This window comes from Actinacidiphila cocklensis (assembly GCF_907177275.1).
In the GTDB taxonomy this organism is placed as follows: domain Bacteria; phylum Actinomycetota; class Actinomycetes; order Streptomycetales; family Streptomycetaceae; genus Actinacidiphila; species Actinacidiphila cocklensis.
The window spans coordinates 169916-227586 of sequence record NZ_CAJSLV010000092.1 but is presented as its reverse complement, the minus strand read 5'-3'; the positions used below and the strand labels follow the sequence as shown (position 1 = coordinate 227586).

General features: G+C 69.2%; 51 protein-coding genes, 1 tRNA gene and 5 pseudogenes (2 of these 57 running past the window's edge). 37 read left to right on the top strand and 20 right to left on the bottom strand.

Annotation, left to right across the window (positions count from 1 at the left end):
* A protein-coding gene (argG, locus tag NFU81_RS33360; RefSeq protein ID WP_251498656.1) for an argininosuccinate synthase crosses the window boundary here: on the bottom strand, positions 1-873 show its 5' portion. 582 nt of this gene lie to the left of the window's left edge; the window shows 873 of its 1455 coding nt (coding positions 1-873); its start codon is at positions 871-873; its stop codon lies beyond the left edge, outside the window.
* 27 nt (positions 874-900) lie between these two features.
* On the bottom strand, positions 901-1620 hold the full coding sequence (locus tag NFU81_RS33355; RefSeq protein WP_251498653.1) for a ScbR family autoregulator-binding transcription factor: 720 nt from the start codon (positions 1618-1620) through the stop codon (positions 901-903).
* 104 nt (positions 1621-1724) lie between these two features.
* On the opposite strand from NFU81_RS33355, the gene NFU81_RS33350 reads away from it, so the two are divergent.
* Both NFU81_RS33350 and NFU81_RS33345 read left to right on the top strand, forming a co-directional pair.
* On the top strand, positions 1725-2639 hold the full coding sequence (locus tag NFU81_RS33350) for a ScbA/BarX family gamma-butyrolactone biosynthesis protein (protein ID WP_251498650.1): 915 nt from the start codon (positions 1725-1727) through the stop codon (positions 2637-2639).
* 211 nt (positions 2640-2850) lie between these two features.
* Positions 2851-3543 carry an HAD family hydrolase gene (locus NFU81_RS33345; RefSeq protein WP_251498648.1) on the top strand — a complete coding sequence of 231 codons (693 nt, stop codon included), beginning with the start codon at positions 2851-2853 and terminating at the stop codon, positions 3541-3543.
* Between the two features lie 9 nt (positions 3544-3552).
* Here the strand turns inward: NFU81_RS33345 and NFU81_RS33340 are convergent, their stop codons facing one another.
* From NFU81_RS33340 to clpB, 3 genes are all read right to left on the bottom strand, one after another.
* Positions 3553-4332 carry a vWA domain-containing protein gene (locus tag NFU81_RS33340; RefSeq protein ID WP_251498646.1) on the bottom strand — a complete coding sequence of 260 codons (780 nt, stop codon included), beginning with the start codon at positions 4330-4332 and terminating at the stop codon, positions 3553-3555.
* A 131-nt stretch (positions 4333-4463) separates the two neighbouring features.
* Positions 4464-5009 (bottom strand): type III secretion system chaperone family protein, encoded by a 546-nt coding sequence (locus NFU81_RS33335; RefSeq protein ID WP_251498644.1) that lies wholly within the window; start codon positions 5007-5009, stop codon positions 4464-4466.
* A gap of 102 nt (positions 5010-5111) precedes the next feature.
* Positions 5112-7718: an ATP-dependent chaperone ClpB gene (clpB, locus tag NFU81_RS33330; protein WP_251498643.1), complete on the bottom strand. Its 2607-nt coding sequence runs from the start codon at positions 7716-7718 to the stop codon at positions 5112-5114.
* A gap of 222 nt (positions 7719-7940) precedes the next feature.
* On the opposite strand from clpB, the gene NFU81_RS33325 reads away from it, so the two are divergent.
* Positions 7941-8348, top strand: a complete 408-nt coding sequence (locus tag NFU81_RS33325) for a pyridoxamine 5'-phosphate oxidase family protein (RefSeq protein ID WP_251498641.1) — start codon at positions 7941-7943, stop codon at positions 8346-8348.
* A 70-nt stretch (positions 8349-8418) separates the two neighbouring features.
* Here NFU81_RS33325 and NFU81_RS33320 read toward each other — a convergent pair whose 3' ends face one another.
* The 5 genes from NFU81_RS33320 to NFU81_RS33300 all read right to left on the bottom strand — a co-directional run bounded on the left by NFU81_RS33320 (position 8419) and on the right by NFU81_RS33300 (position 13707).
* On the bottom strand, positions 8419-8898 hold the full coding sequence (locus tag NFU81_RS33320; protein ID WP_251498776.1) for a heat shock protein transcriptional repressor HspR: 480 nt from the start codon (positions 8896-8898) through the stop codon (positions 8419-8421).
* A gap of 22 nt (positions 8899-8920) precedes the next feature.
* Positions 8921-10120 (bottom strand): molecular chaperone DnaJ, encoded by a 1200-nt coding sequence (dnaJ, locus tag NFU81_RS33315; RefSeq protein WP_251498638.1) that lies wholly within the window; start codon positions 10118-10120, stop codon positions 8921-8923.
* A 35-nt stretch (positions 10121-10155) separates the two neighbouring features.
* Entirely contained in the window at positions 10156-10833 is a 678-nt protein-coding gene (gene grpE / locus NFU81_RS33310) for a nucleotide exchange factor GrpE (protein ID WP_251498634.1), read from the bottom strand.
* Positions 10830-12701: a molecular chaperone DnaK gene (gene dnaK / locus NFU81_RS33305; protein WP_251498632.1), complete on the bottom strand. Its 1872-nt coding sequence runs from the start codon at positions 12699-12701 to the stop codon at positions 10830-10832. The genes grpE and dnaK overlap by 4 nt, the downstream gene beginning before the upstream one ends.
* Before the next feature lie 121 nt (positions 12702-12822).
* On the bottom strand, positions 12823-13707 hold the full coding sequence (locus tag NFU81_RS33300) for an LCP family protein (protein ID WP_251498629.1): 885 nt from the start codon (positions 13705-13707) through the stop codon (positions 12823-12825).
* Positions 13708-13979: 272 nt separating this feature from the next.
* Between NFU81_RS33300 and NFU81_RS33295 the strand changes: the two genes are divergently transcribed.
* The 3 genes from NFU81_RS33295 to NFU81_RS33285 all read left to right on the top strand — a co-directional run bounded on the left by NFU81_RS33295 (position 13980) and on the right by NFU81_RS33285 (position 17726).
* Entirely contained in the window at positions 13980-16235 is a 2256-nt protein-coding gene (locus NFU81_RS33295; RefSeq protein WP_251498626.1) for a (Fe-S)-binding protein, read from the top strand.
* Between the two features lie 23 nt (positions 16236-16258).
* Positions 16259-17209 carry a Yip1 family protein gene (locus tag NFU81_RS33290; RefSeq protein WP_422665351.1) on the top strand — a complete coding sequence of 317 codons (951 nt, stop codon included), beginning with the start codon at positions 16259-16261 and terminating at the stop codon, positions 17207-17209.
* Between the two features lie 100 nt (positions 17210-17309).
* Complete coding sequence (locus NFU81_RS33285) at positions 17310-17726, top strand: DUF2000 domain-containing protein (RefSeq protein ID WP_251498621.1); 417 nt, start codon at positions 17310-17312, stop codon at positions 17724-17726.
* Positions 17727-17750: 24 nt separating this feature from the next.
* Here the strand turns inward: NFU81_RS33285 and dcd are convergent, their stop codons facing one another.
* Together dcd and NFU81_RS33275 are read right to left on the bottom strand one after the other, a co-directional pair.
* Positions 17751-18326 carry a dCTP deaminase gene (gene dcd / locus NFU81_RS33280; protein WP_251498618.1) on the bottom strand — a complete coding sequence of 192 codons (576 nt, stop codon included), beginning with the start codon at positions 18324-18326 and terminating at the stop codon, positions 17751-17753.
* A gap of 20 nt (positions 18327-18346) precedes the next feature.
* A complete protein-coding gene (locus tag NFU81_RS33275; protein ID WP_251498615.1) occupies positions 18347-18526 on the bottom strand; it encodes a hypothetical protein in 180 nt (59 codons plus the stop codon).
* A gap of 175 nt (positions 18527-18701) precedes the next feature.
* On the opposite strand from NFU81_RS33275, the gene NFU81_RS33270 reads away from it, so the two are divergent.
* Positions 18702-18775: transfer RNA gene (locus tag NFU81_RS33270), tRNA-Gly, on the top strand.
* Between the two features lie 361 nt (positions 18776-19136).
* On the opposite strand, the gene NFU81_RS33265 is transcribed toward NFU81_RS33270, so the two are convergent.
* Both NFU81_RS33265 and NFU81_RS33260 read right to left on the bottom strand, forming a co-directional pair.
* Positions 19137-19454: a hypothetical protein gene (locus tag NFU81_RS33265; RefSeq protein WP_251498613.1), complete on the bottom strand. Its 318-nt coding sequence runs from the start codon at positions 19452-19454 to the stop codon at positions 19137-19139.
* 450 nt (positions 19455-19904) lie between these two features.
* Positions 19905-20048, bottom strand: coding sequence for a hypothetical protein (locus NFU81_RS33260; protein ID WP_251498610.1), 144 nt, complete (start codon positions 20046-20048; stop codon positions 19905-19907).
* Positions 20049-20202: 154 nt separating this feature from the next.
* Here NFU81_RS33260 and NFU81_RS41120 point away from each other — a divergent pair.
* From NFU81_RS41120 to NFU81_RS33240, 8 genes and pseudogenes are all read left to right on the top strand, one after another.
* Positions 20203-20988 (top strand): annotated as a pseudogene (locus NFU81_RS41120) (putative T7SS-secreted protein); the annotation flags it as partial.
* Between the two features lie 526 nt (positions 20989-21514).
* Positions 21515-21613, top strand: a pseudogene (locus tag NFU81_RS41475) (DUF6531 domain-containing protein); the annotation flags it as partial.
* Between the two features lie 342 nt (positions 21614-21955).
* Positions 21956-24565 (top strand): annotated as a pseudogene (locus NFU81_RS41605) (RHS repeat-associated core domain-containing protein); the annotation flags it as partial.
* A gap of 356 nt (positions 24566-24921) precedes the next feature.
* Positions 24922-25443, top strand: a complete 522-nt coding sequence (locus NFU81_RS33250; protein ID WP_251498605.1) for a hypothetical protein — start codon at positions 24922-24924, stop codon at positions 25441-25443.
* Positions 25409-25723: pseudogene (locus tag NFU81_RS41465) on the top strand (RHS repeat-associated core domain-containing protein); the annotation flags it as partial. The gene NFU81_RS33250 and the pseudogene NFU81_RS41465, both read left to right, overlap by 35 nt.
* Positions 25642-25926, top strand: a complete 285-nt coding sequence (locus NFU81_RS41460) for an HNH/endonuclease VII fold putative polymorphic toxin (RefSeq protein WP_422665350.1) — start codon at positions 25642-25644, stop codon at positions 25924-25926. The pseudogene NFU81_RS41465 and the gene NFU81_RS41460, both read left to right, overlap by 82 nt.
* The gene (locus NFU81_RS33245) at positions 25877-26380 is read left to right on the top strand and encodes an Imm50 family immunity protein (RefSeq protein WP_251498602.1); all 504 of its coding nucleotides are present in this window, start codon (positions 25877-25879) and stop codon (positions 26378-26380) included. The genes NFU81_RS41460 and NFU81_RS33245 overlap by 50 nt, the downstream gene beginning before the upstream one ends.
* Entirely contained in the window at positions 26367-26774 is a 408-nt protein-coding gene (locus tag NFU81_RS33240) for an Imm50 family immunity protein (protein WP_251498598.1), read from the top strand. The genes NFU81_RS33245 and NFU81_RS33240 overlap by 14 nt, the downstream gene beginning before the upstream one ends.
* A 296-nt stretch (positions 26775-27070) precedes the next feature.
* Here NFU81_RS33240 and NFU81_RS33235 read toward each other — a convergent pair whose 3' ends face one another.
* Positions 27071-27358, bottom strand: a complete 288-nt coding sequence (locus tag NFU81_RS33235) for a DUF4263 domain-containing protein (RefSeq protein ID WP_251498596.1) — start codon at positions 27356-27358, stop codon at positions 27071-27073.
* A gap of 113 nt (positions 27359-27471) precedes the next feature.
* Between NFU81_RS33235 and NFU81_RS33230 the strand changes: the two genes are divergently transcribed.
* The 4 genes from NFU81_RS33230 to NFU81_RS33210 all read left to right on the top strand — a co-directional run bounded on the left by NFU81_RS33230 (position 27472) and on the right by NFU81_RS33210 (position 33809).
* Positions 27472-27741 (top strand): type II toxin-antitoxin system prevent-host-death family antitoxin, encoded by a 270-nt coding sequence (locus NFU81_RS33230; protein ID WP_251498593.1) that lies wholly within the window; start codon positions 27472-27474, stop codon positions 27739-27741.
* A complete protein-coding gene (locus NFU81_RS33225) occupies positions 27731-28189 on the top strand; it encodes a type II toxin-antitoxin system VapC family toxin (RefSeq protein ID WP_251498590.1) in 459 nt (152 codons plus the stop codon). Before NFU81_RS33230 ends, NFU81_RS33225 begins: the two co-directional genes overlap by 11 nt.
* 478 nt (positions 28190-28667) lie before the next feature.
* The gene (locus NFU81_RS40900) at positions 28668-33305 is read left to right on the top strand and encodes a putative T7SS-secreted protein (RefSeq protein ID WP_274036793.1); all 4638 of its coding nucleotides are present in this window, start codon (positions 28668-28670) and stop codon (positions 33303-33305) included.
* A 15-nt stretch (positions 33306-33320) separates the two neighbouring features.
* The gene (locus tag NFU81_RS33210; protein ID WP_251498588.1) at positions 33321-33809 is read left to right on the top strand and encodes a barstar family protein; all 489 of its coding nucleotides are present in this window, start codon (positions 33321-33323) and stop codon (positions 33807-33809) included.
* 1025 nt (positions 33810-34834) lie between these two features.
* Here NFU81_RS33210 and NFU81_RS33205 read toward each other — a convergent pair.
* From NFU81_RS33205 to NFU81_RS33195, 3 genes are all read right to left on the bottom strand, one after another.
* Positions 34835-35131: a PIN domain-containing protein gene (locus NFU81_RS33205; RefSeq protein WP_251498769.1), complete on the bottom strand. Its 297-nt coding sequence runs from the start codon at positions 35129-35131 to the stop codon at positions 34835-34837.
* 129 nt (positions 35132-35260) lie between these two features.
* On the bottom strand, positions 35261-35452 hold the full coding sequence (locus tag NFU81_RS33200; protein ID WP_251498586.1) for a hypothetical protein: 192 nt from the start codon (positions 35450-35452) through the stop codon (positions 35261-35263).
* Between the two features lie 303 nt (positions 35453-35755).
* Positions 35756-36409: a TetR/AcrR family transcriptional regulator gene (locus tag NFU81_RS33195; RefSeq protein ID WP_251498584.1), complete on the bottom strand. Its 654-nt coding sequence runs from the start codon at positions 36407-36409 to the stop codon at positions 35756-35758.
* A 76-nt stretch (positions 36410-36485) separates the two neighbouring features.
* Here NFU81_RS33195 and NFU81_RS33190 point away from each other — a divergent pair, with 76 nt between their 5' ends.
* The 3 genes and pseudogenes from NFU81_RS33190 (at position 36486) to NFU81_RS33180 (ending at position 39741) form a co-directional block, all read left to right on the top strand.
* Positions 36486-37181 (top strand): alpha/beta fold hydrolase, encoded by a 696-nt coding sequence (locus NFU81_RS33190; protein WP_251498582.1) that lies wholly within the window; start codon positions 36486-36488, stop codon positions 37179-37181.
* Positions 37182-37604: 423 nt separating this feature from the next.
* A pseudogene (locus tag NFU81_RS33185) lies at positions 37605-37778 on the top strand (type II toxin-antitoxin system Phd/YefM family antitoxin); the annotation flags it as partial.
* 415 nt (positions 37779-38193) lie between these two features.
* Positions 38194-39741 (top strand): PQQ-dependent sugar dehydrogenase, encoded by a 1548-nt coding sequence (locus tag NFU81_RS33180; protein ID WP_251498579.1) that lies wholly within the window; start codon positions 38194-38196, stop codon positions 39739-39741.
* Positions 39742-39867: 126 nt separating this feature from the next.
* Here NFU81_RS33180 and NFU81_RS33175 read toward each other — a convergent pair whose 3' ends face one another.
* Entirely contained in the window at positions 39868-40257 is a 390-nt protein-coding gene (locus NFU81_RS33175; protein WP_251498803.1) for a hypothetical protein, read from the bottom strand.
* 153 nt (positions 40258-40410) lie between these two features.
* Here NFU81_RS33175 and NFU81_RS33170 point away from each other — a divergent pair, with 153 nt between their 5' ends.
* The 5 genes from NFU81_RS33170 (at position 40411) to NFU81_RS33145 (ending at position 47144) form a co-directional block, all read left to right on the top strand.
* Positions 40411-40680 (top strand): type II toxin-antitoxin system Phd/YefM family antitoxin, encoded by a 270-nt coding sequence (locus NFU81_RS33170; RefSeq protein WP_251498576.1) that lies wholly within the window; start codon positions 40411-40413, stop codon positions 40678-40680.
* A complete protein-coding gene (locus NFU81_RS33165) occupies positions 40670-41128 on the top strand; it encodes a type II toxin-antitoxin system VapC family toxin (protein WP_251498573.1) in 459 nt (152 codons plus the stop codon). The genes NFU81_RS33170 and NFU81_RS33165 overlap by 11 nt, the downstream gene beginning before the upstream one ends.
* 256 nt (positions 41129-41384) lie before the next feature.
* A complete protein-coding gene (locus NFU81_RS33160) occupies positions 41385-46040 on the top strand; it encodes a putative T7SS-secreted protein (protein WP_251498570.1) in 4656 nt (1551 codons plus the stop codon).
* A 24-nt stretch (positions 46041-46064) separates the two neighbouring features.
* A complete protein-coding gene (locus NFU81_RS33155) occupies positions 46065-46328 on the top strand; it encodes a DNA-binding protein (protein ID WP_251498568.1) in 264 nt (87 codons plus the stop codon).
* 486 nt (positions 46329-46814) lie between these two features.
* Positions 46815-47144: a hypothetical protein gene (locus NFU81_RS33145; protein WP_251498565.1), complete on the top strand. Its 330-nt coding sequence runs from the start codon at positions 46815-46817 to the stop codon at positions 47142-47144.
* 136 nt (positions 47145-47280) lie between these two features.
* On the opposite strand, the gene NFU81_RS33140 is transcribed toward NFU81_RS33145, so the two are convergent.
* Complete coding sequence (locus NFU81_RS33140) at positions 47281-47505, bottom strand: hypothetical protein (RefSeq protein ID WP_251498564.1); 225 nt, start codon at positions 47503-47505, stop codon at positions 47281-47283.
* On the opposite strand from NFU81_RS33140, the gene NFU81_RS33135 reads away from it, so the two are divergent.
* The 10 genes from NFU81_RS33135 to NFU81_RS33100 all read left to right on the top strand — a co-directional run.
* On the top strand, positions 47504-48568 hold the full coding sequence (locus NFU81_RS33135) for an HNH/endonuclease VII fold putative polymorphic toxin (RefSeq protein ID WP_251498561.1): 1065 nt from the start codon (positions 47504-47506) through the stop codon (positions 48566-48568). The genes NFU81_RS33140 and NFU81_RS33135 overlap by 2 nt on opposite strands.
* The gene (locus NFU81_RS33130; protein ID WP_251498559.1) at positions 48519-49022 is read left to right on the top strand and encodes an Imm50 family immunity protein; all 504 of its coding nucleotides are present in this window, start codon (positions 48519-48521) and stop codon (positions 49020-49022) included. The genes NFU81_RS33135 and NFU81_RS33130 overlap by 50 nt, the downstream gene beginning before the upstream one ends.
* A complete protein-coding gene (locus NFU81_RS33125; RefSeq protein ID WP_251498556.1) occupies positions 49009-49416 on the top strand; it encodes an Imm50 family immunity protein in 408 nt (135 codons plus the stop codon). The genes NFU81_RS33130 and NFU81_RS33125 overlap by 14 nt, the downstream gene beginning before the upstream one ends.
* 197 nt (positions 49417-49613) lie before the next feature.
* Positions 49614-49928: a hypothetical protein gene (locus tag NFU81_RS33120; protein WP_251498555.1), complete on the top strand. Its 315-nt coding sequence runs from the start codon at positions 49614-49616 to the stop codon at positions 49926-49928.
* Positions 49929-49932: 4 nt separating this feature from the next.
* Positions 49933-50109 carry a polymorphic toxin type 28 domain-containing protein gene (locus tag NFU81_RS41455; RefSeq protein ID WP_422665349.1) on the top strand — a complete coding sequence of 59 codons (177 nt, stop codon included), beginning with the start codon at positions 49933-49935 and terminating at the stop codon, positions 50107-50109.
* A gap of 9 nt (positions 50110-50118) precedes the next feature.
* Positions 50119-50601, top strand: coding sequence for a contact-dependent growth inhibition system immunity protein (locus NFU81_RS41450; RefSeq protein ID WP_422665348.1), 483 nt, complete (start codon positions 50119-50121; stop codon positions 50599-50601).
* Positions 50602-51741: 1140 nt separating this feature from the next.
* Positions 51742-53745, top strand: coding sequence for a TOMM precursor leader peptide-binding protein (locus NFU81_RS33115; RefSeq protein ID WP_251498553.1), 2004 nt, complete (start codon positions 51742-51744; stop codon positions 53743-53745).
* A gap of 96 nt (positions 53746-53841) precedes the next feature.
* Positions 53842-54015 carry a hypothetical protein gene (locus tag NFU81_RS33110; RefSeq protein ID WP_018560191.1) on the top strand — a complete coding sequence of 58 codons (174 nt, stop codon included), beginning with the start codon at positions 53842-53844 and terminating at the stop codon, positions 54013-54015.
* A gap of 151 nt (positions 54016-54166) precedes the next feature.
* Positions 54167-56113 (top strand): TOMM precursor leader peptide-binding protein, encoded by a 1947-nt coding sequence (locus NFU81_RS33105; protein WP_251498551.1) that lies wholly within the window; start codon positions 54167-54169, stop codon positions 56111-56113.
* Between the two features lie 43 nt (positions 56114-56156).
* Positions 56157-57671: the 5' portion of a SagB family peptide dehydrogenase gene (locus tag NFU81_RS33100; protein WP_251498548.1), read on the top strand. 99 nt of this gene lie beyond the right edge of the window; the window shows 1515 of its 1614 coding nt (coding positions 1-1515); it begins with the start codon at positions 56157-56159; its stop codon lies off the right edge, out of view.

Below are 57671 nucleotides of genomic sequence, written 5' to 3'. Positions count from 1 at the left end.
GATGCCGCGGCTCTTCGCCTCGATGATCCGGTTCTCGATCTGGTCCGACATGCCCATGCCGTGACGGCCGCCGATGGCGTTCGCCTCGGTCACCAGGTCGACGGGGAAGGCGAACTCCCTGCCGTTGAGGGTGACGGGACGGCCCTGGTCGAAGCCGATCGTCACGTCCTCCGTGGCGATCTCGACCGACGGGTCCCAGAACCGCACCCCCATGATCGGCTCGACGCTCTCGACGCCGGTGTCAAGGTGCTCCAGCGTCTTGGCCTCGTGCGTGGCGCCCCAGATGTTGGCGTCGGTGGAGTACGCCTTCTCCGTGCTGTCGCGGTAGGGCAGGCCGTGGGCTAGCAGCCACTCCGACATCTCCTTGCGGCCGCCCAGCTCGGTCACGAAGTCCGCGTCCAGCCACGGCTTGTAGATCCGCAGGTGCGGATTGGCGAGCAGGCCGTAGCGGTAGAACCGCTCGATGTCGTTGCCCTTGAAGGTCGAGCCGTCGCCCCAGATCTGGACGTCGTCCTCCAGCATCGCCCGGACCAGGAGCGTGCCGGTGACGGCGCGGCCGAGCGGGGTGGTGTTGAAGTAGGAGCGCCCGCCCGAGCGGATGTGGAACGCCCCGCAGGTGAGCGCGGCCAGACCCTCCTCGACCAGCGCCGCGCGGCAGTCGACCAGGCGCGCGATCTCCGCGCCGTAGGCCTTCGCGCGGCCGGGCACCGAGGCGATGTCGGGCTCGTCGTACTGCCCTATGTCGGCGGTGAAGGTGCAAGGGACGGCGCCCTTGTCACGCATCCACGCGACCGCGACCGAAGTGTCGAGGCCGCCCGAGAAGGCGATGCCGACGCGCTCGCCGACGGGAAGCTGGGTGAGGACCTTGGACATGGAGAGAGTATGCATAGTCCCGCATGCTCATGCAAAGCCCGCGTTCGGAACGGCGCTCGGAACCGTGCTCGGAACCGCGTTCGGACGTGAACCGGTCACCGTGCCCGCCACCGCGTCCGGTGCGGTCGTCTCCGCCAGTGCGCGGGCGAGGAGCCCGGCCGGGTCGGGCTCCGCCTGGAGCGCCGCCAGGAGCAGGGACCACAGCCCGTACAGGTGCTGCTCGATGCACCGGCGCCCGTCCAGGGCGTCCGAGACGGTGTGCAGGCCGAAGAAGGCGCAGACGATGCCGTGCGCCGCCGTCTCAGGAGCGATCCCGGCCGCGAGTGCGCCTTCCGCGCGCGCCTCCTCCAGCAGCCCGGTCACCACCTCGATCCAGCCCACGAAGGGCATGGGGAGGGTCGCGTCGATGGCCTTGTGCTCCATCCACAGCCGCGAGCCGGCCCGGACGACGACATCGTCGCGGAAGGCCCGCGCGACGGTGAAGCTCAGCGCCACCAGCCTTTCGAGGGCAGGCGCCGCGGCCGCCCGGTGCCGGCCGATCATCTCCGGCCAGCTCGCGAAATGCTCCTCCACGACCGCCAGCGCGAGCTTCTCCTTGCTCGCGTAGTGGAAGTAGATGGACCCGCTGGTACGGCCCGAGCGGCTACTGATGTCGCTGATGCTGGTACCCGCATAGCCCCGCTCGTCGAACAGCTGTGCCGCCGCCTCCAGCAGATAGCGCCGTGTCGTCTTCGCTCGTCCCTGCACCGTCACTCCACACACCCGAACCATCACCGACAGTGCGTAAATGTAGTGCTCGCGGGCGGGCGTGACGACATGCGCCCACGGGCCCCATGAGTTCTGCTAGGTGCATGAGCGCCTCCTTCGGCGACGCCCCTCGGTGCAACCGGCCGTTGAGCTGGTCGCGCACGATCGCTCGCGAGATGGTGCACCGCACCTCCCCCGCAGAAGTGCTGCTCACCGACGTACGGCCGCGCAGCGGCGGGGGGTTCGAGGCGGCGGCGTCCTGGCCGAGGTCGCATCCGACGTTCCCGCGCGACGGCGGGAGCCTGCACAGCCCGCTGATCCTCGCGGAGACCCTGCGCCAACTCGGCATCTACATCCCGCTGCGCTACTTCCGCGTCCCCGCGGCGGCGCGACTGATCATCACGGATCTGTTCTTCGAGATCGACCCGGACGCGGAGCCGGCGGCGCGTTCCGGCGCCACCGACATCACCTGCAAGGTGCGCGAACCAGGTGTGCGACGCGACCGGAGCGGGGCCGCCACCGGGCTGCGGCTGGACGTGGACTTCGTGGCGGACGGCATCACGTTCGCGCACGCCGGAGGCGGTGTGCGCGTCCTCGACGAGCAGCGGTACGCGGAGATACGCGGCGGCGCGGGCACCTCCGCGCCGCCGGCCCCGGCGCCCGGACTGACCCGCCCGACGGCGTCGGACCTGGCGGTGCCGAGCCGGCACGACGTGCTCATCGGACGCCGGGGACAAGAGACGGTGCTCTGCCCGGCCGACCCCCGGCACCCGTACTTCTTCGACCATCCGACCGACCACGTGCCGGGCATGGTGCTGCTCGAAGCCGTGCGGCAGGCCGCGGCAGTGGCCAGCCGCGGCACCCTGCTGCGCCCGAGGGCCGGCCGGCTGACCGCTGCGCGTTTCACGGAGTTCGCCCCTCCGGCCCACGTGGTGTGCGTGCCGCACCACCGGACCTGCGTCTTCGGCGTCCTGCAGGGCGGGGCGAGAACCACCTTCGGCGTCCTCGGGTACCGCTAGAAAATCTCACTCCATGTGATGACTTGACTCCACTATGTAGCGGCGCATAGCGTATCGATCGTTACATTTACCGGTGATCGCTCGAAAAGCCACATCTTCTTCGCGTCACCGGTCCCCGCGTCCTCCTGGTGCCGAAACGTTGCCCTTGCCACCCCGTCGCACGGGGCTCCGGCACTGGCGCCGCCAGGGACTCCCGAAGGGACTACCGCGCATGACCTCCCACCGCATCCTCAGCTGGACCCCCGCCGCCATCGTCTTCGACTGCGACGGCACCCTCATGGACACCGAACGCCATTGGGAGCTGGCGCGCGAGCTCACGATCAGGGACTTCGGAATCGGGGTCGGACCGGACTTCGCCCAGCGCACCAAGGGGCTGCACTACACGGAGTGCGGCGCGCTCATGGCCCAGGACGCCGAGCGCCCCGACCTGGGCGAGCAGCTGACCGAACGGCTGCTGAGCCGTTTCCGCACCCTGGCCGCCGAAGCGCCCCGGACGATGCCGGGCGCCCAGGAACTGGTCGTGAACGCGGCGAAGTTCGCACCGCTGGCCGTCGCCAGCAACTGCCCGCTGGAGGTCGTGGAGGAGTCCCTGGCCACCGCTGACCTGCGCCGCTACTTCGACCACATCGTGGTCCCCGGCGGCGCCGTCCGGCCCAAGCCCCACCCGGACATCTACCTCGCCGCGGCCCGCTACTGCGGAGCCCCGGCGGCGGACGCCCTGGCCGTGGAGGACTCGCTCTGCGGAGTCCAGGCCGCGACCCGGGCGGGCCTGCGCGTGCTGGGCGTCGGCCCCTGGCCGGGCGAGGAGACCGCGTCGATGGTCGACCTGTGGGTGGCCGCCCTCGACGAGCCGCGGATCTTCGAGTGGGCGAGCGAGCGCGTGGCCCGCCAGCTGCCCTCCTGACCGGCCCGCTCAGCCCTCTCGGTCCACGATTCCCGCCGCACGGGCCGCGGCCAGCCAGTGCGGGAACTCCTTGAGCAGCCGGTCGTAGAGATCGGCGTCGGAAAGGGAGCGCGGGGCGTCGCCCGCGGCAAGGAACCCCGCGTTGTCGACCACGCGCCGGCCCGGTACGGGCAGGTCGTCGAGCCTGCGCAGGAACCGGAACTCGTCGTCGCCGAAGCCGACGAACTGCCAGAAGATCGGCAGCCGCGCCGCCGTGCACAGGACGTGCTCGGCGGCCGCCCGGGACGTCGGGGAGCCGTCGGTCTGGAAGACGACGAAGGCCGGGTCGGTCGCACCGGACGACTCGTAGTGGTCGATGACGGCCTGCATGGCGACGTGGTAGTTGGTGCGCCCCATGTGTCCCATGGAGTCGTGCAGGGGGTTGATGCGGTCCCGGTACGCGTCGAGGCTGATCTCGGCGGTGCCGTCGATGCCGGTGGAGAAGAACACGACGGGCACGACCCCGTCGTCGTCGAGGTTGGCGGCCAGGGCGAGCGTCTGCTCCGCCAGGTGCTGCACGGACCCGTCGCGGTAGTAGCGGCGCATGCTGCCGGAGCGGTCCAGCACGAGATAGACGGCGGCCCGCCGGCCACTCACCTGGTTCTTGGCCAGGCAGACCGCGGCGGTCTTGACCAGGCTGACGAGACCGGGGGCGCGCTCAGCGACCCGCTCCAGGGCAGCGGCGGAGGCGTCCGGGCCGGGTTCCTTCCGGTAGTCGATCCGCGCGGGCTTGCCGTAGTCGATGGCCATGCGCCGTGATTGTCCTCGGATCGGGCGCCCGTCGCTGGGAAACAGCGCGACGTCCTGGCTGCCGCCCCGGGTGCGGATACGCGAAGAGCCCGGCCCCTCGGGGCCGGGCTCCGGGCGGTGCGGGTGGGGGCTCAGGCCTCCGTCGGGCCGTCCGCGGGGCCGTCGTCGGGGTCGCTGTCGGCGTCCTTGGCCAGGCCGAGGGTCTCCACGACCCACTTGTCGAACTCGATCGACGCCCGGACCCAGCTCACCGTGCTGGACACGAAGTGCTCCAGGCCGACGCCGAGGCCGATCAGCAGCTGGGCCTCGCCGATGAGGCGGACACTGCCGTCGTCGTGGGTGTGGGTGTACATCTTCGGCCACAGGGTGCGACGGTTCCAGTCGTCGATGACCTCGTGCAGCTGCGGCTTGTCCTCGACCGTGTACGGACGGTCGTAGAAGGTCCGCACGGCGAAGACCTGCTGGTCCCCCTCGCCCCGGAACATGAAGTAGGTGCGGAAGTCCTCCCACGGGGCGGCGAGGTCGCCCTCCTCGTCGACGAGGTACTTCAGCTCCATCTGGTCAAGCAGCTGCTTGACCAGGTCCTGGTCCGGAATGACCACACTGCCGTTGTTTCCGGTCGGGTCGGGGTCCGGCTGGCCCCCGAAACTAGGAATCGAGGACGGGTCGATGCTCACCGTGTAGTCCCTTCGTGACGTCTCCCTGCCATCCTCTCTCATCCGCGCCCGCTCGTCACAACCCCGGGCGGTACGCGTACGGCGTACCGCCCGGTGGCCGGGTCATTTGCTCAGGTCGGGACCCGTGGCCGCGCCCACGATCAGGCCGTCGGCGGCGCGGTCGACCCGTACCGTCTGCCCGTCGGTGACCTCGCCGGACAGCAGCGCGCGGGCCAGCGGGTCGCCGATGGCGGTCTGCACCAGGCGGCGCAGCGGCCGGGCGCCGTAGGCCGGGTCGTTGCCCTCGTCGGCGAGCCAGTCCAGGGCCGCGTCGGTGACGTCGAGGGCCAGCCTGCGGTCCCGCAGCCGGGCGGCGAGCCGGTCGGTCTGCAGCCGGGCGATACGGCGCAGCTCGTCCTTGGACAGCGCTGCGAAGACCACGATGTCGTCCAGCCGGTTGAGGAACTCCGGCTTGAAGGACGAGCGGACCGTGCTGAGCACGTGCTCGCGCTTCTGCCCGTCGGTCAGCGAGGGGTCGACCAGGTACTGGCTGCCCAGGTTCGAGGTCAGGATGAGGATGGCGTTGCGGAAGTCGACGGTGCGGCCCTGCCCGTCGGTGAGCCGGCCGTCGTCGAGCACCTGGAGCAGCACGTCGAAGACCTCGGGGTGCGCCTTCTCGACCTCGTCGAGCAGGATCACGCTGTACGGGCGGCGGCGCACCGCCTCGGTGAGCTGGCCGCCCTCCTCGTACCCGACGTAGCCGGGGGGCGCACCGACCAGCCGGGCGACCGAGTGCTTCTCGCCGTACTCGCTCATGTCCATGCGGACCATCGCCCGCTCGTCGTCGAAGAGGAAGTCGGCCAGCGCCTTGGCCAGCTCGGTCTTGCCGACGCCGGTCGGGCCGAGGAAGAGGAAGGAGCCGGTCGGGCGGTCGGGGTCGGCGATGCCGGAGCGGGAGCGGCGTACGGCGTCGGAGACGGCGCGGACCGCCTCGGTCTGGCCGATGAGCCGGCGGCCCAGCTCCTCCTCCATCCGCAGCAGCTTCTGCGTCTCGCCCTCCAGCAGCCGGCCGGCCGGGATGCCGGTCCACGCGGCGACGACGTCGGCGATGTCGTCGGGGCCGACCTCCTCCTTGACCATCGTCTCTTGAGCCGCGGCCTCCTGCTCCTCCCGGGTGGCCTCCTCCAGCTCGGCCTCCAGCTTGGGCTTCTCGGCGTAGAGCAGCTTGGAGGCGGTCTCGAAGTCGCCGTCGCGCTGGGCGCGCTCGATGCGGGTGCCGATGTCGTCGAGGCGCTCCTTCAGCTCGCCGACCCGGTTCAGGCCCTGCTTCTCCTTCTCCCAGCGGGCGGTCAGGCCGCGCAGGTCCTCCTCGCGGTCGGCGAGGTCCTTGCGCAGCTTGTCGAGCCGCTGCACGGAGGCGGGGTCGGTCTCGTTCTTGAGCGCCATCTCCTCCATGCGCAGCCGGTCGACGGCACGCTGCAGCTCGTCGATCTCGACCGGCGAGGAGTCGATCTCCATCCGCAGCCGGGACGCCGACTCGTCGACCAGGTCGATGGCCTTGTCGGGCAGGAAGCGCGAGGTGATGTACCGGTCGGACAGCGTCGCCGCGGCGACCAGCGCGGAGTCGGCGATCTGCACCTTGTGGTGCGCCTCGTAGCGGCCCTTGAGGCCGCGCAGGATCGCCACCGTGTCCTCGACGGTCGGCTCGGCGACCAGCACCTGCTGGAAGCGGCGCTCCAGGGCCGGGTCCTTCTCGATCCGCTCGCGGTACTCGTCCAGCGTGGTCGCGCCGACCATCCGCAGTTCACCGCGGGCGAGCATCGGCTTGAGCATGTTACCCGCGTCCATTGCCGAGTCGCCGCCGGCGCCCGCGCCGACGACGGTGTGCAGCTCGTCGATGAAGGTGATGATGCGGCCGTCGCTGTCCTTGATCTCGGCCAGCACCGCCTTGAGCCGCTCCTCGAACTCGCCGCGGTACTTCGCGCCGGCCACCATCGCGCCGAGGTCGAGCGAGACCAGCTTCTTGTTGCGCAGCGACTCGGGCACGTCGCCCTTGACGATGCGCTGGGCCAGGCCCTCCACGACCGCGGTCTTGCCGACGCCGGGCTCGCCGATCAGCACCGGGTTGTTCTTCGTACGGCGGGAGAGCACCTGGACGACCCTGCGGATCTCCTGGTCGCGGCCGATCACCGGGTCGAGCCTGCCCTCGCGGGCCGCCGCGGTGAAGTCGGTGCCGTACTTCTCCAGCGCCTTGTACGTCCCCTCAGGGTCCTGGCTGGTCACGCGCTGCCCCCCACGGGCGGTCTCGAAGGCGGTCAGCAGCTGCTTGCCGCCGGCCCCCTGACGGGTGAGCAGGTCGCCGGCCTGGCCGCCCTTGACGGCGATCCCGATCAGCAGGTGCTCGGTCGAAAGGTACGCGTCCCCCAGCTCCTTGGCCCGCTCCGCGGCGTCCGCGATGACCGCCAGCAGCTCGCGGTTGGCCTGCGGCGGCGCAACGGTCGAGCCCTGCACCTTCGGCAGCGCCGTGACCAGCCGCCCGGCCTCCGCGGTGACCTCCGCCGGATCGGCGCCGACGGCGGTGAGCAGGTCGAGCACGTTCTCGTTGTCGGCGCCGCTCAGCAGGGCGAGCAGCAGGTGAGCGGGCGTCAGGTCGGGATTGCCCTCGGAGACCGCCCGGGTGTTGGCGGCGTTGAGCGCTTCCCGGCTCTTGTTGGTCAGCTCGGCGTCCACGGGGCCTGGTCCTCCTCAAGGTGCTGTCATCGGTCCATTGTGCTGGCCGCGTCCGGCGTTGCGCAGCACATCGCGTGACTACTTGCGCAAGGGAACATGAACCATGTTGAGTCTATTCCACTCAACTTCGGTTCCGCAGCCCGACACACGGACGGCCGCCGGCCCGTCACCCGGGCGTGGGTGACGGGCCGGCGGCCGTACGAACCGGGCTAACGTCGTGCCATGGTTCGACGTGATCCCCGCGCGCCCGAGGCCGGCTACCTCGCCTTCTGGCGCGAACACCATCTGTGCACCCTGACCACGCACCGCCCGGACGGCTCCCCGCACGTCGTACCGGTCGGGGTCACCTACGACCCGGAGGCCGGGCTCGCGCGGGTGATCACCAACACGTCTAGCGCCAAGGCGGCCCATGTACGGGCCGCCGGCGCGGAAGGCGCCCAGGTCGCGGTGTGCCAGGTCGAACGCGGGCGCTGGGCGACACTGGAGGGCGTCGCCACCGTCTCGGAGGACCAGGAGCGCATCGCCGACGCGGTCGCCCGTTACGCGGAGCGCTACGGGCGCACCCCGGCGCCCAACCCGCACCGCGTCGTCATCGAGATCGCCCTGACCCGGGCGATGGGCTCGGCCTGAACCCGAACGGGGACCGGGACCCGGGCCTGGACCCGGGCACGGGCACGCAGCCGTGCCCGGACCCCGCCCGTCAGGAGGACTTGGGGCGCCACACGACCAGCGCACTGGTGTGCTGCACGTCCTGATACGGCACCAGGTCGCGGCGGTACGACGCGTGCACCGCCGCCTCCCGCTGCTGGATGACGGCGGCGGCGCCCTCCACCGTCGCGGTCAGCTCGGCGACCCTGGCCTGCAGCGCGGCGACCTGGTTCTCCAGTTCGATGATCCGCTTGATGCCGGCGAGGTTGATGCCGTCGTCCTGGGAGAGCCGCTGCACCTCGCGCAGCTGCTCGATGTCGCGTGCCGAGTAGCGGCGGCCGCGCCCGGCCGTGCGGTCGGGCGAGACCAGGCCGAGGCGGTCGTACTGCCGGAGCGTCTGCGGGTGCAGGCCCGACAGCTCCGCCGCCACCGAGATGACGTAGACCGGGGACTCCTCGGTCAGCTGGTACGGGTTGCGGCCGCGCGGGCCGCCGGGACCACGCGGTCCCGGCCCGGGCGCCGTGCCGTCCATCCGGCCGTCGATGTTCATCCGTTCACGCTCCCTTTGCCGCCTTGAACAGCTCGGCCCGCGGGTCGGCGTCCCCGGTCGCCTCCCGGTAGGCCTCCAGCGCGTCCAGCGCCTTGCCCTCGGTCTTCTCCGGCACCGCCACCTCGACGGTGACCAGCAGATCGCCGCGCGACCCGTCCTTGCGCACCGCGCCCTTGCCGCGGGCGCGCAGCGTCCGCCCGTTCGGGGTGCCCGGCGGCAGCTTGAGGGTGACCGGCGGGCCGCCCAGCGTCGGCACCTTGACGTCGCCGCCGAGCGCCGCCTCCACGAAGCTGACCGGCACGGTCACCGTGAGGTTGGCGTCCTTGCGGCCGAAGACCGGGTGCCGCCCGACGTGCACGACCACGTACAGGTCGCCCGCCGGGCCGCCGCGCTCGCCGGGGGCGCCCTTGCCGCGCAGCCTGATCCGCTGCCCGTCGGTCACCCCGGCGGGAATGCGGACCTGCATGGTGCGCGAGCTCTTCGCCCGCCCGCTGCCGTGGCACACGTCGCAGGGAGTCTCCGCGATCAGGCCGCGGCCCTTGCAGTCCACGCACGGGTCGGTGAGCGAGAAGCCGCCACCGCCGCCGCGCGAGACCTGCCCGGTGCCGACGCAGGTCGGGCACACCCGCGGTGTGCCGTTCTTGTCGCCGGTGCCCGAGCACGCCTTGCAGGGCGCCTGCGAGGACATCCGCAGCGGCACCGTCGCGCCGTCCACGGCCTCGGTGAAGCTCAGGGTGACCTCGGACTCGATGTCCTGGCCGCGCCTGGGCTGCACCCTGGTGCCGCCGCCGCGGTTGAACAGACCGCCGAAGACGTCCCCGAGACCGCCGCCGAAGCCGCCGCCCTGGCCGCCGGTCGTGGTGGTGCCGCCGGGACCGCCCTGGGCGCCGCCGAAGAGGTCGCCCAGGTCGAAGTTGAAGCCGCCGGTGCCGCCCGCGCCAGGCCCCGGGCGGAAGCCGCCGTTGCCGAAAAGCGCGCGGCCCTCGTCGTACTCCTTGCGCCGCTTGGTGTCGGAGAGCACGTCGTTGGCCTCGGAGATCTCCTTGAAGCGCTCCTCGGCCTTGGCGTCGCCCTTGTTGGCGTCCGGGTGGAACTCGCGGGCGAGCTTCCGGTACGCCTTCTTGATCTCGGCGTCGGTGGCGTCCTTGGGGACGCCGAGGACCTTGTACAGGTCCTTTTCCAACAGGTCCCTACTGATGCTCATCCCCGGCGTCCCTCCTCTCCGCTCCGTCTACACCGTCAGCCCTGGTCCGGGCCACCGGTCTCCTCGTCGTCCGCCGCGTCCACTGCCGCGTCGGGGTCCTCCGGCGCGTCGTCGCCCTTGCCGGCACCCGGCTGGGGCTCGGCGACCGCGACCCTGGCGGGCCGCAGATTGCGCTCACCCAGGCGGTACCCGGGCTGGAGGATCTGCACGCATGTGGTCTGCGTGACATCCGGCGAGTAACTGTGCATCAGGGCCTCGTGCACCAGCGGGTCGAAGGGCTCGCCCTCCTTGCCGAACTGCTGCAGCCCCAGCTTGGCCGCCACCGTCTCCAGCGACTCGGCGACCGACTTGAAGCCGCCGACCAGCTCGCCGTGCTCACGCGCCCGGCCGATGTCGTCCAGCACCGGGAGCAGCTCGGTGAGCAGGTTGGCGACCGCGATCTCCTTGACGGCGATCCGGTCCCGCTCCACCCGGCGGCGGTAGTTCTGGTACTCGGCCTGCAGCCGCTGCAGGTCCGCGGTGCGCTCGTTGAGCGCGGTGCGCACCTGGTCCAGCTGTGCCCGCAGGGCCGTCAGCTCCTTGGCGTCCCCACCGCCCTGGCCCGGGGCCGCCTCGTCGGCGGCCCCGGCGTCCTTGGCGGAGTCCGGCTGCTTGTCGCTGGCCTCGGAGGGGACGTCGGGCTCCGACTCGAAGCCCTTCGGCTCCTCCGTCACGCGGCACCGTCCCTCTTGTTGTTCTCGTCGTCGACGATCTCGGCGTCCACGACGTCGTCGTCGACCGGGCCCGCCTGGTCGGCGCCGGCGTCGGCCTGGGCACCGGCAGGGGCGTCGCCCTGCGCGTTGGCGTACAGCGCCTGGCCGAGCTTCTGGCTGACGGCCGCGACCTTCTCGGTGGCCTCGCGGATCGACGCGGTGTTGTCGGCGTCGGTGGACTCGTTCTTGAGCTTCTCCTTGAGGTCCGCGATCGCGTCCTCGACCTCGGACTTCACGTCCTCGGGAAGCTTGTCCTTGTTGTCCGCGATGAACTTCTCGGTCTGGTAGGCCAGCTGCTCGCCCTGGTTGCGGGTCTCGGCGGCCTCGCGGCGCCTGTGGTCCTCGTCCGCGTACTGCTCGGCCTCCTGGCGCATGCGGTCGACCTCGTCCTTGGGCAGCGAGGAGCCGCCGGTGACGGTCATCCGCTGCTCCTTGCCGGTGCCGAGGTCCTTAGCGCCGACGTGCATGATGCCGTTCGCGTCGATGTCGAAGGTGACCTCGATCTGCGGCATCCCGCGCGGGGCCGGCGGCAGACCGGTCAGCTCGAACATCCCGAGCTTCTTGTTGTACGCGGCGATCTCGCGCTCGCCCTGGTAGACCTGGATCTGCACCGACGGCTGGTTGTCCTCGGCCGTGGTGAAGATCTCCGAGCGCTTGGTCGGGATGGTCGTGTTGCGCTCGATCAGCTTGGTCATGATGCCGCCCTTGGTCTCGATACCGAGGGACAGCGGGGTGACGTCGAGCAGCAGGACGTCCTTGACCTCGCCCTTGAGCACACCGGCCTGCAGGGACGCGCCGATGGCGACGACCTCGTCCGGGTTGACGCCCTTGTTGGCGTCCTTGCCGCCGGTCAGCTCGCGCACCAGCTCGGCCACGGCCGGCATACGGGTGGAGCCGCCGACCAGGACCACGTGGTCGATCTCGGACAGCTGGATGCCGGCGTCCTTGATGACGTTGTGGAACGGCGTCTTGCAGCGCTCCAGCAGGTCGCTGGTGAGCTGCTGGAACTGCGCGCGGGTCAGCTTCTCGTCCAGGTGCAGCGGACCCTCGGCGGACGCGGTGATGTACGGCAGGTTGATCGAGGTCTCGGTCGAGCTGGACAGCTCGATCTTCGCCTTCTCCGCCGCCTCACGCAGGCGCTGGAGGGCCATCTTGTCGCGGCCGAGGTCCACGCCGTGGCCGGACTGGAACTGCTTGACCAGGTAGTCCACGACGCGCTGGTCCCAGTCGTCGCCACCGAGGTGGTTGTCGCCGTTGGTGGCCTTCACCTCGACGACGCCGTCACCGATCTCCAGCAGCGACACGTCGAAGGTGCCGCCGCCGAGGTCGAAGACCAGGATCGTCTGGTCGTCCTTGTCCAGGCCGTACGCCAGGGCGGCCGCGGTCGGCTCGTTCACGATCCGCAGCACGTTCAGACCGGCGATCTCGCCGGCCTCCTTGGTGGCCTGCCGCTCGGAGTCGTTGAAGTACGCGGGGACGGTGATCACCGCGTCGGTGACCTTCTCGCCCAGGTACGACTCCGCGTCCCGCTTGAGCTTCTGCAGGATGAAGGCGCTCATCTGCTGCGGGTTGAAGTCCTTGCCATCCAGGTTGATCTTCCAGTCGGTGCCCATGTGGCGCTTGACCGACCGGACGGTCCTGTCGACGTTGGTGACGGCCTGGCGCTTGGCCACCTCGCCGACCAGCACCTCGCCGTTCTTTGCGAAGGCGACGACGGACGGCGTGGTCCTGGCGCCCTCTGCGTTGGTGATGACGGTGGGCTCGCCGCCTTCGAGAACGCTGACGACGGAATTAGTCGTGCCCAGGTCGATGCCGACCGCACGTGCCATGGTGAAATCCTCCTGCTGACTTGAGTGGAACTGGCTCAAGGGTGCCTGAGTGATTTTCTCCTGTCAACAGAGGTGAGTCGAGGCGACTCAACTTAGTGATGTGCGCCCCGCGCACCTGGGGCTACGGCTCGGCGTCCGGTGCCAGCGGGCGGTCCGCCCGCAGTGCGGCGAAGAGCCGGTCGGCGGCGGGATGGCGCAGTACATTGCCGCCGGCTCGGCCATGTACCGAGCCGGGGGACGGCGCCACGGGCAGGGTGACCAGGGTCACGCCCCCCGGGGGCAGGCCGCGCAGGGTGCCGGCCAGCCCGTAGAGGGCGGGGAGCGAGCTGAGCCCCGGGTCGGCGGTGATCGCCGAGGTCGCGGTGTCCAGCAGCCCGAACAGCCGCGCCGGGTGCGCGAGCGACCCGCGGCCGCCCTTGGCCGCACCGGCCAGCGCCTGGAGCAGGTCTCGGCGGGGGTCCTGGCCCGCCGCCCCGGTGCCGTCGTCGACCGCGTCGGCGATCCGGCCGAAGCGGGGCACGTCCACCACCAGGTGGTGGTCCACCCGCACCCCCGACAGCTGCTCGAACGCCCGGATGGAGCAGGCCGCACCACCGCTGCGGAAGGCGGCGGCGAAGGGCTCGTACGCGGCGGGGACCGCGCCGCCGCCGGGCCGGCGGCAGCCGGGGACGCCGACCCGGAGGTCGCGCGGCACGCCGACCGCCGCGGCCCGCGTACGGTCGGCGGACAGGTGCAGCAGGACGGCCGCATCCCGCCCGGCGCCCTCCTCCGCGGCACCGTCACGCTCCGGGGCCGCCGCCGCGTCCGCACCCAGCACCAGGATGTTCCGCGCGTGCGGCACCAGGGACGGCGGGCGCTGGGCGGCGTATTCGGCCAGCACCTTCTCGGCGGCGCTGTCGGTGGTGATGTTCGCGCTGAACTTGCGGTAGGAGGCCAGGCAGAGCCCCGCGGTGAGGACCAGCAGGAGGCCGGCGCCGATCGCCGTCCAGCGCAGCACCGCCCGCATGTCGCCCCTCCTCCCGCGGTCCGTGTCGGCCTCGCGTGCCGGCCTCATCCATATGTGTCACGGACACCCGGGTTTCAATCGGATCGGCGTGGCATACATGACGCGTGTTCGGCGCGCGACACAGATCACCAGTGGTGCGCCTTTATGACCCTCTCGATCCCGGGTAATCTCAGCCAGGACCGCATTAAGTTACCGCTTAGTAGTCGCGGTACCCGTCCGTCCCGTCCACCGTGTCCACTGCTGTACACCGTGCGCAGGCCCGAGGAGCCCTCATGCAACTCGCCGCGATCATCGTGTCGCTGGTTCTCACCGCGGTCGGCGTCGCGCTCATCGGCCTCGCCATCGCGCAGATCTACCGGTTCATCCGGCTCGGCAAGCCCGTACCGGCCGGCAGCCGTACGAACGACCCGCAGGCGCGTACGACGACCATGCTGCGCGAGTTCGTCGGCCACACCCGGATGAACAAGTGGGGCGTCATCGGCGTCGCCCACTGGTTCGTCGCCGTCGGCTTCCTCACGCTGGGCCTGACGATCGTCAACGCCTACGGCCAGCTCTTCAAGGCCGACTGGATCCTGCCCTGGATCGGCGACTGGCTGCCGTACGAGGTCTACACCGAGTTCATCGCGACCCTCACCACGCTCGGCATCATCACGCTGATCGTCATCCGGCTGCTGAACCTGCCCTCCCGGGCAGGCCGCAAGTCGCGCTTCGCCGGCTCGACGGCCTGGCAGGCGTACTTCGTGGAGTACGTCGTCCTGGTCATCGGCCTGGCGATCATGACGCTGCGCGGCCTGGAGGGCGCCCTGCACGGCGTCGACCACTACGAGGCCGCGTACTTCGCCTCGTACCCGCTCGTCGCCGGCTTCCGCGGGCTCAGCACCGCGACGCTGCAGAACGTCGTGTACGCCACCGCCATGGTCAAGCTGAGCGTCACCATGATCTGGGCCATCGTGCTCGGCCTGAACACGAACATGGGCGTCGCCTGGCACCGCTTCCTGGCCTTCTTCAACATCTGGTTCAAGCGCAACGCGCACGGCCCGGTCGCGCTCGGCGCGCTCCAGCCGATGACCAGCAACGGCGTGCCGATCGACTTCGAGGACCCGGGCGAGGACGACGTCTTCGGCGTCTCCCAGGTCGAGCAGTTCTCCTGGAAGGGCATCCTCGACTTCTCCACCTGCACCGAGTGCGGCCGCTGCCAGTCGCAGTGCCCGGCCTGGAACACCGGCAAGCCGCTGTCCCCCAAACTGCTGATCATGTCGCTGCGCGACCACGCCCATGCCAAGGCGCCCTACCTGCTGGCCGGCGGCGGCAAGAACGCCGAGGGCGAGGAGCAGGCGACGCCCGAGCAGCTGGCCGGCGTCCCCGCCGCGGCCCTCGCCGAGGCCGAGCGCCCGCTGATCGGCACCGCGGAGGAGAACGGCGTCATCGACCCCGACGTCCTGTGGTCCTGCACCACCTGCGGCGCCTGCGTCGAGCAGTGCCCGGTCGACATCGAGCACATCGACCACATCATCGACATGCGCCGCTACCAGGTGATGATCGAGTCGTCCTTCCCGTCCGAGGCGGGCACGATGCTCAAGAACCTGGAGAAGAAGGGCAACCCCTGGGGCCTGCCCAAGAAGCAGCGCCTGGCCTGGGTCAAGGAGGTCGACTTCGAGGTCCCGGTCGTCGGCGAGGACGTCGAGGACCTGACCGAGGTCGAGTACCTGTACTGGGTCGGCTGCGCCGGCTCCCTGGAGGACCGGGCGAAGAAGACCACCAAGGCCTTCGCGGAACTGCTGCACATTGCCGGCGTCAACTTCGCCATCATGGGCGGCGAGGAGAACTGCACCGGCGATTCACCCCGGCGCCTGGGCAACGAGTTCCTCTTCCAGCAGCTCGGCATGGAGAACGTCGCCATGCTGAACATGGCCTTCGGCGAGGATGACGAGGATCCCTCGACGAAGAAGCCCAAGGCGTCGAAGAAGATCGTCGCGACCTGCCCGCACTGCTTCAACACCATCGCCAACGAGTACCCGCAGCTCGGCGGCGAGTACGAGGTCATCCACCACACCCAGCTGCTGCAGACCCTGGTGGACGAGGGCCGCCTCGTCCCGGTCACCCCGGTCGAGGGCCTGATCACCTACCACGACCCCTGCTACCTGGGCCGGCACAACAAGGTCTACACGCCCCCGCGGGAGATCATCGCCAAGGTGCCGGGCCTGCGCAGCGAGGAGATGCACCGCCACAAGGACCGCGGCTTCTGCTGCGGCGCAGGCGGCGCCCGGATGTGGATGGAGGAGCGGATCGGCAAGCGCATCAACAACGAGCGCGTCGACGAGGCCCTCTCCCTCAACCCGGACATCGTCTCCACCGCCTGCCCGTTCTGCCTGGTGATGCTCACCGACTCCATCAACGGCAAGAAGAACGACGGCAAGGCGAAGGAGTCGCTCCAGGTGGTCGACGTGGCGCAGCTGCTGCTCGACTCGGTACGTACACCGGCCGCGGCAATTGCCGCCGATTCCGCCTCCGGCACGGCCGCGGGCTGAACCTCTGCGGGGTGCCGCGCCGCGTGTCACAGGTTGGCAGCAAAGCGGCGCCCCGCACCGGCCGTCGGGCACCGGGGCGCCGGGTAGCGGGTACGTTCGAAGGCGTGGCTGGATTCGAGAACCGACGAGGACAGGACCCGAACGCACCGGGCGGCTACCCCCCGGGGCAGGGCCGGTACGCGCCCTCGGGCTCGGGCGGCTCGGGCCCCGGCTCCGGCGGTCCTGGGCCGTACGGCGGCCCGTACGACCCCTCGTACGACCCTTCCCACGGCCGGCAGCAGCCCTACGGCCAGCCGCCGGCGTACGACGACGCCCCCGGGCACACCCGGGCGTTCACCATGGGCGAGCCGGCCCAGCTCGCCGACCCGTACGCGTACGCCGACGACAACGTGGCGACGTACCGCGCGGGGCAGAGCGCCGCCCCGCCGGCCGGACCGCGGCTGCACTGGAAGCAGCTGCTCAGCGGCATCCTGCTGCGCCCCGGACGCACCTTCTGGCAGATGCGCGACCACACGATGTGGGGACCCGCCCTCACCGTGACCTTCCTCTACGGCCTGCTCGCCGTCTTCGGCTTCGACGCGGCCCGCAAGGACGTCCTCGACGCGACCCTGTCGGCCAGCGTCCCCTGGGTGGTCACCACGGCCATCGCCGTCACCCTGTGCGGCCTGATGCTGGGCGCGGTCACCACCACGCTGGCCCGCCAGCTCGGCGGCGACGGAGCCTGGGCGCCGACCGTCGGCCTGGCCCTGCTGGTCACGTCCCTCACCGACGCCCCCCGGCTCTTCTTCGCCCTCTTCCTCGGCGGCGGCAACGGCTTCGTCCAGCTGCTCGGCTGGCTGACCTGGCTGGCCTGCGCGGCGCTGATGACGTCGATGGTCGGCAAGTCCCACGACCTGCCGTGGCACAAGGCACTGGGCGCGTCCTCGATCCAACTGGTGGCGCTGCTCATGCTGTTCAAGCTGCCGCTGATCTGAGCCCTGGTCCTGGCTCGGTCCTGGCGCCGGCCCTGGCTCCGGCCCCGACGCGCTAGGAACGTACAAGACGTGCGGCCGGCGCCCCGCGCAGGCTGGGTCCATGACCACAGCTTTCGATACGAAGATCGCCGTGCTGCTGCGCGAGGACCTGGAGCCGTGGCAGCGGCTGAACGTGACGGCGTTCCTGGTGAGCGGCCTCGGCACGCACCTGCCCGAAGTCATCGGCGAGCCCTACGAGGACGCCGACGGCACCGCGTACCTGCCGATGTTCCGCCAGCCGGTGCTGGTCTTCCAGGGCGCCAAGGACGTCCTGACGGCCGCCCACACCCGGGCGCTGTCCCGCGGCCTGCCCAGCGCGGTCTTCACCGCGGACCTCTTCGCCACCGGCAACGACGTCGACAACCGCGCCGCCGTCCGCGCCGTCCCGACCGCCGGCCTCGACCTGGTGGGCCTGGCCGTCCACGGCCCGCGCAACGCCGTCGACAAGGCCCTCAAGGGTGCGCGTCTGCACCCTTGAGGGCCTCGGTCCACACCTGGCGGTTCACACCTGGGTGCGGTGGAAGTTCATGTACGACCTGGAGGGCGTCGGCCCGCGCTGCCCCTGGTAGCGCGAGCCGTACCGCTGCGATCCGTACGGGAACTCCGCCGGCGTCGTCAGCCGGAACAGGCACAGCTGCCCGATCTTCATCCCCGGCCAGAGCTTGATGGGCAGCGTCGCCACGTTCGACAGCTCCAGCGTCACGTGCCCGGAGAAGCCCGGGTCGATGAACCCGGCCGTCGAATGCGTCAGCAGCCCGAGCCGCCCCAGGCTGGACTTCCCCTCCAGCCGCGACGCCACGTCGTCCGGCAGCGTGATGACCTCGTACGTCGAGGCCAGCACGAACTCCCCGGGATGCAGGATGAAGGCGTCGTCCCCCTCCGGCTCCACCAGCCGTGTCAGGTCCGGCTGCTCGACCGCCGGGTCGATATGCGGATACCGGTGGTTCTCGAACACCCGGAAGAACCGGTCGAGGCGCACGTCGATGCTCGACGGCTGCACCATCGACGGCTCGAACGGGTCGACGCGCACGCGCCCGTTGTCGATTTCGGTCCGGATGTCCTTGTCTGAGAGAAGCACGGAACGACCCTAACCTGCCGCTACTTCTCCCCGCTGGCCCCGTCCCCCGCGGACACGGGCACGGCATGCCGCAGCCGCGCGCACCTGGGACACCTGAGCAGCCGCCCCGGCCCCAACCGCTGCGCCCCCAACTGCTGCAGCGGAAAAGACCCGGTAGTGAAAACGTGCCCCTCCGCACAACGAACGACAGTGCGCTCCATGAAGCCCCTTCCCCAACTCCGCGTGGCCGACAAACCCACACATTAGGGGATCCCCTGCTCCACCCCCGCGCAGCCACACCGCCCCCCGAACCTACCCCCCTCCCCCACCCTTCCCCCCACCCCACCCCCACGTGCGGTAGAGTGTCCCCGAAGCACCCCTCGGGGAGCCTTTTTCGCGGATGTAGTTTAATGGTAGAACATGAGCTTCCCAAGCTCAGAGCGCGGGTTCGATTCCCGTCATCCGCTCCATTGCAAAGCCCCAGGTCATTGGCTTGGGGCTTAGTTGTTGCCTAGACCAATTAGTGGGGCGCGTGCCATATCCGTGCCACACGACGGGGAAAAACGGGCACAGGAGCGCCACGTGCCCATAATTGACCGCTACTTACCGAGGCGCTCTCGAATGATGAGACGCATTTCCAGTGAGCTGCGCCACAACGAGCCGCGGTTTTCATCCCAATTGGTCCGACTATGCCCACCCCTCGCGGTGCCGGACTCCTCCGTGAAGCGATCCGACCGCCCGACCGAGTTGCGGTTGGCAGTGCGTGCCGTAGCCGTGCCAGATGGCATCCCTGGCGTCGGCGACGGCCAGGGGGCGCCGCGGCATCAGCGCTCAGGCGGTGCGCTCGTCCAGCGCGGCAAGGAACTTGCGGGCCTCGATCATGGTCATGCCCGTCTCCTCCTGGACGAGACGGACTGCAGTAAAGGGATCCTCGTCGGTCTGCAGCAGGCGAATCCTGGAGACGAGACTGCCTCCTCCGAACTCCGGCGGAACCTCTTCCCGGAGGAACCGCCGGCCCTCGACGGCGTTGCAGAACCCCACCGCCGTCTCCAGCGAAAAGCCGGTCAACGAACGCAGTTCCTTAATCACTTTGATTTTGGGGGTCTTCGCCAGCAGTTCGGCGACATACAGCGGCAGTGAGGGGTTCATGGCACCCATGCAACCAGACCGCGAGAGCCGCCCCGTAGGCGGCACGGGGCATTCGGACACCATCCTCAACCCCACAGTCCCGCAGGCGCGGGGAGCAGCCTCTACCCCTCCTCACAGGCCGTCAGCAGTCGGGTCCATCCCCGCAGGCGCGGGGAGCAGCTGGTGCTGACCGTCACCTGCTGCGCGCTGGTGGGTCCATCCCCGCAGGCGCGGGGAGCAGACGTCGGAGCGGCGTGAGCAGACGGTGCGGGAGGGTCCAGACGGTCTCTACGCCCCTATAAGCATTGCTCGCACCAATTCCGTGCCAGGTCCAGCAGCACGCCGCGGACAGCCAAGGCCAGACGCGGGCACCCGGAAGCGAGGCCCGGGCAGTGCACGGACTGGCCGACCAGCAGGTACGCTGACGAAAAACCTGCGATTCCCAAGCTCAGAGCGCGGGTTCGATTCCCGTCATCCGCTCCATTCCTCAAGCCCCAGCCGAATCGCCTGGGGCTTCTTCGTTTTCTGGATCGATTGAAGAACCCGCACCAGTTCCGCACCATATCTGGCGGTCAATTGACGCCCTTGCTTTTCGACGCCCGGTGACAGCCGCATGCCGCAATGTACTGAGGCCTTGATTCGGGAGCCCGGCGCGCGAGGCTGCGGCCAGGACGTGCTTGCCGCGGGCGCGGTACCGGGTGGTGATGACGTCGATACGGATGGTTGCTAGGTTCGTGCGACAGTCGTACTACTGTGGGGGTGGGGACTGGTGGGGTTCAGCTGGAAGGGTGCCGTCAACAAGGTCGGCGACGGCATCGAGCACGGCGTCGACAAGGTCAAGAAGAAGGCCGGGGCGGTCATCGACCACGGCGCTCACATCGTCGGGGACGGCCTTGAGCACGTCGGACTCGACGACGCCGCGGACTGGGTGGAGGACAAGGGCGACCAGGTCGCCGACCACTTAGGCGCCCACGTCGCCGAGCAGCAGCTCGGGCAGACCAACGACCCGAAGGAGTTGCTGCACGGGGACCCGTCCAAGATCCGCGAGGCGGTCCTGCACCTGGCCAAGCTCTCCCTGGCCTTCGACACCGGCCACACCGGCCTGTCGCATCTCGACCCCGGGGACTGGGACGGCGAGGGCGCGGAAGCCTTCCGCGCGAAGTTCAAGGCGCAGCCCTCTAAGTGGGCCCACGCCGCCACCGCCTGCGCCCAGGCCGGGCTCGCCCTGGAGACGTACGCCGAGACCGTGGACTGGGCCATAGGTCAGGCGAAGGAAGCCGTCCGGCTGTGGAAGCAAGGCGTCGCCGCCCGCAAGGCCGCCGCCGACGCCTACAACACGGCCGTCGACCAGTACCACGACGACGTCAAGGCCTACAACGACAAGGTCGACGACGGCAAGGATCCCGGCACCAAGCCGGTCAAGCCTGCGGACTTCACCGACCCCGGCGCGAAGGACAAGCAGGCCGCCAAGGACACCCTGGACACGGCCCGCAAGCAGCGCGACAGCGCCGCAGCCACCGCCGAGGCCAAGGTCCGCACAGCCACCGAACTGGCGCCGAAGAAACCGGACTTCAGCGACCGGATGCAGAACGACTTCGGTGACGTCGGCAAAGCCGCGCCCATCGCCGCAGAGCACTTCGCAGGCGGCCTGGTCCGTTCGGTCACCGACCTGGACAAGTTCGTCCGCGGCCTGGACCCGATGGACCCCTACAACCTCACCCACCCCGCCCAGTACCTGACCCACCTCAACGCCACCGCGGCCGGCCTGGTCGACATGACCCAGCACCCCGAGCGCCTCCCCGGCATCATCCTCGGCACCGGCTGGGGCTCCGACGGCTCAGAAGCAAGCGGACGCCTCATCGGCAACATCCTCCTGGCCATCGCCACCGACGGCGGCAGCGCCGCCGGCAAAACCGCAGCCGAAAACGCCGCCAAGAATGCAGCCAAAGACGCCGCGGAACAAGCCGCCAGAGGCGGTGCCCGCGCCGCAGCAGAAGACCCCGCCAAAGCCGCCATCGAACAGGCCGCGAAGAAGTGCGTCTCGGACCCGATCGACGTCGCCACCGGCGACATGATCCTCCCTGCCCGGCACGCTCCCGCTGGTCCTGGAACGCACCCACCTGTCGTCGTACCGGATCGGCCGCTTCTTCGGGCCGTCCTGGGCGTCCACCCTCGACCAGCGCCTCGAACTCGACGACCAGGGAGTCGTCTTCGTCGCCGACGACGGTGCGATCCTCCTCTACCCCGTGCCGACGATCGACGTCCCGACCCTGCCCAGTCACGGCCCTCGCTGGCCGCTGGAACGGGACGGCCGGCCGGGCAGCCCCCTCCGCATCACCAACACCGAGACGGGCCGCACCCTCCACTTCGCAGCCGTTCCCGGCGCACCGACCACTCCCGGCGCGCCCACAGTGCTGGCCCTGATCGAGGTCACCGACCGCAACGGCAACGCCTACGCAATCACCTACGACGAAGCCGGCGTACCCATCGAGATCCGCCACAGCGGCGGCTACCACCTCACCCTGGACAGCGAGAACGACCGCATCACCGCCCTGCACGTACAGGACCCGACAGCCCCCGGTCGATCCGACACCACCGTACGCACCTACAGCTACGACACCGCCGGCAACCTGTCAGAGGTCACCAACTCCTCCGGCCGGCCCCATCGGTTCACCTGTGATGCCGCCGGCCGCATGACCTCCTGGACCGACCGCAACGACACCACCTACGCATACGCCTACGACCGTCAGGGCCGCTGCGTCGCAACCCACGGAAGCGACGGCTTCCTCAACAGCACCCTCGCGTACGACGACACCACCCGCACCACCACCTACACCAACTCACTAGGCCCCAAGACCATCTACCAGCACAACGCCGCCTACCGCCTGATCGCCGAGACCGACCCGCTCGGCCACACCACCACTCGGGAGTGGGATCCTGCCCACCTGAACGTCACGCGGGTCAGCGACCCCCTCGGCCACACCACCGGTTACACCTACGACGACACCGGCAACCTCACCGAGGTCACCCTCCCGGACGGCAGCAGCGCCACCGCGACGTACAACGCCTTCGGCCGCCCGCTCCGCGTCACCGATCCCAGCGGCGCCACCTGGACCCACGGGTACGACTCGGTCGGTAACCTGCTCACCACCACCGACCCCAAGGGCGCGACCAGTACCTACCATCGCACCGCCCACGGTGCGATCGACGGCGTGACGGACCCCCTCGGCCACACCCACCGCTACGAGGCGAACCCCGCCGGACTCCCCATGGCTGTCACCGACCCGCTGGACCACACCACCCGCTTCACACGCGACGCCTTCGGCCGTACCACCACCGTCACCGACCCGCTCGGCCACACGACTCGGATGGCGTGGACACCGGAGAACAAACCGGCCTGGCGGGAAGGCGCGGACGGCGCACGCGAGACCTGGCAATGGGACGGCGAAGGCAACCTCACCGCCCACACCGACCAAGCCGGCCACACGACCAGCTACACGTACACGCACTTCGACCTGGCCGCCACCCGCACCGACCCCGACGGGCGCGTGCACTCCTTCACCTACGACACGGAGCTACGCCTCACCGCGGTCACCAACCCCCAGGGGCTGTCCTGGACCTACACCCACGACCCCGCAGGACGGCTCGCCGCCGAGACGGACTTCGACGGACGCACCCTGGCGTACGCCTACGACGCGGCCGGCCGACCGGTCTCGCGAACCGACTCCCTCGGTCGGACGACCACCTTCGAACGCGATCCCCTGGGCCAAGTGGTGCGCAAGCAGGCCGGGGACCGGGTGACCACTTTCGCGTACGACCTGGCAGGCCGCCTGACGGCTGCGGCGAACCCGGACGTCACGGTGGCCTACCGGCGCGACCGACTGGGACAGGTGACCGCCGAGACGGTCTCCGGTCGCGTTCTCACCCACACCTACGACGTGGCGGGTCGCCCAGTGGGCCGGACCACCCCCAGCGGTGCGGTCACCACGTACGCCTACGACGCGGCCGGCAATCGCACCACGCTCACCACCGGCGGCCACTCCCTGGACTTCACACACGATGCCGCGGGGCGCGAGACAATCCGCCGCATCGACGACACTTTGACCCTGTCCCAGTCATGGGACCCGACCGGACTCCTGCGCGAACAGCTCCTGACCGCCGCCCCCACGGGACCGGTCCAGCGCCGTACCTATACCTACCGCCAAGACGGGTACCTCACCGGTGTCGACGACTCCGAGGCCGGACCCCGTTCCTTCGACCTCGACCTGGCAGGCCGCGTCACCGCCGTCCGTGCCGCACGCTGGAGCGAGACCTACAGCTACGACGAGGCCGGCAACCAGAGCAACGCGTCGTGGCCGGCCGAGCATCCCGATGCCGAAGCGACAGGGGTGCGCACCTACACCGGCACCCGCGTCATCGGGGCCGGTGCGATCCGCTACGAACACGACGCTGCCGGCCGCGTCACCCTGCGCCAGAAAACCCGCCTGTCCCACAAGCCCGACACCTGGCACTACACCTGGGACGCCGAGGACCACCTCGCCTCGGTCACCACCCCCGACGGCACGGTCTGGCGCTACGTCTACGACCACCTGGGCCGCCGCACCGCCAAGCTCCGGCTGGCGGACGACGGCGAAACCGTCGTCGAGCGCACCGACTTCACGTGGGACGGCCCCACTCTCGTCGAACAGACCACGACGGCCGCCGGCGGGCCCCACCCCGTCACCCTCACGTGGGACCACGACGGCCTGCGCCCGCTGACACAGACGGAACGCATTACGGATGCGACGAGCCAGCGCGAGATCGACCAGCGCTTCTTCGCCGTCGTCACCGACCTTGTCGGCACGCCCACCGAACTCGTCGACACCTCCGGCGCCCCCGTCTGGCGCGCCCGCGCCACCCTGTGGGGCACCACCTCCTGGCCCACCACCGCCAGTGCCTACACCCCTCTGCGTTTCCCCGGCCAGTACCACGATCCGGAAACCGGCTTCCACTACAACCTCCTCCGCCACTACGACCCCACCACCGGCCGCTACATCACTCCCGACCCCCTCGGCCTCAATCCCGCCCCCAACCCCCACACCTACGTCCACAACCCCCACACCTGGACCGACCCGCTGGGGCTGGCGCCCTATGATCCGATACGGATCAAAGCCGGACAGCAGCTGCCCGGCGCCTACCATTTGAGCCCGCCCGAGATGGACTTCGTGAAGAAGCTCCTGGAGAAGCGTCCGAATCTGCAGGTGTACCGCACGCACGGTGAGAAATTCCAAGGTGACTTCATGGTGGTGGACCCCTCCGACCCCAAGAACCTGGTCGCGTACGTGGTGGACCACAAAATGGGCGGTGGCAATGCGGGTCAGCAGCTCAAGAACGCGATGAATGCCGCAGGGCATGTCGGCATCACCTATCCCAGCCAGGTCATCACCGGTGCGGGTGACACGGCCAAGCTGCTGGATCTGATGAGCCGTGGTCGAGGAGAATGGAACAAGTGATGATCGTTCTGCCGGTGCGGCTCAATGAGCTACTCAATGACGTGAGCGGCGCGCGGGCGGCAACACTCGCGCTGGACTTCGCCGAGCACGCGACCGACCTTGAGACTGAGCCCCTGTCCGAGAGTATGCGGGAGGCGACCGTGGAGTATGTCGCCGCTGCCCGCGAAGCAATCGCGCTCGGCCGAGCGAACGACCGGATTCTCCGGGCACACGCAGCCTTCTTCACGACCAGTTGGAAGACGTCGGGGCACCCGGAGGTCACCCATATCCTGAATTCCGCAGTGCGGTTGGCGTGCCAGGACATGCTCATCGAAGCCGGAGCGATGAACAAGGTCGCACGGACGAAGCTGAGCTGCCAGTACATCGCGCAGACGGCTCAATCCGCTGTGGGCAGCCGAAGCGCGAAACGTGCCACCGAAGGCACGGAAAGCCGTAAGGCGGATCGCGCCGCGCGCTGGGAGGAGGCCAGATGGCAACTCCACCATGTCATTGCCACGGAACCCAACCCGCACGAATAATCGCCCCACGAAGCAGTGGAGGAGGGTGCGGTTCCTGCCAACCGGACCTCGCCCCCGACATCCGGTAACGGCTCCTTCGCAGTCCGAACACCCTCCGATGGGGGAGTCGACATCCCGGACAACCACAGCCGATTGTCCACTGCGTTTCCCCGGGCAATATCACGATGAGGAAACGGGGCTGCACTACAACCTGTTCAGGTGCTACCTGCCGTCCACAGCCTCCTACCTCAGTGCCGATCCTCTGGGACTGGCGCCCGCTCTGAACGACTACGCCTATGTCTGACGGATTCCGGTGACCTGATCACGTTCCAGGACCACTGGACGGGCCATCGTTCACCCGGCGAACCGGGATACCAGCGGCCTCATGTCCATGTCCGGCCATTCGACGATCCGAGGAACGGCCAACTTCCGGGAGCCGAGGAGCATTACTACTATGACCCCAGCCTGGGCCGGACTGGTCCGCAACCTGGCGGTGCTCACTGACTTCTACACGTCGCCCCCGCCGCTCGAACCCCTCACGGTGAGGTCTCTGTACCTCGACCGCCGCGGCCCGACGCTCACCCTGCGTTTCGACCTTCCGGCCTTTCCTGACCGGCCGCGCCCGGAGTGGGAGCAGAACGGCTGCGACACGTTCCAGTGCCAGCTGCAGTTCCTCGCCGTGGACGACTTCCTGCTGCTCGGCTGGAACCCCCGGGTGACAGGATCCCTGGACATCGTGCCAACGGTGGAACGGAGGGTCCTGGTGCGGCTCGGTACAGCCGGCACCCACCTGACCTTCTCCAGTAGCGACTCCCTGACCATCGGAAAGATGAGCGCCTACCGCTCCAGCACCGACGGTGCGGACCGCGGCCACCACTACTACGTCGGGAAGGTCGACCAACTGCGGTACGACGTCCTCCCCGACCTCGGAGAGAAGACGTTCTATGGACGGGTCTGACTGGCTGCAGCTCACGGACACCCCGGAAGCCCTGGCTCTGCTCTTCACACGTCCGCCCGATCTGACGTCCTTCGACCTCTTCTCCATCCATATCGACGAGCGCGACACCAGCCTGACGCTCGGATTCGCGCTGGACGCCCTGCCGGAACGACCGCCGGCGGAGTGGACGGAGAAAGGACTCAACGCCTTCGAGCTCTTCCTCACCTTCGAAGGGATCTCCCACCTGCGCGTCGACGGCTGGCACGGCTCCCGCGCGGATGCTGTGACCCTGGCGACAGGCGCGTCCGGCGGGATTCGTACGGAGATCCTCGGAGACGCTTTGTCGGCGTCCTGGGACGCCCGCCGCGTCCGCGTCCTGAGGACCCGGGCCTACTTGGCCGCACGCCACGAATGAATGTCCACCCACGGCACCGTCTCCGGACACACCACGGGCGCCCGGAGTCGCCGTCGGGGCGCAGCATTCATGCTGCCGCTGTCGACGGCACCGCCTCTGGCCCGAGGCAAGCCAAGGCTCCAACGGCACCTGGTTTCCGTGCTCAGAGCGCGGGTTCGATGCCCGTCACCCGCTCCATTGCACAGCCCCAGGTCGAAGACGTGGGGCTTTCTCTCGGCCGCAAATCATTATCGCCGCCCATGGCGAACTCGGTGATTCATTAGGACACGCCGCAGGCAGTCCTAATGTCTGCGGGATTACGGCGAAGGCTCGCTGCCCAAGGAGCGCTCGGCTTTATCAACCAACTCCTCGTACGTAAGCACCTCCACGCGATTCACCTGGGTATTGAAGATGCGAAGTGCCTCGGTGACCGACTCCTCAGGAACGGAGGACGGAATCGACGGGTGTCCGATCAGCACTATCGCGCTGGTCCGCCACGTCTCGATGCCGAGTTCCTCGCGGAGCCGCTGACGGTTCTCGTCCCGGCCGACCAGGTAGTTCGCCCCCTGGCCGACAGCGTCTGCACCTGCGCGGTAGGTACCCACGGACCATCCGTCCCTCAGCGCAGCCCAAGGAGTCCTGAACCAGCCGGACGCGATCTCCGGGCGCCTACGACCGGCTCGCGGCACACGGTGCTACCAGGTGCTACGCTGGTCCAATGACAGCGCAGCCCGAGATCACCCAGCGCGATCTACGCAATCGGTCCAGAGAGATCATGGACGCCGTCCAGGGCGGGCAGTCCTTCACTGTCACCCGCGACGGGCACCGGATCGGGGAGCTGGTCCCGCTCCGTCGGCGCCGGCGGTTCGTTCCGCGTTCGGAGTTCGCCGCCATGTCCCGTACGGCGTCGGACGTCTCCTTGGAGGCGTTCAGGGCCGACCAGGACCTTACGGCTGAGCAGGAGACGGACGACCCCTATGCCCGCTGAGTACGCCCAGGGCCTGCTCGACACCAACATCGTCATCCTGCGCAAATGGATCGACCCCGCGGAACTCCCCGCCGAGGTGGCGATCACAGCCATCACCCTGGCCGAGCTGTCCGCAGGACCCCACGAGGTGCGCAGGAACGAGGACCAGGACGACTACGACGAGCACGCGGAACGGGGCCGGCGCCTCGACATCCTGCAGCGCGCCGAGAACGAGTTCGACCCCATCCCCTTCGACACCGAAGCCGCCCGCATATACGGCAGAGTCTGCGCCGCGGTGATCGGCGCCGGACGCAAACCCCGCCGCCGCGTCGCCGACCTCATGATCGCCGCCATCGCCATCGCCGAAGAACTCCCCCTCTTCACCACCAACCCCGACGACTACAAGGGCCTCGACGGCCTCCTCACCGTCGTACCCGTCACCCGGCCCACCGTCCTCCACGACCGGTAGGGCTTGCCCGCCGCACCACATCCGCACCACGCACAGCGGTACAGCGCGGTCAACCACGGTCATCAACGGCTCCGGCACGGTGGGCGCTCCAGGACGTCACGTGCCGCTGACCAGCACGGACGCCCGGCAAGCACCCGTGATTCCCAAGCTCAGAGCGCGGGTTCGATTCCCGTCATCCGCTCCATTGCAAAGCCCCAGGTCGACGACCCGGGGCCTTTTTATCGTCCGGGCGGGCCGATTGAAGAACCCGCACGACTCGCGCACCGCATCTGGCGGTCAATTGACGCCATTCGTTTCTGGGCGTTCCGGTGGATTCCGCGTCCGGCGGTGTACGTGAGGCCCTGAGCCGGAGGGACGGGCGGCGAACGGGCTCGCACCGAGGCCATATTCGGGCATCCGCATCCCGGGCGGTGATGACTGCACTACCGGCAGTTGCTAGGTTCGTGTGACTGTCGTACTGCCGTGGGGGGTGGGGCGTATGGGGATCTTCGGGGATGCCGTCAACTCGGTCGGTGACGGCCTGGAGCACGGCTACAACGCGGTGAAGAAGAAGGCCGGGGCGGCCATCGACAAGGGCGCCCATATCGTCGGGGACGGCCTCGACCATGTGGGTCTGGATGATGCCGCGGACTGGGTGGAGGACAAGGGCGACCACATCGCCGACCACCTCGGCGCGCACGTGGCCGAGCAGCAGTTGGGTCAGTCCGAGGAGCCGGACGAACTCCTGCACGGGGACGCAGGGAAGATCCGCGAAGTGGTCCTGCACCTGGCGAAATTCGCGATGGCCTTCGACTCCGGGCACACCGGCCTGTCACATCTGGACCCCGGGAACTGGGAAGGCTTCGGCGCCGACGCCTTCCGGAAGATGTTCAAGGCCCAGCCCGCCAAGTGGGCACATGCCGCCACCGCCTGCGCCCAAGCCGGGCTCGCCCTGGAGACCTACGCCGAAACCGTCGACTGGGCCAAAGGCCAGGCCAGGGAAGCCGTCCGGCTGTGGAAACAGGGCGCCGCCGCACGCAAAGCCGCAGCCGACGCCTACAACACGGCCGTCGACACCTACCACGACGACGTCAAGGCATACAACGACAAGGTCGACGACGGCAAAGACCCCGGCACCAAACCCGTGGCACCGGCTGCGTTCATCGACCCGGGAGCCAAGGACAAGCAGGCCGCCCAAGACACCCTGAACGCCGCCCGCAAGCAACGCGACAGCGCCGCGTCCGCAGCCGAGGCCAAAGTCCGCGAAGCGACCAAGCTCGCTCCGGCGAAGCCGGACTTCACCGACCGGATGCACAACGACCTCGGCGACGTCGGCAAAGCCGCACCCATCGCAGGCGAGCACTTCGCCGGCGGCCTCGTCCGCTCACTCACCGACCTGGACAAGTTCGCCCGCGGCCTGAACCCGATGGACCCCTACAACCTCACCCACCCCGCCCAGTACCTCACCCACCTCAACGCCACCGCCGCCGGGCTGGTCGACATGACCCAGCACCCCGAACGCCTCCCCGGCATCATCCTCGGCACCGGCTGGGGCTCCGACGGCTCCGAAGCAAGCGGCCGCCTCATCGGCAACATCCTCCTGGCCATCGCCACCGACGGCGGCAGCGCCGCCGGCAAAACCGCAGCCGAAGACGCCGCCAAGAACGCCGCCAAGGACGCCGCAGAACAAGCCGCCAGGGGCGGCGCCCGCGCCGCAGCAGAAGACCCCGCCAAAGCCGCCATCGAGCAAGCGGCGAAGAAGTGCGTGACCGACCCGATCGACGTCGCCACCGGCGACATGATCCTCGCCCAGACAGACATCACCCTCCCCGGAACCCTCCCCCTGGTCCTGGAACGCACCCACACTTCGTCCTACCGGGTCGGTCGTTTCTTCGGCCCCAGTTGGGCCTCCACGCTCGACCAGCGCCTCGAACTCGACGACCAAGGCGTGGCGTTCGTCGCCGCCGACGGGTCGATCCAGCTCTACCCGGTACCGCAAGCCGACGTCCCCACCCGGCCCAGCCACGGCCCCTGCCGGCCCCTGCAGTGGGACGGCAACCCCGGCTCACCCCTGCGCGTCACCGACCCCACCACCGGCCAGACCCTCCACTTCACCGCCGTCCTCGGCACCAAGGCCTCCCCGGGCGGCCCCACCCATCTCCCCCTTACCAAGGTCAGCGACCGCAACGGCAACAGCTGGACCATCACGCACGACAAGACCGGCGTCCCCTCGGATATCCACCACACCGGCGGCTACCACCTCACCCTGGACGCCCATGACGGCCGCATCACCGCCCTGCGCCTCCAGGACCCGGCCGAGCCCGATCAGCCCGGCACACTCGTCCGCCAATACGGCTACGACGCCGCCGGCAATCTGTCGCAGGTAATCAACTTCTCAGGTCTGCCGCACCAGTTCGCCTATGACACCGCCGCGCGCATCACTTCCTGGACCGACCGCAACGACACCACCTACGCCTACACCTACGACCACCGCGGCCGCTGCGTCGCCACCCACGGCACCGACGGCTACCTCAGCAGCACCCTCGCCTACGACGAGACGACCCGCACCACCACCTTCACCAACTCCCTCGGCCACACCACCACCTACCAGCACAACGCCGCGCACCGTCTGGTCGCCGAGACCGACCCTCTGGGCAACACCACGACGCAGGAGTGGGACCCGGCCAACCGCCACCTCACCGCCGTCACCGACCCTCTCGGCCGCACCATCCGCTACAGCTGCGACGAGGCCGGCAACGTCACCGAGGTCACCCTCCCCGACAGCACCACTGCCTCCGCCACCTACAACGACCTGGGCCGGCCCGTCCAGATCACTGAACCCGGCGGCGCCACCTGGACCCACACCTACGACGACGCCGGCAACCTCCTCACCACCACCGACCCCACCGGCGCCGTCACCGGTTACGTCCACGACGCGCAAGGTCACCTCGCCGCCGAGACCGACCCCCTCGGTCACACCCACCACTACCAGCCGAACCCCGCGGGCCTCCCCACTGCTGTCACCGATCCCCTGGGCCGCAGCACCCGCGTCACACGCGACACCTTCGGCCGCCCCACCGCCGTCACCGACCCGCTCGGCCACACGGTGCGCATGGCGTGGACACTCGATGGCAAACCAGCCTGGCGCGAGGCCGCGGACGGCGCACGTGAGACATGGACCTGGGACGGTGAAGGCAATCTCACCGCCCACACCGACCAGGCCGGCCACACCACTTGCTACGCGTACACGCACTTCGACCTCGCCGCCACCCGCACCGACCCCGACGGGCGCATTTACTCCTTCGCCTACGACACCGAACTACACCTCACCGCGGTCACCAACCCGCAGGGGCTGACCTGGACGTACACCCATGACCAGGCAGGACGCCTCACCGCCGAGACGGACTTCAACGGCCGCACCCTCACCTACGCCCATGACGGCGCCGGGCAACTGGTCGCCCGCACCAACGGCGTCGGCCAGACCATCGCCTACACCCGCAACCCGCTGGGCCTGGTCACCGAACAGCGCGCCACGGACGGTGAGGCTGCCACGTTCGCCTACGACTCTGCGGGACTGCTCACCGCGGCCATGAACGCCGACGCCACCGTCACCTTCGAACGCGACGCGCTCGGCCGCGTCCTCGCCGAGACCGTCAACGGCCACACCACCCGCTACACCTACGACCTCGCAGGCCACCGCCTCAGCCGCACCACCCCGTCCGGCCACACCTCCACTTGGACCTACGACCCCGCCGGACGCCCCACCGGCCTGGAATCCCTCGCCGGCGCCCTCACCTTCGGCTACGACGCCGCCGGCCGCGAGACCGAACGCCGCATAGGCGACGGCCTCCGCCTCACCCAGAGCTGGGACACAAGCAGCCGTCTCACCGGGACCGCTGTCACCAACGCTGCCCACGGTCAGGCCGACCACCTCCTGCACCACCGGACCTACACCTACCGCGAGGGCGGCTACCTCACCGAGATCCACGACCTCCAGGACGGCACCCGCCGTTACGACCTCGACCCCGCCGGCCGCGTCACCACCGTCCACACCCCCCACCGGGCCGAGACCTATGCCTACGACAGCGCCGGCAACCTCACCCACGCCCCGGAAGCCGGGTCCGAGACCCCCACCACCCGGGAGTTCACTGGCACACGCATCCACCGGGGCGCCCGCACCACCTACGAACACGACGGCCACGGCCGCCTCACCCGCACCACCCTCCGGCTCCTCAACGGCCAGAAACGCGTCCGCACCTACACGTGGAACACCGAAGACCGCCTCACCAGCACCACCTCAGGCGACACCACCTGGCGCTACCGGTACGACCCCCTCGGCCGCCGCACCGCCAAGCAACAACTCGCCCCCGACGGCAGCGTCCTCACCCGCACCGACTTCACCTGGGACTCCACCCAGCTCACCGAACAGACCACAGCCGACACCACCACGACCTGGGAATACCCCCCTGGAAGCCACACTCCCCTCACCCAGACCACCCGCACCTCCGACGAGGCCCAGTTCTACGCAATAGTCACCGACCTCGTCGGCACCCCCACCCACCTCCTCAACCCCGACGGCACCACCGCCTGGCACGCCACCCCCGACCTGTGGGGATCGCCCCCGCAGCCCTCCTACAACGAGCCCGCCGACTGCCCTCTCCGCTTCCCCGGCCAATACGCCGACGAGGAGACCGGCCTCCACTACAACCATCACCGCTACTACGACCCCACCACCGCCCGCTACCTCACCCCCGACCCCCTCGGCCTCCGACCAGCCGACAACGACTACGCCTACGTCCCCAACCCCACCCACTGGATTGACCCCCTCGGCCTCACGCCGTGCATCCCGTACGGCCCGGCAACGGAAAAGGTCCAGAATGTTCTTGATAGGGTCAGATCCAAAGGCTCGCCATTTGCCGGATACAAGGGCGGCGCTCCGTTCGGGAATACCGGGGCGAAGGGTGGGCAGATGCTCCCAACGGTTGACCCCGCGGGGACGGCCATCACGTACCGAGAATGGGATGTCAACCCGAAGATCAAGGGTGTGGATCGAGGCGAGGAGCGACTCGTAACCGGTTCGGACGGATCTGCCTACTACACCGCAGACCACTATCAGACTTTCATTCGCATCCCGTAAGTAAAGGAATTTGGGATGGCAATCCGATCAAACCATTTGACCCACCCCTCCCCGCCCTGGGTGGTCAAAGCCGACCTAGATGACGTCACCGCCAGGAACTACATCCAAGACGCCGGGGGCTCGGGGGTGGTTGTCGAATTCCAGGGCGGGGATGCGAGGACGCTCGACTCCTTCTTCTCGATGGTTTCCAGCAGATTGGATTTTCCTGACTATTTCGGCCGGAACTGGCCGGCCTTGAAAGATTGCCTGACCGATCTCGAATGGCTTCCAGCAGACTCCTACTGCCTGGTGTTCCGGAGCAGCGACTCGCTCTTCGCCGACGAACCGATCGAGCGCCGAGCCTTTCTCGATACAATGAAACTGAGTGCCGAAGAGTGGGCGGCTCCGGTAGCACTGGGCGAGTGGTGGGATCGTCCGGCGATCCCGTTTCATGTCGTCATGGACCTCGGGATCGCCGAGTGGGACGCCGACCAGGTTGCCGAGGTCGGCGAACTCGCCTCATAAGTGGACCGCGCGAAGGTCGGTCGCCGACCCTGGCGAAGCCTCGCCCTGGGCTCGGCCACCGGACCACACCCGCACCACACCCAGCGGTACGGAACGGTCAGCCACGGTCGCCAACGGCACCGCTCCGATGCGCGCTTCGGGACCGAACGTGCCGCTGACCAGCACGCATGCCGCCAAGGAACCTGTGATTCCCAAGCTCAGAGCGCGGGTTCGATTCCCGTCATCCGCTCCAATACGAAGCCCCAGGTCAGCAGCCTGGGGCTTATTTGTTGTCTAGCCCAATTCAAGGACCGCGCACCACTTGCGCACCACATCGGGCGGTCAATTGGCGCCACGAGGCGTTCGAAATCGGAGTCTCGAATGCTCATACGAGACAGTTCTCGAATTGCGAGACGGACTTCATGTGACGTGCACCACTAGCCTAAGCGCTCAGCAAACACGGACAGTTGGCCCTCTCGATTCGGTGACCGCGCCCTTCCATCAGCAAACTCCCTTATATACGTGGACAGTTGACCTTCCGAGAGTGCACGCGGACACCGCGGCGCCAGCCACGCAGTGTCGCGACGGAGGACGTTCGGGGGCCGACACGGCTGCGTGTCGGCCGGCAACACCCCGAAGCGCGCTCTACCGCGACGCGCTCCGCCGCCGGCCACCGCGTCAGCTGCGCACCGGCACTGGCGAGTCGGCCCATCTCCAGGCCCGGTGTCCCACCGGAGTCGACCCCCGGACCCCCGGAACGCAGCGCACGAGGCAGAACGCGACGCCACAAAACGGCGTGCTGGTCCGCGTCCCAATGGTCAACGGCTTTGCGCGTGAATTACCCGAGGAGTTCATTCGAAACGGCTGCGGAATCCCGGCCCAGAGCATGCAGTTCCGATCCCGCAAAAACAGTGAGTACATCCGCCCACCGAACGATCCAACCGGGGAGGCGAGGCGAAAGCCCGGTCCACCTCAGCGAGCGTGTCAGGCAAGTACGCCCTCCGACCAACCGTGTCGAAGGCAGGGTAGCTGCTCCACCGAGGCTGCTACGGGTTGAAATCCCAGGGATTGATCACCGCGGCGCCTGTGCGCTCAAGGTGCTTGATGTTGCGGCTGGCCACGGTCCAGCCGTTGGCCGGCGCGGTGGCGGCGATGAGGGCGTCCGGCGGGTCGATGCTCGCGCCGGCGGCCTTCAACGCCTTGTGGACAGAGAGATAAGCCGCCGCCTCGGGCTCGCCGATCGGAGCGATGCGGTCCCGGTATTCCGGCCGGGCAGCTGCGAGGATCTCGGCGTACCGGGCTTGCCGTGCGGGGTCCGGGGTCGCCGCTACGCCGGCTTCGATTTCAGCGATGGTGATGACGCTCAGGAAGCGGTCGGGGCCGCGCGGTCGAACGCAGCCAGGCCACGACGCGGGGATCGGGCCGAAGTCTCGTGGTGAGCTCCGCGACGACGTTCGTATCGAGCAGGTAGATCACCGATCGCCTGCCTGATCATCGTCATAGGAGCACGCCCCGAAATCCAGTCCTTCGAAGGGCCTCGACAGCAGGAACTCCTCGAAGCCGTCGGTAGCCAATCGGACCCACCGGCTCAGCATCTCCGGCAGCGCCTCAAGCTCGGTGTCGGCGAGCTCCGCATCGAAGTGGCGGGCCTGGTCCTCCGGCAAGGACTCCCGAATGTCGCGGATAGTCCGCAGCGGATGCGCCGTACTCGCGGACCCGAACGAGCGCGGTACACCGCCAGGTGCAGTGGCCGTGCTCATCCCCTTCGCCGCACGCGGGCTGCCGTCTCGCACCAGGTTAAGGGCACCGGTCACCGCCAGGGGTGCGATCGCCGCAGAGGCGAACCCCGGGCGGAGCACCGCAGCACCAATGCCGCACCAGTAGCAGGGGTACGCCAAGGCCAACCGGAGACAACGCGCACCCCATGGCCCCTCACCTCCGGTCTTTATCGGAGTCCCTGCTTGGCATCAGGCGGTCGGCAGGCGACACAGCGCTACGTGCCCGACACCGTGACGGTGCTGGTCCTGCTGCCGCTGGCGAGTTCCTGGGAGCGGTAGGCGGTCGTCGTCGCGAGGCAGGTGCTCGACTGCGGCGAGGAAGTCGTGGAAAGCCCGGTCGGTGCGGGTGGTGTCGGCGGTGGCGTCGAGGTCCATGAGGAGACCGCGGATGACGGCGAGGACAAGCGTCGCTAGCTCCGGCCGGCCGATGCTGCGCAGGCCGTCCTCGAGCGGCCCGAGCCAATCGGTCGTGGCGGTACGCCGGAAGTCGGGCCACAACCGCTGCACTGCGCTCTCGCGCAGCTGACTGAACATCTGCAGGTACGGCCGCCCGTCCAAGCCGGTGATCGAGGTCCAGGCGCGCTCCAGGGTGACGGTGTAGGGCTCGTCGGGTCGCACTCGCAGGAGGTCGCCGAACGCGTCGAGCTGACGTTGGCGCGCGTGCCCGAGGACGGCCCGCAACAGTGCGTCGCGGGTGCCGAAGTGATAGATCAGCATGCGGGCCGACGTGCCGGTGGCGGTGGCCAGCGGCTCAAGCCGGTCGGGGAGGCCGTGCGCGAGGGCGTAATCGGCGCAGGCGTCGAGCAGCCTGTTCTTGATGTATGGCTGCGGTCGTCTGCCCATGGCGACATCTTTTCCCGTAACGGCGGCTACGTCTAGCGTTGATCGAAAGGCAGTCAAGGCAGACGTGGAGGTAGCGATGAGGGTCGTGTTCGTGCATGGGGCGTGCGTGCGGGACGGGTCGTGGTGGTGGCACCGCACCGCCGAGCTGCTGCAGGAGCGAGGGGTACTGAGCGTGGCCCCGGCGCTGCCGAGCTGCGGCGAGGCGGGCCTGCCCGGAGGCGCCGACGGTTCGGGGCTGTCCGAGGACGTCGCGGCGGTGCGGCAGGCGCTGCTGGACAGCGCCGAGCCGACCGTTGTGGTCGCCCACAGCTACGGCGGCATCGTCACTGCGGAAGCCGCCGCGGGCATCGGGTCGGTACGCCACCTGGTGATGGTCTCCAGTTACCTGCCCGAGGTCGGGCAGAGCCTGTCGGAGTTCGGGGACGGCAGCCCCGCCCCATTCCTCGACGTCGACCCCGGCGCCGGCACCTTCGGGGTTCGCCCCGAGCTGCTCGTGGACACATTCCTGCAGGACTGCGCCCCCGAGGTCCAGACGCAGGCGGCGGACCACCTGGCCCGGCAGAGCGCGAAAGTGATCGGGCAGCCAGTCGGGGCGGCCGCATGGCAGCAGGTGCCCTCGACCTACCTCGTCTGCGCCCAGGACCGGGGCACCCCGCCGCGCCTACAGCGCGAGTTCGCCCGCCGGGCCGGCAACGTGGTCGAACTCGACGCCGGCCACCACCCATTCCTGTCCCAGCCCGCCGCCGTCCGGGACCTGCTGATGAGCGTGTGACGGCAGCAACCGTCCGCCGAAAATCCAGTGCCGCCCCTCCAGGGCGCGCTGAAGGGCGCGTTCGGATGCCGTGGGGTCCTCCGCTACTTGCGCAAAGCCTCCAGGCCGGCAGCTCTCGCCCCGCGTGTCGGCGGCAAGAAGAGCGGTGGCTTCGGGTGAGGTGACGATCCGACGCGCGGTCTCTTCCGGGTCCTACAAGGGCCTGCCCGCCCCGGCGGTGCCCTCCGCTCGGCGCTGTTCATGTGCGTCCGAGCCGATGCGCGGGCTGCCTTCACCTCCGGGTGAACAACCGCGTCCAGGACACGCTTCAGTTGCAAGTCCAAAGAGAATTCTGCTCTGACACTCATGCGACGACTCTGACCGAAGGGTCCGGCGCCTTTCACCTGCAGAGCACATGGTGCCACAGGGTGCTACCGCGGACTCATCTCAGCGCAGCCCGAGATCACCCAGCGCGACCTGCGCAGTCGGTCCAAAGAGATCATGGACGCCGTCCAGGGCGGCCAATCCTTCACCGTCACCCGCGACGGGCACCAGATCGGGGAGCTGATCCCGCTACGCAGGCGCCGGCGGTTCGTCCCGCGCTCGGAGTTCGCCGCATGTCCCGCACCGCTCGGCATGCCCCCCACCGGCTCCGCGCACGGACCCGGCCGCGAATCCGGTGAACCGCCTCGGTTTCGCCGGAGATGTCGAAGACCTCACACCGACATCCGCAGCCGTGATGTCCGGTCCTTGCGTCTCCGTTCTCCTCGCCGTCGGTCGGTGCCTGTCCCTCCGCCCAGCGTGATTCTCCGGTCGCCGGCACACAGAGGATCTTGCCGAACCGGCATGCAGACGGGCGCCGCCGTACGGATCAAAGAAGCGGAAGGAAATACCTGGACATCCACGGGGAGACGGCCTGGCACCTAGGTGGGAGAGGCAGTAGCGTCCCGCGAGGTACACGTAGTTCCGACAAAAGTACGGTCCCGCACCGCTCGTTCGCTTCCCGAACGGGTCCCCCCTCGCTGGAGCCGCAATGTTGAGACAGTTACGTCGCCGATGGATCGGCCTGCTGCTCGCACTCCCGGTGCTCGTGACCGGCCCCCTGTCCCTCCCCGCCTCGTCTGCCGAGGCCCCGCTCTCCACAGAGTCGCGGGCCGTCGCCTCGGCGATACCGCTGGAGGAGATCACCGCGACCACCACCCAGGTCGCCTCCGGCCTGAAACGCCCGACGGCCCTGGCCGCACCCGACGACGGCACAGGGCGGCTGTTCATCACCGAGAAGTTCGGAACGGTTCGCGTCTACGACCCGGCCACCGGGCTCGCCTCCGCCCCACTGCTGGACATCACGTCCCAGGTGGACTCGTCGGACAACGAGCGCGGACTGCTCGGCATCGCCCTCCCCCCGGACTTCGTCCAGAGCCAGCAGCTCTACCTCGCCTTCACCGCGCTGCCCGACGGCGCGGTCACCCTGGCCCGCTACAGCCTCGCCGACGCGCGCCTCGAGGTCCTGCTGCAGCAGCCGCACGCCGACTACACCAACCACAACGGTGGCCAGCTCGCCTTCGGCCCCGACGGCAAGCTGTACTGGGCCATCGGCGACGGCGGTGGTGCCGGTGACCCCTTCGACAGCGGGCAGCGGACCGACACCCTGCTCGGCAAGATCCTCCGCCTCGACGTGAGCCGCAGTTGCGGTGCGCTCCCGTACTGCATCCCCGCGGACAACCCGTTCGCCGGTGTCGCCGGCGCCCGCGGCGAGATCTGGGTGTGGGGCGCCCGCAACCCCTGGCGGTTCTCCTTCGACCCCGCGGACGGGTCGATGTGGGTGGCGGACGTCGGCCAGGGCCTGTGGGAGGAGATCGACCACCTGACGCGCGACGAGCAGCCCGGAACCAACCTGGGCTGGTCGTGCTACGAGGGGCCGCAGGTCTTCGACGCTTCCCAGTGCTCGTCAGGTGCCCGCTACCGCGCCCAGGACTTCTACTACTCGCACTACACCGGCAGCTGCGCGGTCATCGGCGGCCAGGTCTACCGCGGCCGGCAGTTCGCTGACCTGGCCGGCGGCACGTACATCGCCACCGACTACTGCACGTCCACCATCTGGGCGCTGCGCCCCGACAGCAACGGCGTCCTCCGTCAGGCCGCGATTGGCCAGATGCCCACCCAGGTGACGGCGTTCGGGTCCACCCCGCAGGGCGAGCTCTACGTGGTCAACGACCTCCCCGGCGGCCTGCACCGGGTTTCGTTCGCGCACACGACGCCGACCTGCCAGGTCGCCGTCACGACGAACGTCTGGGGCACCGGCATGGCCGTCTATCTCACCGTCACGAACAGGGGCACAACCCCGATCAACGGCTGGGCGCTGGAGTTCCCGCTGCCCTATGGGCAGGCTGTCATCTCGGACTGGAACACCACCCTGACCAACATCGGCGACCTCTACACTGCGTCCGACTCCGGATACAACTCGGCGATCCCGCCGGGCGGCTCCATCACCCTGGGCTATTTGGCCTCCCACACGGACGACCGGTCCGCACCGGGCCGCTTCCTTCTCAACAAGGCGTCCTGCGCACGTACCGGAAGCTGAGGAGACAGGGAACCGGCTGACGTCGGTACCACGGCAAGCTGCCGTGGTACCGACGGCCGTTCCCCGTCAGTGCCGCCGAGCGACAGGGCTCACTGGTCGCCGCGACGGCGAACGCACGCCTACGCTCTACCGCCGGCACCGGGTCCATCCCCGCGGGCGCGGAGAGGGGTCATCCTCGGCCTCGCCGCCGGGTCCGTCCCCCAGGCATGGATCAGCGCCGAGGCCGCCCTGGGCGGCGAGCCGCCGCACCACTGCCGCACCAGATAGAGCCTCGCCGGCCGCCTCGTGACGCTCGGCGCACACGCGTTCGTCGAGCCCGGCCGCGACCCCCCTCTGGCGTTCCAGCGGTGAGTGCTGGTGGATCAGGGCGGCCTTCTCCGAGGACCGGTCGACGCGGACCATGGCGTCCTTCAGGGTGCCGCCCGATACGAGGACTGCCTTAACGTCGGGATGAACAGCAACATCCAGGACACGCTTCAACTGCAAATCCAGAGAAAAATCCGATCTGACACTCATGAGACGAGTCTGATCGCCGGGTCTGACAGTTCGGCCCCGAAGCCGCCCGGACGCCAGACTCCCGGTTGCAACCACGCCCGGAGCGACCTTGAGAACCCCGTCGCCTACGACCGGCTCGCGGCACGCAGTGCTACAAGGTGCTACCGTGGAGGAATGGCAGCGCAACCCGAGATCACCCAGCGCGACCTGCGCAACCGGTCCAAAGAGATCATGGACGCCGTCCAGGGCGGCCAATCCTTCACCGTCACCCGCGACGGGCATCAGATCGGGGAGCTGATCCCGCTGCGCAGGCGCCGGCGGTTCGTTCCGCGCTCGGAGTTCGCCGCCATGTCCCGCACCGCGTCGGACGTCTCCTTGGAGGCGTTCCGGGCCGACCAGGACGCCACCGCCGAGCAGGAGACGGACGACCCCTATGCCCGCTGAGTACGCCCAGGGCCTGCTCGACACCAACATCGTCATCCTGCGCAAGTGGCTCGACCCCGCGGAACTCCCCGCAGAGGTCGCGATCAGCGCCATCACCCTCGCCGAACTCTCCGCAGGGCCTCACGAGGTGCGCAGGAACGAAGAGCAGAGCGACTACGACGAGCACGCGGAACGCGGCCGGCGCCTCGACATCCTGCAACGCGCCGAGAACGAGTTCGACCCCATCCCCTTCGACACCGAAGCCGCCCGCATATACGGCAGAGTCTGCGCCGCGGTGATCGGCGCCGGACGCAAACCCCGCCGCCGCGTCGCCGACCTCATGATCGCCGCCATCGCCATCGCCGAAGAACTCCCCCTCTTCACCACCAACCCCGACGACTACAAGGGCCTCGACGGCCTCCTCACCGTCGTACCCGTCACCCGGCCCACCGTCCTCCACGACCGGTAGGGCTTGCCCGCCGCACCACATCCACACCACGCACAGCGGTACGGCGCGGTCAGCCACGGTCACCAACGGCGCCGACCACATGGGAACTTCAGGGCACCCGGCAGCGTGCATGAGGCCCTGAGCCCGTGGAGGGGTGGGCCAACGAGAATGCGCCGAGGACATGCTCAGGCATCCGCGTCCCGGGCGGTGATGACTCCACTGCCGGTGGTTGCTAGGTTCGGTGTGACTGTCGTACTGCCGTGGGGGGGTGGGACGGATGGGGTTCAGCCTTCGGAAAGCCGTCAACAGCGTCGGGGACGGCATCGAGCACGGCGTCGACAAGGTCAAGAAGAAGGCCGGCGAGATCATCGACGACGGCGCCCATATCGTCGGCGACGGGTTGGAACATGTCGGGCTCGATGACGCAGCCGACTGGGTCGAGGACCACGGCGACGCCGTCGCCGACCACCTCGGCGCACACGTCGCCGAGCAACAGCTCGGGCAGACCGACGACCCCAAGGAACTGCTGCACGGCGACTCGGGGAAGATCCAGGAAGTCGCCCTCCACCTCGCGACGTTGTCCAAAGCGTTCGAGACAGGCCACACCGGCCTGGCCCATCTCGACCCCGGCGACTGGGACGGCCTGGGCGCCGAGGCGTTCCGGGCCAGGTTCAAGACCCAGCCGCCCAAGTGGGCTCATGCCGCCACCGCTTGCCACGATGCCGCCTCCGCCCTGCTGACGTACGCCGACACCGTCGACTGGGCATTGGGCCAGGCCAGGGAGGCGGTCCGGCTGTGGAAGCAGGGCCAGGCCAAGCGCAAGGCGGCGGCGGATGCGTACAACTCGGCCGTCGACCAGTACCACGACGACGTCAAGGCCTACAACGACAAGGTCGACAACGGCAAAGACCCCGGCACCGAACCCGTCAAGCCGGCGGACTTCACCGACCCCGGCGCCAAGGACAAGCAGGCCGCGAAGCACACCCTCGACGCGGCACGCAGGCAACGCGACAGCGCCGCCGCCACAGCCGAGGCCAAGGTCCGCGAGGCAACCAAACTCGCCCCGCCGAAACCGGACTTCACCGACCGGATGCAGAACGACCTCGGCGACGTCGGCAAAGCCCTCCCCATCGCAGGCGAGCACTTCGCCGGCGGCCTCGTCCGCTCACTCACCGACCTGAACAAGTTCGCCCGCGGCCTGAACCCGACCGACCCCTACAACCTCACCCACCCCGCCCAGTACCTCACCCACCTCAACGCCACCGCCGCCGGCCTGGCCGACATGACCCAGCACCCCGAACGCCTCCCCGGCATCATCCTCGGCACCGGCTGGGGCTCCGACGGCTCCGAAGCAAGCGGACGCCTCATCGGCAACATCCTCCTGGCCATCGCCACCGACGGCGGCAGCGCCGCCGGCAAAACCGCAGCCGAAGACGCCGCCAAAGGCGCCGCAGAGCAAGCCGCCAAGAACGGGGCACGCGCTGCCGCCGAAGACCCGCTCAAGGCCGGCATCCGCAAGGGCGCGAAGGACTGCGTGGGCGACCCGATCGACGTCGCCACCGGTGACGTGATCCTCACCCAGACCGACGTCACCCTCCCAGGGACCCTCCCCCTCGTCCTCGAACGCACCCACCTGTCCTCCTACCGCACCGGACGCCTCTTCGGCCCCTCCTGGGCCTCCACCCTCGACCAGCGCCTCGAACTCGACGAACGAGGCGCGGTGTTCGTCACCGACGACGGCGCCCTCCTGCTCTACCCGGTGCCGGAGCCGCACGTGCCCGTTCTGCCGGTCGCGGGACCCCGCTGGCCGCTGGAATGGGACGGCGCCCCCGGCGGCCTCCTCCGCATCACCAACACGGACACCGGCCATACCCTCCGCTTCAGCGCCGGGCCAGGCGCCCCGACGCCGGCTCGCGGCCCGATGCTGCTGCCCCTCACCGACGTCAGCGACCGCAACGGCAACAACTACGCGATCACCTATGACGACGCCGGCATACCCCGCGAGATTCGCCACTCCGGGGGATACCACGTCGCGATCGACACCGCCCGGGGCCGCGTCACCGGGCTGCGCCTCCTCGGGCACGACCGGTCCGATGTCCGGGTACGCACCTTCGGGTACGGCTCCGGCGGGCATCTCAGCAAGGTCGTCAACTCGGACGGTCTTCCTTATCGGTTCACCTACGACCAGGCCGGCCGCATCACGTCCTGGTCCGACCGCAACGACACCGCCTACCACTACGCGTACGACTCCCGCGGCCGCTGCGTCGCCACGCACGGGGCCGACGGCCACCTGAACAGCACTCTCGGCTACGACGACGCCACCCGCACCACCACCTTCACCGACTCGCTCGGCCACCAGCACACCTACACCCACAACACCGCCTACCGCCTCATCGCCGAGACCGATCCGCTCGGCCACACCACCACCCGGCAGTGGGACGCTGAAAACCGGCTCACGGCGATCATCGACCCGCTGGGCAGGGCGACGCATTTCGGCTACGACGGCCCTTCGCACACGCAGCCCTCGGTCATCACCCAGCCGGACGGCACGTCCGCGACAGCCACCTACAACTCCTGGGGACAGCCTCTCGCCGTCACCGGTCCGGGCGGCGGCGTCTGGCGGCACACCTACGACGAGCGCGGCAACCTGGCGTCCCTCACCGACCCCTCGGGAGCCGTGACGAGTTACACCTACGACTCCGCCGGCGCACCCCTTTCCGTCACCGACCCCCTCGGTGCCACCGAGCACATAGCGACGGACGAGGCGGGGCTGGCCGTGTCCGTCACGGACGCCCTGGGGCAGCGGACGGCTGTGGAACGTGACGCCTTCGGCCGCGTCGTGGCGACGACCGACCCCTTGTCCGTCCGCACCGAACAACGATGGACGGCAGAGGGACTTCTCGCGTCCCGAACCACAGCCGGCCAGGAGACGGAGTCATGGGAATGGGACGCGGAGGGCAACCTCCTCGCCCAGACCGGCTCTTCAGGCGCCACGACGTCGTACGTCTACGGCCCCTTCGGTCTCCCGGTCTCCCGCGTCGATCCCGACGGGACCCGCTACGACTTCGGCTACGACACCGAGTTGCGCCTGACGACCGTCACCAATCCCCAAGGTCTGCAATGGCGCTACGAGTTCGACCCCGCCGGGCGGCTGACCGCGGAAACCGACTTCAACGGCCGGCTCCTCACCTATGAGCACGATGCCGCGGGTCAGCTGACCGGGCGCGTCAACGGTGCGCGCCAGCGCCTGGAGTTCGTCCGCGATCTCCTCGGCCGCGTCGTGGAGCAGCGCGCGGCGGACAGGACCGTCTCCACGTTCACGTACTCGCCGTCCGGCCACATCGTCCGGGCCGCGAACGAGCACACCGCTGTCCGCATCGAGCGGGACCCGCTGGGCCGCGTGCTGCGCGAGGAGACCGGAGACCGTGCCATCAGCAATACGTACGACGCCACGGGCAGGCGCGTCGAACGCCGCACGCCGTCCGGCGCCGTTTCGGTATGGACCTACGACATCGCAGGACGCGCCGTCGCGCTCGACAGCGGCGCGGGCACCCTCGGCTTCGAGTACGACGCGGCAGGCCAGGAGACGGTGCGCCGTCTCGGCGCCGCCGTCGCGATCAGGCAGGGCTGGGACGCGATCGGCCGGCTGACAGACCTGGAGGTGAGCGCCCGGCCCTCGTCGGACGGCTCGGCGGTCCTGCGTCGACGCTACGCGTACAGCGGCAGCGGCGCCGTACGGGAGATCGCCGATCTTCACACCGGCAGCCGACGGTTCACTCTCGACGCGACCGACCGTGTGACAGCCGTCAACGCCGCCGACTGGCAGGAGTCGTACGCCTACGACGCTGTCGGCAACGTGGTGCGATCGGCGTTCACCGGCGATAAGGACGACGAGAACGCCCATTCCGCGCGGGGCACGCTCGTGCACGCGGCCAGACGCCACCAGTACGCGTACGACGGCCAAGGGCGGCTGATCCGGCACGACCACCGGTTGCTCAACGGCCGGCGCAGGACGTGGACGTACACCTGGGACGCCGAAGATCGGCTTGTCGGCGTCTCCACCCCTGACGGCAGCCTCTGGCGCTACCGCTACGACCCCTTGGGGCGGCGTATCGCGAAGGAGCGAATGGGAGACGCCGGCCAGGTGCTGGAGCGCACCGAATTCACCTGGGACGGCACACGGCTTGCCGAGGAGAGCAGCGGACCACGGCACAGGACCTGGGAGTACGCGCAGGAGAGCCACCGGCCGCTGGCCCAGCTCACCACGCAGGACGAATACGACCTGCGCTTCTACGCGATCGTCACCGACATCGCGGGCGCCCCCACCGAACTCCTCGACGAGTCGGGGGTCGTGGTGTGGCGGCTGCGCACCACCCTGTGGGGCGCAGGCAGCGGCTCCGGGCCAGAGGACTGCCCTCTGCGCTTCCAGGGCCAGTACCGGGACGGCGAGACGGCGCTCCACTACAACCTGCACCGCTTCTACGATCCGACCACGGCCAGTTACGTCTCACCGGACCCGCTGGGCCTGGATGCGGCACCCAACCACCATGCATACGCTCCCAATCCGCTGCTCTGGGCCGATCCGCTCGGACTCTCATGCGATCCCGCCGGTCCGGGCAACGCCGCGAACTACGCGAAGCAGTTGCGCTACCTCCAGCAGGCGCAGAAATACGGAAAGGGGGGCATCCGAGAACTCCAGGACGGGCGCATCCGGTTCTACGGTCTGGTCGCGGAGGCGAAAACACCTGGTGAGATGCTCGGTCGGCGAGTGGTGCGCGAATGGGACCCGGCGACGGACTCCACCCGCATCTGGCAGGAGACCGTCGACCACTCCGGTAGGGTCCGTATCGTCCGCCCGGACGTCAAGGTGACCGGAGGAAAAAAGGTCCATTACCTCTTCGACGCACAGGGCAACTTCATCGGAACGTTCTGACGACACCCACGGCTATGAGAGAAAATGGACGATCGCCTTACCCACCAGATCAAGACGAGGCTGGAATCGCTGGTGAACGATTCCACCGCCGATGTCTCCGGGATCGCCGACTGGGCGCTGGAGACGATGCAGGGTGACGACCCGCTGCTGGAACAGGAACCCGTCTGGCGCGCGCTCGACGAGTTGAGCGGCGCCGACTCGATGACCGGCCCCGGGAGTTTTCTGTACGGCCCGGCCGACTTCCGGGCGTGGCTCGAGGAGTTCACCGCGTCCTGCCCGGACGTATGAACCTCCGCCTGCCCGCGGCACAGACGTCGACTGACCGGCGCCCGGCCACCGGGCTCAGGTCAAGAGACGTCTTAGAAGCCGTATAGCCGCTGCTGTCGATCAGGCGGAGCTTGGCGGTGCTGAGCGGGTCGCACGGCCGCACCGCATCCGCACCACGCACAACGGTACGACACGGTCACCAGCAGAAACGCCCCCAGTGGGCACGTAGGCCTGCACGTGCCGCTGACCAACGCGGACGCCGAGAAGGCACCTGTGATTCCCGAGCTCAGAGCGCGTTTGAGAATAATTCAGGGGACTCTCCGTAGGGTTTGGGGCCGGGGCGGGTGGCGGGCCGTCCGCGAGTGAGCCGGCGAAGTGTCACGTCGGCCACGGCCCAGCGGATCATCGTTTCGGAGTGGGCGGGGTCGCGTTCGTAGTCGCAGGCCAGGCGTCGTCGCATGGTGATCGACACACATACCCTGACCCTCGAATTATCCGGGACTCTAGATGACCATCGGCGAGACGGACCTGGTGGGCCTCGTCACAAAGATCGTGTCCGCCTCCCCTGAGGATCGCGAATACGGCGCCAATACGTGCAGCGACTGGTCGTCCTTGTTCGACCAGGACGAGGCGGATCTGCTGGTGAGGATTCTCGCCCTGACAGCAGCGTCAGAAGATCAGGAGACGATTCGTGAGATCCAGTTGCACGCCCTCCTACGTATCGATGAACACCTGCTGGTCCGTCCCGAACTCCTCGCACCCCTGCGAAGGCTGTTCTCTGCCCAACTCGACGAGGAGCAGGCCGACTACCTGACGGAGTTGGGCGTTCGCCCATGATGCTGACGGTCTGAGACCTGGGGAAGCGTGCGGTACCTGCAGAACAGAGTGCCGTCCGGCCCCCCCTTGTCACGACCTCGCCCTTGAATTCCCGTTGTGCCGCATCGCGCACGACTGCGGGCTACGCGTTACTTACTCAGGCGTGAAGCACTTCTCCATCGACAACGAGCACTCCACCGACTGGATGCCCGTCGATACCGTGCTTCTCGACGAGATCCTTCCGGACGGGGACGGCGGCTGCGTCCATGAGCTCGCGCTCACCGACGTGGTGATCACCATCCGCTGCGAGGACCTGCGAGCGGTAGCGCGCAGACGGGTGCCCGACGACAACGACGGACTCGTCCGCGGGCAGCCGGTTCATGGAACTCGACCTCAACGGCCGCATCGTCTCGGTACGGGCGCAGGACTGGTCCGAGACCTACGCCTACGACCGCGCCGGAAACCTCGCGTTCGCCGAGTGGTCCGCGCCGGACAGCCATGAGGCGCAGGGTGACAGGTCCGTCAGCGGTACGAGGATCAACCGGGCCGGACGCACGAACCTCTTCTACGACGCGCAGGGACGTGTCATCCGACGGTCGGTGAAACTCCTCTCCGGCGGTAGGCGCGAGTGGCACTACGCCTGGTCGGCCGACGATCGGCCGACCGCGGTGATCGATCCGCACGGCGGACACTGGCGGTACCGATACGACCCGTTCGGACGCCGGATATCGAAGGGACGTGTCCACGTCGACGACTCCGTGTTCCAGCGGACCGACTTCTCCTGGGACGGGTCCCGGATCGCCGAACAGTACGCCGATGACGGTGTGACGACCTGGAACTGGGAGCCGAAATCCCACCGCGGGCTGACGCAGACAGAACACCGGTCTCCCGCCGATGCGCCCCAAGCGGAAATCGACGAGGAATTCTATTCCATCATCACGAATCTCGCCGGAGCGCCGACGGAACTCCTCAGTGCCGATCCGCTGGGACTGGCACCCGCCCCGAACGACTACCCCTACGTCGCCAATCCTCTCGTGTGGATCGACCCGCTCGGTCTGGCCTGCGGCGACCCCGGCTTCGACGAAGTCCGAGCACGCGCCCTTCGGGACGCTGGGGTGCCCGAGGGTCAGGCGCCGCTGGAAGTCAGGGACTGGGTACCATCCACTGGACCTGAATGGCAGGGCAGCCCACAGCTGTTCGACGCGGACCACCGGCCGATCTATTTCCGGGAGGAGGACCATCTGACGGATTCCGGTGACCTGATCACGTTCCAGGACCACTGGACGGGACATCGCTCACCCGGCGAACCCGGATACCAGCGGCCTCATGTCCATGTCCGGCCATTCGACGATCCGTGGAACGGGCAACTTCCAGGAGCCGAGGAGCATTACTACTATGACCCCAGCCTGGGCCGGACTGGTCCGCAACCTGGCGGTGCTCACTGACTTCTACACGTCTCCCCCGCCGCTCGAACCCGTCAAGGTGAGGTCCCTGTACCTCGATCGCCGCGGTCCGACACTCACCCTGCGACTCGATCTTCCGGGCTTCCCGGACCGGCCGCGCCCGGAGTGGGAGCAGAACGGCTGCGACACGTTCCAGTGCCAGCTGCAGTTCCTCGCCGTGGACGACTTCAAGCTGCGCGGCTGGAACCCCCCGGTGACGGGGTCCCTGGACGTCGAGCCCAGGGAGGAGCGGAGGGTCCTCGTGCTGCTCGGCGCGGACGGCACCCGCCTCACCTTCTCCAGCAGCGACTCCCTCACCGTCGGAAAGATGAGCGCCTACCGCGCCGCCCCCGACGGTATGGACCACGGCCGCCATTACTACGTCGGGAAGGTCGACCAAATGCGATACAGCGTCCTCCCCGACCCGGGAGAGAAGACCTTCTATGGACGCGTCTGACTGGCTGCGGCTCACGGACAACCCGGAGTCCCTGGCGCCCTTCTGCACCCGCCCGCCCGACCTGGCGTCCTTCGACCTCTTCTCCGTCCATATCGACGAGCGCGACACCGGCCTGACGCTCGGATTCGCGCTGGACTCCCTGCCGGGACGACCGCCGGCGGAGTGGACGGCAGAAGGACTCAACGCCTTCGAGTTCTTCCTCACCTTCGAAGGAATCGCCCACCTGCACATCAACGGCTGGTCCGGCTCCCACGCGGATGCGGTGACCCTGACGGCGGGCGCGTCCGGCGGAATTCGTACGGAGATCCGTGGAGACGGTCTCTCGGCGTCCTGGGACGCCCGCCGCGTCCGCGTCCTGAGGACCCGGGCCTACTCCGCCTCACGCCACGAATGAATACCCGCCCCCGACATCGTCCCCGCCCTGGCCGCACGAGCGCCCAAGACGTCGCCTCCGACGACATCACTCGACCGCGGTGTCCGCCATCAACTGCCGTGGCGAGCCCCCGACGGATATCCGCAGGTGTTCATACCGAACGGGCAGCAGACCCTGTCTCCGGGGGAAGTCACCGACATGAAGAACTGGGACAAGAATTGATCGACATCGCCCCCGGGAACCCGGATGCCCTGTACCCCTACGAGAACCTGCTGCCGGTGGTCGAACTCCTCATCGCGAACGGCAACCGATTCACTGCGGCCGGGGATGGCTTCCAGCGCCAGCCCCACGGCTGGGTGTGCGAGTTGGAGCTTCCCCTGGACTTCGACCTGCTCACCCGCGAAGTGACATTTCCCCCCATCATCAAGGCCGGCCCACAGGGCGACGGCGTCCTGGACATGGGCACCTGGTGCCTGATCTCGGGTCCGGGCGAGCGGGCCAGCAGGATCGTGATGCCGAAGCAAGTGGAGTGATCCCGTGCGGGGCCAGGCCAAGGACGGACGCGACAGGATCCGCAAGACTCTTCAGCGCGAGATCGCCCAGCCGCCAGACACCATCACAGAACGCGGCATTGAGGTATTGCTCGCAAAACACAAGGAGGTCACGAGGGAACTCGATCGCCTCAAGGGATTCCTGCACTCCATCGGACACTAATGCACGCCCGTGCCAAGAGACGCCATCTCATCCAACGGGCATCAATTCGCACATGCCTTCAGAAGGGATGCACTGGTGACTCGGGTCACTTTTGATCGGAATCTCTCCATCGAGACACTCGAAAGCGATCGGTGGCCGGATCCCCCCGGCGAGTCAACTGCCATGGTCCGGAACGTGTATGAACTCCGGCGTCAGCCCATCGGCGCTCTGAGCCCCTGGGACCTGGCCCGCCTCATCGGACAGGGGGTGGGTCTGCCCTGGGCACTTCCGCTGGCACTGGAAATCCTGGAGGAAACAGCACCGCGACTTGCAGAAGGTGGATTCTACGATGACGACCTGTTGTCCGCCGTGGTCCGGAGGGACCCCGCCACATGGTCCGATTTCCCAGGAATCGCACGGCAGGTCGAGGAACTACTGCCTGAACTGACCGGCCTGTCCCCGGACCTCCAACGGGCCGCAGAGAGATTTCTGAGTTCACGGGGCCGCCCGTGATGCGCATCTGGCCTGGCCGGGTAGGCGGGTTGCAGCACCACCGCCCGCAGGGCCGGGAACGCACGCTCCCTCGCCCGACCCACCGTGCTACGACGTGCAGAACGCCCGCCACGAGCGTGCCTCTCCCTGCGCGCATGCCCGATCAGCGGGATCGAGGCGCAGCCGTGATGTCGTAGGCGACCAAGGTGTGCAGGCCCCGCTGAGCCGGCGGCCGGGCTTCCCCGAGTCCCCACCGGTTGAAGAGCCCCAATGCCGGGTGAAGCACACCCAGTTGCAGCATCCTCACGTACCGGGCCCTTGGGACTTGCCGCCAGCCGACTCTCCGTGAGCCGGTCAGCAGCCACCGTACTGGAGACACGGCGCAACGGGTCCGGCCCACACCCGTAGCCAGCGCTCTGGAGCGCCTCAGCACCGTACGCATCGCCTCGACCAACATGCCGCGCGCTTCGCGAGCAGACCGCCACACCTTCCGGTACTCGCCCGAGTCCGATTCGTACCCGGCGACCACCGCGTCATGGAAGTCGAGCACCGCGAGAGCGGCCCTGCCGGCCCTGCCGGCCTTGCCGAGAACGGACAGCGAGCCTGAACTGCGCGTCATCACCCGCGGCGGCGCCCCGCGATCTGGGCGCCACCCCGACAAGGCCGTTTTCACGTCCCGAGGCCACGATCTTCCTCGCTCTCACGGAACATCAGGCGATCATCATCGGAATCACGGATCCGGCCGGTAAAGATCGCGAACTGCGCCCGGAGTTTCAGCGGAGCGGATCACTCCGGAATACAACTGGGGCCAGGTCCGGGGAGGAAGTGACATACCGGATCCGCTTCCCCGCGGGCGCCCGAGATCAAAAAGTGGTCGACTCGTCCCTTTTGATGGAATTAGTGCGCCCTGTTGACACAGCCCTGCCGTCACCGTCACACTCCACGCCTGGTGGACGCGGGTAGATCTCCCAAGGCCGCGTTTGGCGTACCATCCTGCGAGGGGACGATATGCAAATCGGCAATGCACCCCCGAATACGTCCTTGATGGATCTCAGGCCCCGTCTGCGCAACGACGTGGTGTTCCTTCGCGTCGACACCGGGATTTACCTCAGAAGTTCCGAGAATTCATGCGTCCTCAGGGGCCCTGGTGCCTATGAGTGGATGTCGGTCCTCGGCCCCCGGATGACCGGCGAGTCGACGGTGGCCGAACTGTGCGAAGGTCTGGACGACAGTCGTCGCACAACCGCGGTCGGATTGATGCGCACCCTGCTCAGCAGGGGTTTCGCCCGCGCCGTCCCCACCCCGGATGTGCGCGTGCTGCCCTCCGCCGTGCTGGAGGCGTACTCGCCGCAGATCAACTTCATCGAGCATTTCATGCACGCGGACCAGCACACGCCCCAGGAGCTCTTCGCCCGGTTCCGCTCCTCCCGGGTCCTGGTCAGCGGCCCGCCCGGAGGCGTCGCGGCAGCAGCCGTACGCGGTCTGCTGCGCAACGGGCTCGCCGAGGTGTCGCTGGACGACGCCGCGTGGGGACGAGAGTTAGCCCCGGAGGCGACTCGCCTGACGGACGCCGGCACACCGGCGCGGGTCGTGGTCCTGCCCTCCACGCCCCAGGACCTGACGGACTTCGACGTCGTGGTGTGCGCGGCCGAAGGCCCGGACACCCGCGCGCTGCTCAAGCTGACCAGACGGCTGCACGGCGTTGCGGACGGTCCGCGGCTGGTGCCGGTAGTGGCCGACCCGACCCGGATGGTGCTGGGCCCGATCTCCGGCCCCGCCGAGCAGCCGTGCTGGGTGTGCGCACAGCTGCGGCTGTCCGCCACCTCCGATCCGCGGCTCAGCGCGGACTTCTGGCGCGCGCTGGCGGTCGGCGAGACCGGCGCCGGGGCCACCGGCGGCGGCGCGGTGGCGCAGTCCATGATCGGCAACGCGGTGGCGTTCGAGGTCTTCCGGCTGCGCACCGGTCAGTTGCAGGCCGACGACGAGCGGCACGCCGTGATCCAGGATCACACCACGCTGGAGTCGCAGCGCGAACGGGTGCTGCCCCATCCGGGATGTCCGACGCGGCACGGGCGGGTCGCGTCCGACGAGGTCCGGATCCCGCCCGAGGACGACAGCGATGCCTACGGCCGCGCGGCCGTTCTGGTCTCGCCGGAACTCGGCGTGCTGTCCGGATGGACCGACGAGTCGATCCGGCAGATACCGCTCAAGACCGGCCGGGTCAGGCTGGGTCCTGCCGGTTCCCTGACCGACGGTACCCGCGAGATCGCCGCGTTCGACATCGACACGGCGCTGGTCGCCCGCACCCGTGCGGTGCGGGCGGCGGTGTCCTGCTACGTCGGCCGCCTCGGTCCGGTGGGAGCACCGGACCAGGCGTCCCTGCCGCACGCCGCGGTGGTGCCCGCCGAGCGGCTGACGCTGTTCAGCGGCCTGCCCGCGACCGGGGCGGGACCGGCGGGCGGCGCGCTGCCCGCCGTGTCGCTGCACGACGCGAGCAGGTGGCTGGTGCCCGCCGCGGCCGTCCACCCGCTCTCACCGGCCAACGCCGGGCTGGTGTTCGAGCCGAGCCCCGCGGGAGCGGCGGCCGGCTGGACCGCCGAGGACGTCCAGGAGCGCGGACTGGGCTCGGCGCTGGCGCACCGCGGGCTCGCCCGCGCCATACGCGGTGACGCCCCGGCCCTGCGGCTGGCCGAGGAGTGGCTGGCCGGCGACGAGGAGGTGGCGTTCACGCTGGGCGGCCTGCGGCACATCGACCGCGTTGCGCGGGTGTACGCGCTGCCCGGCGCCGCGCCCTGCTTCGCGGTCCTCGCGGTGGTCGAGGGCGACGACGGCGCGGTCGACTGGGCGACGGGTTCGGCGTTGTCGGTGCGCAGCGCCGTACGCGAGGCCGTGCTCGACGCCGTCGGCCTCGCGGCCGGCCGCCACTACGAGGGCGCGCCCATGGACCCCGGCGACCCGCTCGTGGCGGACTTCGACCCGCGGGCGCTGGCCGAGGGCGACGCCAAGGCCGAATGGTCCTTCGAGCAGCCCGCCGTGCCGCTCTCCGCGGCCTTGGCCCGGCTGGACGCCGAGGGCATCCGCGCCCTGTTCGCCGACACCACCACGGTCGACCTGCACGCGGTCCGCGGCATGGTCACAGGCACGATCCTGCTCGCCGCGACCTAGGCGCAGCGGCGGGCTGGTCCGCGTCCCCACGAGGCGCGCCACGATTCTCGGATCATCCGTTCCGAGGTGTACGGCTCACCAACAGAAAGGATCGCCATGTCCGTTGAGCTCAAGGACGAGCTGAGCGCTCTGGAGAGCGCGACGTTCGAGATCGAGGAAATGACCGACGAGTCGGTGGAGCTGGCCTGGTCCAGCTCCAGCTGCTCCTGCTCCAGCTGCTGCTCGTGCAGCACCAGCAGCTGCTGCTCCTGCAGCAGCAGCACCAGCTGACGCAGACGGTCTGACCAGGGCGGCGGGTACCTGTGACCGGGCCGCCCACCCGTTGTGACCAGTGCGGCTGCTTGGCAGTCGGCGCAGCCGGACAGGCAAGCAGCCGCACCTTCATCTTCGTAGTGATCGACTGGGCGGACGGATGACTGTGATGTCGAACGCGGCGACCACCGCGACGGTCCTGAACGATCCCCGGGCATGGTCCGTCGACCTCGTCCGCGACCACCTGGCCGGACGCGCCGGTGCGGGCGTCACGATCGACGTCGGCGTGCTCGGCCTGCCGACTCCCGCCGCGCCCGGCCGGACACCGGCCGACGGCCTGGTCTACCCGGTGCGGCTGTACGGCGGGACCGTGCTGATGGGACCGCTGCACCGGGCCGACGGGTCGAGCCAGCCGTGCGGGCGCTGTCTGGAACGCCGCTGGCTGGCCCTGCGCCCGGTCGAGGAGCGCCGCCCGATCGAGGACGGCGCGGACTTCTGGATGGCGGGCAACGAACCCTCGCTGACACCCTTCGCCCTCGAACAGATCGCCCAGGTGGTGTCCGCCGAGACGGCAGGCGGCGAACTCGCCCCCGGCGACCGGCGGGTCGGGCGGATCGTCGAGCTGCGGACCGGCGACCTGACCGTCACCCGCCGCGATCTGATCGCCGACTCGGAGTGCGAATCGTGCGCCACCCCGGTGCCGGACACCACGCAGGGCGCGATGCTGGCCCTGGCCCCGCGGCCGAAGTCGAGTCCGACCAGCTACCGGGGCGCCTCGGCGGCGGATCTGACGCTGCCGGCCGCCGGCCTGGTCAACGAGGTGTGCGGAACGCTCGCGAGCGCGGCCCAGCGGGTCTACCAGTGCAGCGCGACCCTGCCGGTGAGCGGGTACTTCCGGGTGCGCAGCAAGTACGACTACCACGAGATGTGGTGGAGCGGTCAGTCGCAGAGCTCGGCGAGCAGCGAGCGCTACGGCCTCCTGGAGGGACTGGAGCGATACGCGGGGCAGTACCCCCGGGCCAGGGAGTCCACGGTGTACGCCAGTTACCGCGAGCTGGCGCCGGACGCCCTGGACCCCACGGCGATGGGCTCGTACTCCCCGGAGTTCTACGTCGGGCACCACGACTACTACCAGCCGTACCACCCGGACACCCCGACCCACTGGGTGTGGGGCTACTCCTACGGCGAGCAGCGGCCTGTGCTGGTGCCCGAGCAGGTGGTCTTCTACCTGGACCGCCGCCCGGACCGGAAGTTCGTGCAGGAGTGTTCCAACGGCTGCGCCAGCGGCACCAGCGCCGAGGAGGCGCTGCTGCACGGCATGCTCGAACTCATCGAGCGCGACGCGTTCCTGCTGTGCTGGTACGGCGCCGCCCGGCTGCCCGAGATCGCCCAGGAGACCTGCGCCGACGAGGAGATCCAGTTCATGCTGGACCGGGTGGCCCGACTCGGCTACCGGATGCGGCTGTTCGACATGCGGGTGGACGTCCCGGTGCCGGCCGTGATGGCCGTGGCCGAGCGGCTGGACGGCGGGATGGGCCGGCTGTGCTTCGCGGCCGGGGCGAGCCTGGACCCGGTGGAGGCGGTGCGCGCGGCGATCGCGGAGACCGCCTCGTACATCCCGGGGATGGACGAACGGGTGGAGGCGAAGCTGCCCGACCTGCGTGCGATGGCCGACGACTACAACCGGGTGCACGAACTCACCCACCACGCGCTGCTGTACGGCCTGCCCGAGATGGCGCCGGCGGTCGATTTCCTGCTGAAGACCGCGGCGCCGCCCCGTCCGATGGACGAGCTGTACGCGTCGTGGCAGTCCCAGCGGCCCGCGACCCTGGACCTGGCGGACGACGCACGGTTCGTGATCGCCCGGCTGCGCGAGGCGGGCAGCGACGTGGTCGCGGTGGACCAGACCTGCCCCGAGCAGGACGGCACCGGAATCCGCACGCTGTCCGTGCTGGCCACGGGTCTGGTGCCGATCGACTTCGGCTGGGAGCGGCAGCGCGTGCTGGACCACCCCCGGCTGCGCGCCTACCTCGACGGCGAACTGAGCGAGATCCACGGCCGCGCCGGGGGGTTCGGCCCGACCGGGCTGAACCGCAGGCCGCATCCGTTCCCGTGAGCCGCTCCCGCCAGCGACAGGCCCCGCCGAGGAAGGAGATCCGGTGTCCGAAGACCGCACGCAGATGGTGAGCGACTACGTGGAGGCCGTGTTCCGGCGCGGCCGGGAGCCCATGGAACCGGTGGGCTTCAACCCTGACTGGGCGGACCAGCCGTCCCGGCACAAGACGTACCTGGGGGTGCGGCGCTTCCCGCTGCCGGCCGGCACCGACCTGCCGCTGGCCCCCACCGCGCAGGTGCTCCTCGACGAACCGGCCGGCACCAGCGGGCCGTTGTGGACCCTCGACGCGCTGGCCGGCCTGCTGCGCCTGTCCTACGGCGTACTCGACCGCAGGCTGCGGGTGAGCTGGAACCAGGACAGCCACGTACGGGTGCTCTACCCGGAGTCGCTGTGGGGCAGGGGCACCGCCTCCGGGGGCGGGATGTACCCGCTGGAGGTGTACTGGGTGGCCGGTCCCGGCGGTCCGCTGACCCCGGGCGTGTACCACTACTCGACGGCGCACCACAGCTTCGAGCGGCTGCTCGCCGGCGACCTCACCGACGACGTGCGCGCGGCCTGCGACGGCGGGGCCGGCACGGCGGACGGTTTCCTCGTGGTGACGATGCGCTTCTGGAAGAACTCCTTCAAGTACAACAGCTTCTGCTACCACGTGGTCACGCAGGACGCCGGCGCCCTGCTGGGCTGCTGGGAACTGATCGCCCGGGGCATGGGCAGGCGGCTCGCCCGCGTGCTGTGGTTCGACGACGAACGCCTCGACCGGCTGCTCGGGCTGGACACCGAGCAGGAGAGCGCGCTGGCCGTGGTCCCGCTGTCGTTCGGGCACCCCGTGGCGCCGCCCGCCGCCGGGGCCGCGGAACCGGGGGACCGCGGTGGACTGATCGACCGGCCGAGCTACGAGAGGTCGGCGCGCATCCTCACCTTCGAGCAGATCGAGCAGGTGCACCACGCCGTCCTGGCCGACCGCCGCGCGCGCCCGGAACAGGAGGTCGCCCGCGGTCTCGTACCGCTGCCGCGGCCGGGCGAGGAGGTGGCGCTGCCCGAGCCGCTGGCGGACCGGATGGGCGGCGACCTCGGCGCGACGCTGCGCGCCCGCCGCACCAGCTTCGGCTCGTTCACCCGCTCCCGCCCGCTGGGCCTGGACGAGCTCGCGACCGTGCTGGCGGGCACCGCCTCGGGCCGGCGCTACCGCTCGGACGTGGTCCCCGACGACGTGGGGCTCACCGGCCTGTACGTCCTGGCCAACCGGGTCGCCGGGCTGCCCGGCGGCACCTACGGCTACGACGCGGACGGCCACCGGCTGCGGGTGGTGCGCGAGATGCCGCTCGCCGAGAAGCTCCAGCGCAGCTACTACCTCAGCAACTACAACCTGGAGCAGGTCGGCGCGGTGCTGGCGATCTCCGGGCGCTGGCGCAGCACGCTCGACGCCTACGGCAGCCGCGGCTACCGGGTGATCAACTCCGAGGTGGGTGCGCTGGCGCAGACGGCGTACACCGCCGCTGCCGCGCTGGGCGTCGGCTGCGGGGTGGTCCTCGGCTTCGACAACATCGCCATCGACGAG

Bases quoted from the DNA above. Each gene is read 5' to 3' on its own strand.
- NFU81_RS33160 (WP_251498570.1), top strand. From the start codon at position 41,385: ATGGGGTTCAGCCTTCGGAAAGCCGTCAACAGCGTCGGGGACGGCATC.
- NFU81_RS33130 (WP_251498559.1), top strand. From the start codon at position 48,519: ATGACCCCAGCCTGGGCCGGACTGGTCCGCAACCTGGCGGTGCTCACT.
- NFU81_RS33175 (WP_251498803.1), bottom strand. From the start codon at position 40,257: ATGAGTGTCAGATCGGATTTTTCTCTGGATTTGCAGTTGAAGCGTGTC.
- NFU81_RS33225 (WP_251498590.1), top strand. From the start codon at position 27,731: ATGCCCGCTGAGTACGCCCAGGGCCTGCTCGACACCAACATCGTCATC.
- NFU81_RS33295 (WP_251498626.1), top strand. From the start codon at position 13,980: ATGCAACTCGCCGCGATCATCGTGTCGCTGGTTCTCACCGCGGTCGGC.
- NFU81_RS33245 (WP_251498602.1), top strand. From the start codon at position 25,877: ATGACCCCAGCCTGGGCCGGACTGGTCCGCAACCTGGCGGTGCTCACT.
- NFU81_RS33110 (WP_018560191.1), top strand. From the start codon at position 53,842: ATGTCCGTTGAGCTCAAGGACGAGCTGAGCGCTCTGGAGAGCGCGACG.
- NFU81_RS33240 (WP_251498598.1), top strand. From the start codon at position 26,367: ATGGACGGGTCTGACTGGCTGCAGCTCACGGACACCCCGGAAGCCCTG.
- NFU81_RS33285 (WP_251498621.1), top strand. From the start codon at position 17,310: ATGACCACAGCTTTCGATACGAAGATCGCCGTGCTGCTGCGCGAGGAC.
- NFU81_RS33165 (WP_251498573.1), top strand. From the start codon at position 40,670: ATGCCCGCTGAGTACGCCCAGGGCCTGCTCGACACCAACATCGTCATC.
- NFU81_RS33350 (WP_251498650.1), top strand. From the start codon at position 1,725: ATGAGCGCCTCCTTCGGCGACGCCCCTCGGTGCAACCGGCCGTTGAGC.
- NFU81_RS33115 (WP_251498553.1), top strand. From the start codon at position 51,742: ATGTCGGTCCTCGGCCCCCGGATGACCGGCGAGTCGACGGTGGCCGAA.
- dnaK (WP_251498632.1), bottom strand. From the start codon at position 12,701: ATGGCACGTGCGGTCGGCATCGACCTGGGCACGACTAATTCCGTCGTC.
- NFU81_RS33105 (WP_251498551.1), top strand. From the start codon at position 54,167: ATGTCGAACGCGGCGACCACCGCGACGGTCCTGAACGATCCCCGGGCA.
- NFU81_RS33140 (WP_251498564.1), bottom strand. From the start codon at position 47,505: ATGAACCGGCTGCCCGCGGACGAGTCCGTCGTTGTCGTCGGGCACCCG.
- dnaJ (WP_251498638.1), bottom strand. From the start codon at position 10,120: ATGAGCATCAGTAGGGACCTGTTGGAAAAGGACCTGTACAAGGTCCTC.
- NFU81_RS33345 (WP_251498648.1), top strand. From the start codon at position 2,851: ATGACCTCCCACCGCATCCTCAGCTGGACCCCCGCCGCCATCGTCTTC.
- NFU81_RS33275 (WP_251498615.1), bottom strand. From the start codon at position 18,526: ATGGAGCGCACTGTCGTTCGTTGTGCGGAGGGGCACGTTTTCACTACC.
- NFU81_RS33190 (WP_251498582.1), top strand. From the start codon at position 36,486: ATGAGGGTCGTGTTCGTGCATGGGGCGTGCGTGCGGGACGGGTCGTGG.
- NFU81_RS33195 (WP_251498584.1), bottom strand. From the start codon at position 36,409: ATGGGCAGACGACCGCAGCCATACATCAAGAACAGGCTGCTCGACGCC.
- NFU81_RS33170 (WP_251498576.1), top strand. From the start codon at position 40,411: ATGGCAGCGCAACCCGAGATCACCCAGCGCGACCTGCGCAACCGGTCC.
- NFU81_RS40900 (WP_274036793.1), top strand. From the start codon at position 28,668: ATGGGGATCTTCGGGGATGCCGTCAACTCGGTCGGTGACGGCCTGGAG.
- NFU81_RS33300 (WP_251498629.1), bottom strand. From the start codon at position 13,707: ATGCGGGCGGTGCTGCGCTGGACGGCGATCGGCGCCGGCCTCCTGCTG.
- NFU81_RS33180 (WP_251498579.1), top strand. From the start codon at position 38,194: ATGTTGAGACAGTTACGTCGCCGATGGATCGGCCTGCTGCTCGCACTC.
- NFU81_RS33260 (WP_251498610.1), bottom strand. From the start codon at position 20,048: ATGCGGCTGTCACCGGGCGTCGAAAAGCAAGGGCGTCAATTGACCGCC.
- NFU81_RS33340 (WP_251498646.1), bottom strand. From the start codon at position 4,332: ATGGCCATCGACTACGGCAAGCCCGCGCGGATCGACTACCGGAAGGAA.
- NFU81_RS33265 (WP_251498613.1), bottom strand. From the start codon at position 19,454: ATGAACCCCTCACTGCCGCTGTATGTCGCCGAACTGCTGGCGAAGACC.
- NFU81_RS33155 (WP_251498568.1), top strand. From the start codon at position 46,065: ATGGACGATCGCCTTACCCACCAGATCAAGACGAGGCTGGAATCGCTG.
- NFU81_RS33230 (WP_251498593.1), top strand. From the start codon at position 27,472: ATGACAGCGCAGCCCGAGATCACCCAGCGCGATCTACGCAATCGGTCC.
- NFU81_RS33325 (WP_251498641.1), top strand. From the start codon at position 7,941: ATGGTTCGACGTGATCCCCGCGCGCCCGAGGCCGGCTACCTCGCCTTC.
- NFU81_RS33135 (WP_251498561.1), top strand. From the start codon at position 47,504: ATGGAACTCGACCTCAACGGCCGCATCGTCTCGGTACGGGCGCAGGAC.
- NFU81_RS33145 (WP_251498565.1), top strand. From the start codon at position 46,815: ATGACCATCGGCGAGACGGACCTGGTGGGCCTCGTCACAAAGATCGTG.
- NFU81_RS33210 (WP_251498588.1), top strand. From the start codon at position 33,321: ATGGCAATCCGATCAAACCATTTGACCCACCCCTCCCCGCCCTGGGTG.
- NFU81_RS33320 (WP_251498776.1), bottom strand. From the start codon at position 8,898: ATGGACGGCACGGCGCCCGGGCCGGGACCGCGTGGTCCCGGCGGCCCG.
- NFU81_RS33125 (WP_251498556.1), top strand. From the start codon at position 49,009: ATGGACGCGTCTGACTGGCTGCGGCTCACGGACAACCCGGAGTCCCTG.